Genomic DNA, 57,671 nt, shown 5'->3' on the forward strand with positions numbered 1-57,671 from the left:
AATTCCTGCCGGGTTGTGGCATTGATGCGCCCGGTTTCGCCGACAAGCAGAGTGGCAGCGATGGCGCCCGTCTGACCGGGAAGTATCGCTTCAATTCGGGCTGCGGTCTTTTCCCGGAGTGTTTCCAGACGGGATGAAGACTGACTATCCAGAATACTCAGTTGCCCGAGCGCATATCCGCTTCCTGCGGCCCCGGAAAACCATGCTTCCCGCTGAAGGTCGCGTCCTCCGGGGAAAGAGGGTGGGGTTGGAGGCCGGAGCATGGCCCGGATCTGGATAAGGCTTCCGGGTTGGGGAGAGGCAGGATCATCGTCCCGGAGTTTCAGCCTGAGCGTTCGTTTGAGCGGTGCCATTCCGGCATCTAAGGGCGTATCGAATGTGGCGTGAGCCAGAATGATCCGCCGCCCTCCTTCGTCGTCATCGGAATGGGGAGGGAGACTGTCCAGAGCAAGAACGCGCCCCGTGAGAATTGTAGCGCGTGTGGGAAGGGCAGGCATTGGTGACTGGCGTTTCGTCTGCCATGCGGCATCGAGATACCCACCTGTGAGCGCGAGAAGCAGAAACGACCCAAAGCGGAAAAGAGGCTGGGTCCGGAAAAACCACCCTCCTGCTCCCGCCATCATGAAGCCGATCAAAGCAGGCCAGGCTGGCGGTGTGAAACGGGGCATGAGAAAAGCAAGAGCGCCCAGGGCCATTACGACCGGAAGCCACCCGAACAGGCGTCGTCCCTGCTCTGCCATGATCCGCTCCAGCCCAGAAACAGGCAGATAGCTGCCCTCTGGCGCAGGAAAGAACGTGTTTTCCTCAGGCAGAAAAGGATCGTCAGGGTGAATAGGACTGGGCACGGCGCGACCGTAACGGATTTTCGTTCGTCAGGCGCGCGTGTTTTCAGCGTCTCTTAATGATGAAGGTGCAGTGCACTTCGAAGACCAGCAGCATCACGTTCCAGTTCGAAGCCCGTGCTGCCCGGCTGGAACAGTTTTGCTGTGGCCAGACCACCTGTCACAACTGGATCAAGTCCAGCGGCATAAACAAGGTCTTTCACCTGCAAGACTGCCGCTGTGTCGTCCCCTGCGATGGGAACGGCCAGTTTCGGGTCTGGCCGGTGCGCTTCGGCACGCAGGGAGACCATGTCGATAGAGTTAAAGGCCCGCACAATATGCGCGGACGGGAAGTATCGCTGGGTCGTAACGCCTGCCCCATCCCGCAATGCCACATCTGCGATCCATCCATCACGCCCGATGTAAGGGTTGGCGACGTCAATCACGACCTTGTCGGTCAGTGTTCTGTTCAGATCACGCCCCAGAGCGGGAATGGCTCCATAGGGAACAGCCAGAACAACGATTGATCCGAAAGCTGCCGCCTGCGCGGGCGTCCCTGCGGAGGCCAATGACCCCAGCGACGCAGCCAGTGTCGTTGCATCTGCCAATGTTCGGGCCGAGACCATGACCTGATAGCCAGCCTGCACCCAGAGCGTCGCCAGAGTCCGCCCGACCTGACCGGCGCCAATAATACCGATTTTCGGTAACGGCCGAGGCGAATCGGCCATTGCCGTTCCACTGACGGCAGCCAGCCCTGCAACAGCGGCGAGGAAGGGGCGTCTTCGGAGCGGGAAACTTCTCATGAAGGGTGCCACTCGCGTGAGAGTGCGCCGCCTTTACCTTGTACGGGGTCTGTCATCGGGAATGGCAGGGACTGGATCCGTGCAAGTTGTTCGGGTGTAGGCGCAGCGCGCAGGATGTCAAAGTCCTGCTCGGGGGGGTACGCACCGATCACGGTGAAATCGGCATCGGAGCCCAGATTGCAATGACCTGTCCCGGCCGGAAGAAGTGCGATGTCTCCTCCTCGCACGTCCACGGCTCTGCCCGATGGGCCGCCCAGCATGAGTCGGGCTGACCCATTGGAAAAGCCGAGAACTTCGTGGCCAAGGCTATGATAGTGATGGAAGCTATAAACGCCGTTCCGCCACCGGGATGGCCAGCCATTCCGGTTGAACAGATCCTCGTACACGCTTTCACGCCCCGATCCGGCCTCCAGGGCGTTGCGATACACGATGACAGGCAGACGGGAGTTGTTAGGCACCCAGTCGTTGCTGTGAAGTGTGAAAGCTTCAACACGCGCTGTGCTGGCGGAGGCCTTGCGGATGCGGCCATGTCCCATCGTCAGGCCCATGCCGGCCAGCATCACATTGAAATCACGCCTGTCCATGCTCGCCTCCAGCTCGGCCACTGTTGAAAATCCTGTCCTCAGGATAGGGACCCGACGAGTGGTGCAAGAAATCACACCCGCTTGAAAAGCAGGGATGCCCTGCATGTAACAGCCTTGTGACACCTGACTGCACGCCCCAGAAAAACAACGACACAAATCATCCCAGAATGATGCGGATAGCCCCTCCCGCGCGAGCATGATATGAGAGCCGCATGACGATCCGTACGCGCTTTGCACCCTCGCCCACGGGCCTGCTGCATGTCGGCAACGCCCGCGCTGCCCTGTTCAATTTCCTCTTCGCCCGCCACCATGGCGGTGAGTTCCTCCTGCGGATCGAGGACACCGACAAGGAACGCTCCACGCAACGCGCGGTGGACGTGATCTTTGATGGTCTCGCCTGGATGGGGATCACGGCGGATGAGGAACCCGTCTTCCAGTCCGCCCGACAGGACCGTCATACGGAAGTGGCATTGGAACTGCTGGCCAAAGGTCAGGCGTACAAGTGCTACTGCACGCCCGAAGAACTGACCGCCATGCGCGAGAAGGCCATGGCTGAGAAGCGTCCGCCCCGTTACGACGGCACATGGCGTGACCGTGATCCGTCCGAAGCGCCGGAAGGTGCGCCTTACGTTGTGCGCCTGAAGGCGCCGCGTGAGGGCGAGACGGTCATCAAGGATCTGGTGCAGGGCGAAGTTCGTGTCGCCAATGTGGAAATGGATGATCTGATCATCCTGCGTTCCGATGGTACGCCAACCTATCTCCACGCCGTGGTCTGTGACGACCATGACATGAACATCACCCACGTCATGCGCGGTGACGACCATCTGACGAATACGTTCCGTCAGGCCATGATCTATCGCGCCATGGGCTGGGATCTCCCGCAGTTCGCTCATCTACCGCTCATTCACGGTCCAGATGGCGCCAAACTGTCCAAGCGTCACGGCGCACAGTCCGTCGTGGATTTCCGCGAGGAAGGGTATCTGCCGGAAGCCCTGTGCAACTACCTGCTGCGTCTGGGCTGGGGTCATGGGGACGCGGAAATCCTGTCCCGCGAAGAGCAGATCAAGCTGTTCGATCTGGATGGCGTTGGTCGTTCCCCGTCCCGTATGGACTATGTGAAGCTGGCGCATCTCAATGGCGTCTGGATGCGTCAGGCGGATGATGAGCGTCTGACCAATGACGTCATGGAGCGTCTGCAGGGCCGTGAAGGCGTTGTCGCGGATGACCGCACGCGGGCTCGGGTTCTGGCCATGATGTCCGGCCTCAAGGAACGTGCGAAGACGCTGGTCGAACTGACGGATAACGCAGCCTTCGCAGGCTTCACCCTGCCCCTGACCTTCACGCCCAAAGCCGAGAAGCTTCTGGACGAGAACGGCCGCAAGGTTCTTGAAGGTGTTGGGCATGACTTGGCCGCGCTGCCAGACTTCACGGCAGAAGCCATTGATGGTGTTCTTCGCGCCTATGCCGAGAAGAACGAACTGAAGCTTGGTTCCGTGGCGCAGCCACTGCGCGCGGCCATGACAGGGTCCACCACGTCTCCAGGCATTGACCTGACGCTGGCCGCTCTTGGCCGTGACGAGGTTTTGGCCCGTATTGCGAGTGTGCTCAGTGCCTGAGCGGCCATCCGTCCCCCGGCATCTGCTGGGAATCGAGGGGCTGACAGCGGGGCAGATCACCCCGTTCCTCGATCTGGCGGAGAGCTATGCGCTCCTGAGCCGTTCCCGGTCCGCACCGCGTGAAGCTCTGCGGGGCCGGACGGTCATCAATCTGTTTTTCGAAGACAGCACCCGAACCCGCACCAGTTTCGAACTGGCAGGCAAACGCCTTGGGGCGGACGTCATCAACATGACGGTCGCCACCAGTTCGGTGAACAAGGGCGAGACGCTGCTGGATACGGCCTCCACGCTGAATGCCATGCGCTGCGATCTGCTGGTTGTGCGTCATGGCCAGTCAGGTGCGCCGGCCCTGCTGTCCCAGAAAGTCGAAGCCAGCGTTGTGAATGCTGGCGATGGCACACACGAGCATCCTACGCAGGCGTTGCTGGATGCCCTGACCATTCGCCGTCACTTCGGGCGTCTGGAAGGTCTGACAATCGCGATCTGTGGCGATGTTGGCCATAGCCGCGTGGCCCGCTCCAACATCCATCTCCTGACGGCGTTGGGCAACTCGGTGCGTCTGGTTGGACCGCCGACTCTGCTCCCGGCCGCCATGGCAGAGCTTGGGAATGTCACGCTCTATTCAGACATGGATGAGGCCCTGAGGGGCGCGGATGTTGTGATGTCCCTTCGCCTTCAGAAGGAGCGCATGGGCGCGGGCCTTGTCCCCAGTTCCCGCGAGTATTTCCGGTTCTTCGGGCTGGATCGGCGTCGTCTGGCACTGGCGAACCCCGGTGCGCTGGTCATGCATCCCGGCCCCATGAACCGGGGTGTCGAGATTGCGTCTGATGTTGCCGATTCGGACCAGAGCGTGATTGCCGAGCAGGTGGAAATGGGTGTGGCCGTGCGTATGGCCGTTCTGGATCGCCTGTCCCGGGCACGGATGCCACTATGACGATAACTGTTTTTGAGAATGTCCGCCTGATTGACCCTGCCTCCGGTCGGGATGGCGTAGGACGCCTGACGGTTGAAGATGGCCGTATTGCCGCTATCGACAGCCCGGAGACGCCCGAAGGGGCATGCGTGATTGATGGTCAGGGAGCGGTTCTATGCCCTGGACTTGTGGACATGCGTGTGGCTCTGGGCGAGCCGGGCTTTGAATACCGTGAGAGCGTCAAGTCAGGCGCACGGGCTGCCGTGGCCGGCGGAATCACCACCATGGCCGTTTTACCCAACACCTCTCCGGCAATCGACAATCCGGCTCTAGTGCATCTTCTGAAGGTACGCGGTGAAGAGACGGGCATGGTCTCCATCCATCCTTACGGCGCGCTGACGCGTGGCTGCGAGGGCGGAGACATGGCAGAGCTGGGTCTGTTGCAGGACGCCGGTGCCGTAGCCTTCACGGACGGCACGCGCGCTATCGCGGACGCCAAGCAGATGCGCAATCTGCTATCTTATTCCCGCTTTCTCGATGCGCTTGTTGTGCAGCATCCGGAAGAGCCTTCTCTTGCAAAAGGCGCCTGTGCGACCGCAAGTGCGTTAGCTGTGCGTCTGGGCCTGCCGCAGGTTCCGGCCGCCGCTGAGGCGATCATGATTGCCCGTGATCTGCGTCTGGCGGACATGACGGGTGCCCGTCTGCATTTCGCCCATGTTTCCACCGCTGAAGGGCTGGATCTGATCCGGTCGGCCAAAGCGCGAGGCATCAAGGTGACGTGCGACACGGCGCCTCCTTATTTCGCCATGACGGAAGAGGACATCGGGGATTTCCGTACATATGCGAAGTTCTCTCCGCCTCTCCGTTCCGAATCGGATCGGGCTGCCGTCTGTGCAGCGCTGGCTGATGGAACGATTGATGCGGTGGCTTCTGATCACGCCCCTGCTGATGCGGATGACAAACGCCTCCCCTTTGCGCAGGCTCGCGCAGGCGGAACAGGCCTGGTTACGCTTCTTGGCGTTACTCTCGGCGCTGGCCTGCCTTTGATCGAGGCTCTGCGCCTTGTGACCTGTGCTCCGGCCTCCCTGCTGCGGATTTCAGCCGGCACGCTGGCCGTTGGTCAGGATGCGGATCTCTGCCTGTTCGACCCGGAAGCAATTTGGGAAGTACGCGCAGGCGAACTGCCAGGACGTGCTCAGAATACGCCTTTTGATGGCCAGAAGTTAAAGGGCCGCGTGCTGCGGACCTTCCGTCGTGGTGTTGAGGTTTTCACGGCTGAGGGGCTGGCATGACTCTGTCTCATCCAAGCCTGCTCCTGATCGCTGCGATTGCCTATGGCCTTGGTAGTATCCCTTTCGGACTGATCCTCACGGCAGCGACAGGCGGCGGAGACATTCGCCAGATCGGGTCTGGCAATATCGGCGCCACGAATGTTTTGCGGACTGGCCGCAAGGGTCTGGCGGCTGCAACGCTACTGCTGGATGCACTCAAAGGCGCACTGGCCGTGTTTCTGGCTCTGCGACTCGGTGGCGATCAGCCTTCACTGGCAATGGCCGTGGCGGCTGTCGCTGTCGTGGTCGGACACTGCTTCCCGGTCTGGCTTGGGTTCCGGGGGGGTAAAGGTGTGGCGACTGGCCTTGGAGCGATCTGGGTTCTGAGCTGGCCTGTCGGTGTGGCCTGCTGCGTTGTCTGGCTGGTTGTGGCGCGTCTGAGCCGGATTTCCTCAGCCGGAGCGTTGTCCGCCTTTCTTGTGGCTCCCATCCTGATGGTGGTGATGAAGAATCAGAGCGTAAATGCCCCGATTCCGGTTGCAACAGCTCTCATCGCGCTGCTGATCTGGGTTCGCCATTACAGCAATATTGTTCGTCTGCTGACGGGCAATGAACCGCGCGTAAACGCAAAAACGAAATCTTCCTGACTTTAAGGGATCGTTAAGGATTATTGGGTAGGAGCGAAAACATGACGACGTTTTCCGCTCCTCCGTTCCGAATGTCTGATCAGGACCGACTCGACGCGATGCGGCTTGCCCGGACGCCCGGCGTTGGTCCGATCAATTTTTCCCGGCTGCTTTGCCAGTATGGCAGTCCGACGGCAGCGCTCGAGGCGCTTCCAGAACGGATGCGTCAGGCTGGACGGCTTGATCTTCCGGTTATTCCTTCTGCTGCCCAGATGGCTTCTGAAGTCGAAGCCCTGCATCGCATGGGCGGAGACGTTCTGATTCGAGGCGATGCGGACTACCCTTTGATGCTGTCCTTTATCAAGGATGCGCCGCCTGTCCTGTTTGTTCAGGGTGATCCTGCCAAGCTATCGCTGCGTTCAGTTGGCATTGTTGGCGCAAGAAATGCGTCCGCAGCAGGGATTCGCATGGCGGAAAGCCTTGCTGCCGAACTGGCGGATTCGGGCATCTGTGTTGTGTCTGGTCTGGCACGCGGCATCGATTCGGCTGCTCATGAGGCAGCGCTTTATCCGGGCCTGACGACGGCCGCCGCCGCCGGAGGGCTGGATCATGTCTATCCCCCGGAAAATGCGAAACTTCAGGCGAGCATTGCGGAACGCGGATGTGTCGTGACGGAAGCACCGCTGGGAACGATCCCCCAAGCCAGACATTTCCCTCGCCGGAACCGGCTGATTGCTGGGATTTCGCTAGGGTGTGTGGTGGTGGAAGCGGCGCTGCACTCCGGCACGCTGATTACAGCCAGTCTGGCTCTCTCCTATGATCGGGAAGTGTACGCCGTTCCCGGCTCACCACTGGATCCACGGTCTCGTGGCGGAAATGACCTTTTACGACACGGAGCGACGCTCACGGAAAATGTGCAGGATATTCTTTCCTGCCTGCCTTCGGAGCTTCCAGAACCCCTCCTTCCACCGTGGATGAAAATTCGGCAGAGCACTGCGCTTTTCCAAGGCTTTTCAGAACCTTATACAGCATGGGGCATGGACGTGTCAGAGCCATGGGAAGACCCTGATCTGGTCCTTGAAAAAGTGCTCCCGCTGCTTTCTGTGATACCGGTAACAGTTGACGAGGTGGTGCGCCGCTGCCAGTTCTCCGTTTCGGCAGTACTGTCGGTGCTTACCGAGCTTGAGCTTGGAGGTGTCGTTGAGTTCGTGCCCGGCGGGCGCGTGGCGTTACAGCCGAACAGGAAGTGACGCGGAAAACCGGAGTGGCAATGACAGACGTTGTGGTAGTCGAGAGCCCGGCAAAGGCCAAGACGATCAACAAGTATCTGGGAAGCGGGTTTACCGTTCTGGCTTCCTTCGGTCACGTGCGGGATCTGCCGCCAAAGGATGGCAGCGTCCGCCCGGACGAGAACTTTGCCATGAGCTGGCAGACGGACGACCGTGGCTCCAAGCAGATCGCGGCCATCGCCAAAGCGCTCAAAGGGGCCAAGAACCTCTATCTGGCCACTGACCCGGATCGCGAAGGTGAAGCCATTTCCTGGCATGTCCGCAGTGTTCTGGAAGAAAAGAAGCTTCTGAAGGGAATCGACGTCCATCGCGTCACCTTCAACGAAATTACGAAAGCCGCCGTTACGGCCGCGATGGCTGGTCCCCGTGAGCTGGATCAGCCGCTGATTGACGCCTATCTGGCTCGTCGTGCGCTGGACTATCTGGTGGGCTTCACGCTGTCGCCGGTTCTTTGGCGCAAGCTGCCGGGCAGCAAGAGCGCTGGTCGGGTGCAGTCCGTGGCGTTGCGCCTGATCTGTGAGCGTGAAGCGGAGATCGAGGTCTTCCGTCCCAAGGAATACTGGACCGTTACAGGCGGCTTCAACACGCCCGCCAAAGCGGCCTTTCAGGCACGTTTGACGCATCTCAAGGGTAACAAACTTGACCAGTTTGATCTCAATAATGAGACACTGGCGTTTGAAGCCCGCGATATTGTGCAGGCCGGTCAGTTCACGGTCCGGTCCGTTGAACGCAAGCGGACGAAGCGGAACCCGCCCCCGCCATTCACAACCTCCACGTTGCAGCAGGAAGCCTCCCGCAAGTTGGGCATGAGCGCCCAGACAACGATGCGTACGGCCCAGCAGCTCTATGAAGGTGTGGATCTGGGCGGTGAGACGATCGGTCTCATCACCTATATGCGAACCGATGGTGTCACGATGGCGAAGGAAGCCATCGGGGCAATCCGTGGGCATATCGGCAAGGCTTTCGGGGACGAGTACGTTCCAGACTATCCGCGGGCCTATTCCACCAAGGCCAAGAACGCTCAGGAAGCGCATGAAGCCGTGCGTCCGACGGATGTTTTCCGGACGCCCGCCCAGGTTGCTCATGCCCTCTCTCCTGAGCAGAAGCGGCTTTATGAACTGGTCTGGAAGCGCGCTGTAGCCTCCCAGATGCAGTCTGCGGAGCTGGATCAGGTCGCAGTGACGCTGGCAGATGCAAGCGGTCAGACGTTGCTGCGCGCTACAGGGTCGACAATCGCGTTTGATGGCTTCCTGAAGCTCTACATCGAGGGCCGGGACGATACGAAGTCCGAAGATGAGGATGGCAAACTTCTTCCGCCGATGAAGGAAGGGGATCGCGTCTCCACCACAGGTGTGGATGCCGAGCAGCACTTCACGCAGCCACCGCCGCGATATTCTGAAGCATCTCTTGTCAAGAAGATGGAAGAGATCGGGATCGGACGTCCCTCCACCTATGCGTCTGTTCTAGGGGTTCTGCGGGATCGCAATTACGTCCGCATGGATGCAAAGCGTTTCATGCCGGAAGATCGTGGGCGGCTGGTAACAGCGTTCCTGACGTCCTTCTTTGAACGGTACGTCGATACGGGCTTCACGGCCTCTCTCGAAGAGCAGCTTGATGACATTTCCGGCGGCCGGGCAGACTGGCACGATGTCATGGCAGCGTTCTGGCAGGATTTCTCTGCCGCTGTTGCCCAGACCAAGGATCTCAAGATCTCGGACGTCATTGACGCTCTGGATGAAGATCTGGGTGCACATTTCTTCCCGCCCAAGGAAGACGGGTCCGATCCTCGCGTCTGCACGTCCTGCGGAACGGGGCGTCTGGGACTGCGTCTTGGCAAGTTTGGAGCCTTTATTGGCTGCTCCAACTATCCGACCTGTCAATTCACACGCCGTCTGATTGCGGACGATGGAGATGCTGAAGGTCTCAGCGATGGGCCGAAGATTCTGGGCCAGGACCCGGAAAGCGGCGAAGACATTACTGTTCGTCGGGGGCCATGGGGACTATATATCCAGAAGGGTGAGCCCAACCCGGAAGACAAGAAAGCAAAACCGAAGCGGACGACCATTCCCAAGGGGCTGGATGGTAACACCATCACGCTGGAACAGGCTCTGGGACTGCTTTCCCTTCCCCGATTTGTTGGCCTTCATCCGGAGACCGGCGAGAAGATTGAGGCGGGTCTGGGCCGGTTTGGGCCTTATGTGAAGATGGGTGCGATCTACGGCACGCTGGACAAAGATGATGATGTCCTGACCGTTGGCCTGAACCGCGCTGTGGACAGTCTGGCGAAGAAGCTGGCGTCCATTCGCAATCTGGGCGCGCATCCGAAGGATGGCGAACCGGTCATGATCCGCAAGGGCCGTTTTGGCCCTTATGCGCAGCATGGCCAACTGATTGCCAACCTGCCCAAGGACCAGAGTATGGATGACGTGACTCTGGATGAGGCTGTGGCGTTGCTGGCCGAAAAGGGAAAGCCCCTGAAGGGTGCAGCAAAAAAGAGTCCGGCCAAGAAGACCGCAGCCAAAACGACGAAAAGCAAAAAATCTGCTGCGACAGATGCAACTTCTGAGGACGCGGCGCCTAAAAAGACAACAAAGCGCGCCACGACAAAAACTTCCAAGGCCACGAAAACAACCACTTCTGCAACGAAGAAACGGAAAACGGCGGCAGACCCAGCCTCTGGGGCCTGACCTCTTTCTTCAGGAGGGTGTGACCCGGCTGCACTCTCCTGAACAATGTCTTCTGTGTGTCTTTACCGGGGCTAAAGTTTGTGGCGTGGTCTCATGATGGAAGGGCTGAAAAAGCGCTTTTGCTGACCCGCCTTCGAGGACCCCGTTCTTGCGCCACGCCGCACGCCACTTTTCCCTGTTTCTGTCGCAGTTCTGTTCAACGACGCGGCGCCGGACTCTTGTCCTTGGCCTGACAGTTCTGGCAGCAGGAACGTCTTTTCAGCATGGCTGGGCGCAGGGTACAGCATCGACATCTGCGGGGGCACCGTCCACAAATCAGGCGTTCTCTACAGGAATGACCCGGGACGTTCTTTTTGCGGCTTTGGGCTTTCTTGGTCCCAGAACCCTTGAGGCTCATTCGCCGCGCGAATTCTGCATTTGGGGCTTGGATGGCCTGACAGCCATCGACCCGACGATTGCCGTAACGGACAATCCGGCAGAAGATCATGACAAGCAGCATATTCCCGAAACACTGACGATTACGCAGGGTCAAACCCTGCTTTTCAAACGAATCTTTCCTGCGGATGAAAGCCGGTCAGGCTGGTCAGACCTTGTGACTGCGGCCATGCAGTCAGCCTGGGAACACTCATCAACGATCCGCGATGCAGGGGCTGATGCGCTCCTTCAGGGATTTTTTGATGAACTATTCAACCATATGGACCCATATTCGCGGTATCTGGGGCCCACCCCAGCCATTGCTGACCGCACCAAACGGACCGGCCAGAGTGGCACTGTTGGCCTGACGCTTGGGGCAAAGGGCCATGCGATCATCGTGACGGCTGTCAATGCGAATGGACCAGCCTGGGAAGCAGGCGTGGACACGGGTCAGCGGTTGATCGCCGTGAACGGACGATCTACCCGAGGGCAGTCTCCCGAAGTTGTTCAGAGCTGGCTTGAAGGCGAAGACCGTACGTCCATTTCTCTGGCGCTCGCTTCTCATGGGCAACATCCTGCGACGTTGAAACTGCGTCGGGCACAGGTTCCGCCTGAGACGGTTTTTGCTTCGACGGATGGCCCCTATACCCTTCTCCGGATCACGTCTTTTTCGATCCAGACCGCCGAGGAGATCAGCCAGTATCTCGATCAGGTGGTTGAAGACGAGACGCCTGACGGACAGTCTTCTGCCAGAGCAAAAACACCCCTGAAACGGCCTGCAGGAATCATCATTGATCTGCGTGGAGATCGGGGTGGGGTGCTTCAGCAAGCCGTGACGGCAGCAGCCCTGTTCCTTGATCATGGCGTTGCAGTCACCACGCATGGACGAGATCCTCAGGCCAACCATATCTGGGCGGTTCAGGGTGGCGACATGACCAGCGGTGCACCGATTGTCATTCTGGTCGATGGGCGCACGGCCAGTGCGGCTGAAATTCTCGCCGCGGCACTTTCGGATCACCGTCGGGCTGTTGTGGTGGGAAGCGAAACTCTGGGCAAGGGGCTGGTTCAGGTCATTGGGCAGATGCCGAATGGTGGGGAGCTGTTTGTTACCTGGAGCCGGAATCAGGCTCCACTTGGATGGCCCATTCAGGGGCTGGGTATCATGCCTCAGGTATGTACTTCGCGAGGAGGTGACGATCTGCATGGACAGCTTGCTGCCCTTAAGGGAGGGACGGCTCCTCAGGCTGCTGCCGTGCAAATGGCAAGAGCAGCCCGCTATCCGGTCCCGGTTTCCCGAATTCTTGACATAAGACGTCATTGTCCGGCGGCGATCGGGACGGATGCAGACATGGACACGGCGCGGTTCCTGCTGTCTTCTGCAACGGCATACAAAGCAGCCCTAGAGGCTGTTCCTGACGAGAACACCGCACCTCTGCATTAAATTTTTCAGGAATGGACGAGATATTTTCATGGGTGCACGTTTGAAAACAGGGCTTTGGGTCCGCGCCGTTATCCGTCGTATTTCCTCGGATGGAACGTCCGCCATGGTTCTGAAAAAAGGCGATGAAGACGCCGGAGCTGTTCTGATTGTTCTGCGAGACCGGGAGGACAATATTGCTGTCCTGCGGGAAAACGGCTCTGACTGGGTTCGCGCCGATGTTCAAAAATCCGGTCTGGAGGAATATCTGGAGCGTCAGCGCCGGTATGATCCAGACCTCTGGTTGATCGAGCTTGAAGTTCGGACTGTAGAGACTCCGCTGGAACGGACACTGGGGTCGCGCCGTGCGGATCTGGACGTCATGCACTGAACTGTGGGACGGAAGACACAGTGAGCAACGAACCTGCCCACTGTGAAACTTCTGCGTCAGCCATTAAGAACTGGTGCGCGTTGCCATTCCCGGCACTTTCAGCAAGAAGACTTTCAATTGGGTTGGTTGGAGAGAAATGACATGATGCAGCGATCCGTTGTCAGAACCTGGCTTGCCCGGGCCGGGCTCACTGCTGGCGTATCGATGCTGGTCATGGGGGCTGCGCAGGCCCAGCCCGTTAAGGGCCTGTATATTTCAGGTGCAGGTGGCGCGAGCTTCAATCAGGATCAGACAGTTCGTCTTTCTCCTGTTTTCCCGAGCGGTCGCGACCATTATCAGGCAGGCGTCACGGGAATCGGAAGTGTTGGCTGGGGTCTGGGGAACGGCTTCCGTGTCGAAGTTGAAGGCAATTACCGCAACAATCGCCTCCAGCAATTCCGTAGCAGCCTGTTCCCCTCTTCCGTCGGAGGCCGTCAGCAGCAGTACGGCGTGATGGCCAACGCGCTGTTCGACATGGATATCGGCCAGTCCTGGGTTTATCCGTATTTCGGTGCGGGTATCGGTTACGGCTGGCAGGCCATGAACACCTATGTCCGGGCACCGAACGGTGCATTCGATCAGCATACTGGCGGCACGGCGGGCAACTTCGCCTATCAGGGCATTTTCGGTCTATCTTTCCCGGTTCCTTGGGTTGTTGGCCTATCCGCCACGACGGAGTACCGTTTCTATTCCCTGCTCGGACCGAACGGACACCACGCGACAGCTACGGGCGTTTATGGTGGTTGGGATCACAAGCAGGCTTATGGTTATTCTGAAGGCAACCGGAATACCCGGACTGACTTCAACCACTCCCTGATGCTGGGCCTGCGTTACGAGTTCAATCCTGCTCCGCCGCCAGCCCCTCCGGCGCCTGCCCCGATCGCCGCTCCTGCGCCCGCTCCAACACGAACCTATCTCGTGTTCTTTGACTGGGATTCGGCGGCTCTGAGTGACCGCGCAAAATCTGTTGTTGCAGAGGCTGCAAAGAACTCCACCGCAACGCAGATCACGCATATTGAGGTCAACGGTTATACGGACAGCTCTGCTGCACAGCCGGGCCCACGTGGACAGGCTTATAATCTGGCTCTCTCGAAGCGTCGTGCTGAAAATGTGAAGGCAGAATTGATCCGTGACGGTGTCGCGGCTGGCCTGATCGTGACGCAGGGATACGGTGAAGCGCATCCTCTGGTCGCGACTGGCCCGAACGCCCGTGAGCCGCAGAACCGCCGTGTGGAAATCGACTTCAAGTAAACTTCTGGCCTGACCAGACGACAAAAGCCCTGCCTTTTTCTACAAAGGCAGGGCTTTTTTTATGGTGTCTTCAAAAACAGGATACAAAAAAAGCGAGGGTAGAACCCTCGCTTTTCCATAACGTCAGGCGTCTTACTTCTTGCGGCGGGCTGTCGTGTGCCGAACCGCAGTCTTCTTGGTAGAGGCTGCGGCTTTCGGCGTCGGAGCAGCAACAGCAGGCTTGGCAACAACCACACCCGTTGCATCGACTGTCGCATGCACCACAAGATGCTCGCGCTTCTTACCGCCACCCGGGATCAGTTCTGCCGTAAACGTATCCGCACCGGCGTAAGCAGTGGCTGGGGTGTAGTTGACGTAGGTACGGCCGTCATAATTGTAGAGGAAAGCCTTGCCGTGGTCCGGTGCGGGGCTCACGCCAAAGGAGGCATAGCTGCCAGTGCCAGGCTTCTGGACGGAAATTGCGCACAGGCCGTCATCGCTACGGACTGTCATGTTCACGCTCATCGTGCCGTCTGCTGCGGTGGTCACTGGCGAGACGTGACAGACTGCGGAGACCTTCTGGTATCCGAAAGGATTCGGAGCCACAGAACGCTGGACAATCGGCTGCTGGGCGCAACCGGAAAGAAGCATGGAAAGGGCAAAAGCCGATCCCAGGGTAACGACGGAACCTCGCAGACGCACGGTCAACTCCAACGCTCGTGACAGATGATGCCGCGCTTCCCGCGGCAAGACAGACGTTCGGATGTAGAACAGGACGAAGCATGGTGAAAGACTGTCAACCATCAGGAAAAGCACTTTGACGGCTTTTTATGCCCATAGAGCAATAAATTACCGTTGAGTGCGGCTGCGCCCATTTTCCGCCACGAAATTATGTTGCAGGTAAATGGTTTGCTGAATGTTTCTCACATTGAGTTTCATCTTCCGCGGGCCGCAAGCCCGGATTATGCTGTCTGTCTGTTTCCGGCCAAATGTCCCGGCCTTGTGGAGTCTGTCGATGTCTTCGTTCTTCCGTCGTTCTTTTGTTCGTCTGGCGGGTGCTGGTCTGGCCTGCACCACACTTCTTGCTGCTCATCCGTCCTCAGCCTTTGCTGCGGAATGTGGCAATTCCCCTGCTCATGAAGCTTTCGACGTCGCCGGCCTGAAGTCCGAGCTGATGGTCACGGCCCTCTCCTGCAAGGCCCAGGACCGCTACAATGCGTTCGTCGCCAAGTTCCGTCCGGCCCTGATGGATGCGGAAACCCGGCTGGATGGCTATTTCCGCACGACTTATGGGCGCCGCGCTCAGGCTGAGCATGATGATTACATTACGCAGTTGGCCGACGTTCAGTCCCTTGGCGGCCTGAAGTCCGGTACGGTCTTCTGTGAGCAGCGTGAAGCCATGTTCGATGAAATCGATGCGCTTGAGACTGGTGCTGACCTTGCTCACTACGCTGAAGCGAAGGACGTGGCACAGCCTGCTTCCTATGAGAGCTGTGCAGCCCCTGCCACGGTTGATCGCCGTTCGCGCCATGGTGTGACGAAGAGCACCACCACGCGCCGTACGCATCGCGCCTGATCTGCGAAAACATCGTCGTTCTGTCTCATCCGGAAGCGTTCGCTTGACGTTCCGGACCGGGGCGGCGACAACGCAGACATGAGCGATCTGTTCGAGTCAGGCAAAGCAGGAAACACCAGGGCGTCCAGAAGCCGTAAGGACGCTGCTGGCACAGAGTATGGCGCACAGGACATTGAAGTCCTGGAAGGGCTGGAGCCCGTACGCCGTCGCCCTGGAATGTATATCGGCGGGACGGATGATAACGCCTATCATCATCTGGCTTCCGAAATTCTTGATAATGCCATGGATGAAGCCGTGGCGGGTCATGCCAGCAGCATTGAGATGCGGCTGGAAGGACCACGCACTCTTATGGTGCGGGATAATGGTCGAGGCATCCCAACCGACCCTCACCCCAAATTTCCCAAGAAATCCGCCCTTGAAGTGATTTTCACGACGCTTCATGCAGGCGGCAAGTTCTCTGGCAAAGCCTACGACACATCTGGCGGTTTGCACGGTGTTGGCAGTTCGGTTGTCAATGCGCTTTCCGAAAAGCTGGAAGTTGAAGTCGCACGGGATCGCCTGCTGTATCGACAGGAATTCTCACGAGGTATTCCCCTTGGTCCGCTGGCTGAGGTCGGCAATGCCCCGAACCGCCGCGGCACTACGGTCCGCTTCACGCCGGACCCGGAAATTTTCGGGACTATCCATTTTTCCGCCGCGCGCCTCTATCGGCTCTGCTGCTCCAAGGCGGCGCTGTTCCGTGGTGTGGCCATTCAGTGGAAGTGTGAACCAGACCTTATCAAGACCGGTGACGAAACTCCTACTGAGGCTCTGATCCAGTTCCCAAATGGGCTGGAAGATGCGCTGACAGCGGAACTGGGGCCGGACCCAGCGCTTCTGACTCCCCTTTGGGCGGGTGAAGCTGAGCTCCCCCTTGCTGCTGATGGCCGGACAGGCGGCAAGGTAGAATGGGCAGTCGCTTTCCTTGAGAGCGGCAACGCGTCTCTGGTCTCTTACTGCAACACCATCCCAACGCCGCAGGGCGGCACACACGAAGCGGGTTTCCGTGCGGCACTCGTCAAAGGCTTTCGGGCATGGGGCGATCAGCGCAAGGTCAAGCGGGCAGCAGCCATCACGGCTGAGGACGTTCTGGGATCCGTTGCGGCCAAACTATCCGTGTTCATCCGCGATCCGCAGTTTCAGGGACAGACCAAGGACAAGCTGACCAATCAGGAAGCCTCACGCCTTGTCGAGGGCGCGCTGAGGGATCGAATCGATCACTGGCTGGGTGGAAATCCACAGCAGGCTGACAATCTTCTAGCCTTTATGATCGAGCGCGCGGAAGAACGTCTGCGCCGCCGCGAGGTCAAGGAAACGGCTCGAAAGAGTGCGACTCGCAAGCTTCGCCTTCCTGGTAAGCTGACCGACTGTACGCGGGAAAATGCCTCCGAGACGGAACTGTTCCTCGTTGAGGGCGAATCCGCCGGTGGTTCCGCACGGCAGGCGCGCGATCGTGAGACACAGGCCGTTCTTCCGCTTCGTGGCAAAATTCTCAACGTGGCGTCTGCCACGGCTGACAAGCTACGGGCGAATCAGGAATTGCGCGATCTGACGGAAGCGCTGGGGTGTGGGCTGGGATCGTCATTCGACATCAGCCGCCTGCGCTATGGTCGTGTCATCATCATGACGGATGCTGACGTAGATGGCGCACATATCGCTTCCCTGCTCATGACGTTTTTCTACCGGGAGATGCCGGAGCTGATCCGTCATGGTCATCTGCATCTGGCGCAACCGCCGCTCTATCGCCTGACGCATGGCGCAAAGACGATCTATGCCATGGATGATCTGGACCGGGATCGTCGGATCAAGGCGGATTTCAAGGCCAACGCCAAGGTGGAAGTGTCCCGATTCAAAGGGTTGGGTGAGATGCCTGTGAAGGATCTCAAGGAAACCACGATGGATCCGTCCCGCCGGACTCTTTTGCGCGTTATAGCCCCCCCCGAGGATCGGGCACTCACCAGCGAACGCGTGGAAAGTCTGATGGGACGCAAACCGGAACTTCGTTTCCGCTTCATCCAGGAACATGCCCGTTCTGTTGAAGATCTCGACGTCTGAATGTGAAGAGCGGTGTGCAATCCGTTGAAAAATACGGTCAACTCAAGGCTGTAGGGCTTTTGATCGGGGGGATTTCTTCCTTCCAGATCGGGGCCACCCTGGCCAAGGGGCTTTTCCCGTTATTCGGCCCGACCGGGATGGTGGGACTGCGTGTCTGTATGGCGGCGCTGATCCTTCTGACAATCTGGCGCCCTACCCGCATGACCCTGACGCCTGCGGCCTGGAAGCTCCTGCTGCCTTATGGTGCGTCCGTTGCGGTCATGAATTTCTGCTTCTACATCGCCTTGGTTCGGCTTCCGTTGGGCATCGTGGTAGCGTTGGAGTTCACTGGCCCGCTGACCCTTGCCCTGACCGGGTCGCGCCGCTGGTTGGATCTTTGCTGGGCCCTCTTTGTCATTGCCGGCCTGTATCTGCTCCTTCGCCCTGAAACAGCGGTTGTGCCGGGGACTCTGCACCATCTGGATCTGTTCGGGATCTGTGCGGCACTACTCAGCGGATGTGGATGGATTGTCTACATCCTGACGGGGACACGGATGGGCAAAATCCTGGATGCCGGGCAGGCCACAACGCTGGGCATGACCACAGCAGGTATCCTGTTGCTCCCCTGCCTCATTCCGACAATCCCGACCGTCATTACCCATCCCTGGCAGGGAGGCGCTGCCCTGAGCGTAGCGGTTCTGTCTTCGGCTGTTCCCTATATTCTGGATATGATGGCGATGCGTCGTCTGAAGCCTAGGGATCTGGGCATCCTGCTGAGTATGGAGCCAATGCTTGGAGCTATTTCAGGCTGGATTTTCCTAGGGGAAGGTCTGTCTGCTGCACGCTGGATGGGCGTTCTGTGTATTGTGGTTGCGTCGCTCGGGAACGTGTTGACGGCCAAGAAGGTCGCTGCTCACTAACCGTCGGAGAGCAGTAAGGTGCTCTCTTCGCGAGATTGCGCTTTATCCATCCGGCTTATTTGGAAAATGCCCGATATCGTTTGTCATAACTTTCTCATGGTAATGAATCTGTAACGTGACGTAAGTGAGAATAATTCTCATTTACGGAAAGACAGATGACAACGTTCAAGACGACGGCCCTTGCGTGTGCAGGTCTTTCTCTCCTGGCGGGCGGCACCGTTCAGGCTGCTGCCGAGCCGCAAAATTCCACTACAGATAGCCAGAACCGGAAGCCGTCTTCCGCAAAAGCCTCTCACAGGAGTGAGCATATTCATGTTCATGCGGACCCTCACTCCTATGCCGCAACTACCAGCAGCATCGCGGACAAACTTCCGACGACATTCCTGCAGCAAACACAGACGACCAACGTCGTCACGCATCAGGTCATTGAGGACATGACGCCCCAGACCATGGAAGACGTCGCAAAATATGTGCCCGGCATCTCCATCGGCAATAATTTCGGCGGGACGCAGGATGATCTGATGAAGCGCGGTTTTGGAGCCACGGATGATGGTTCCATCCTGCGGAACGGCGTACGGATGCCAACAGGCCGCAACTTCGATCTTGCGACAACCGAACGGGTTGAGGTGCTGAAGGGACCTGCCTCCCTGTTTTACGGCATGCAGGAGCCGGGGGGCGTTATCAATGTCATTACCAAACAGCCACGCAAGACCTGGGGTGGCAGTCTTGGCACAACGTGGTCTTCATTAGGAGGTGGGTATGGACATGCTGATGTTGGAGGCCCCCTTACACGCGGGCTCAGTTTCCGTCTGATTGGATCTTTCAAAAACGAAAACTACTGGCGCAACTTCGGTTCGAACCGACAGAAGCTGGTGGCCCCGTCCCTGCATTTCGAACGAGGCCGTTTTACAGCCGATCTCTCCTATGAATGGGCCGAATATGACAACACTCTGGACCGAGGTGCCGTCTTCTCGAACGGTCACGCCATCAGCGGCCCTAGCAAACGACTGGATGAAAGCTGGGCACGCTCATTCGGAGATCGGCATCTGCTGGCAACAGGTTTCCAGTACCGCCTGACCGAACATGACCGCATTCGTCTTTCCGGTGGCTGGAACCACGACAACTATCACGACAAACAGGCTGATCCTTCTGCCTACAATGCCGTGACCGGTGTGCTGACGCGGCGTTATCGCAGCAATACAGGCACGATACGTGCCAACGGCTATGTGTCTCTCGACTACATTTCCGATCATGTCCTGTGGGGCATGAAGCATGATCTTGTTGTGGGAACGGACTATGAAAACCGCCAGCAAAATCAGGGGGCTTTCATTGATGGCAGCCGACAGGGCGGTTTCTATCCTTCAAACCCCGTGTACGGGATGCTGAAGCCGGTTGGCCCGGTCAATGTTAACAACAGTGACTGGCGCCAGCATATCAACAACGCCTCTGGTTACATCAAGGACAACATCCATCTGGGTCATGGGCTGATTCTGGCGCCGGGGCTACGCTATCAGTGGTTCCATATTACTTATGGGGGCCGTCGCCCCTATGTGCAGACGACCGATTCTTCCTACACGAAACCCCTGCCCTTCGTGGCACTGGTGTACCAGCTTGGGGAAAACGTCTCATTTTACGGAGATTATTCCCAGTCCTTCACCCCCAACCAGCTTGATGCCGGAAGTGTGCTGGATGGTGGATACAAACCAACCATGGGGCGGCAGTTTGAAGTTGGTGCCCGTTACCAGAACCGTTTCCTGACGGCTGATGTCGCACTCTACAACATTCACAAAAAGAACGTTCAACAGTCTGCCGGACTGGATGACTCCGGCAACACGATTCAACGTCTGGCGGGGCTGGTAGGCTCCAAGGGCATTGAAGCCAGCATGACAGGAAAGCTGACCCATCATCTGAACATTCTTGCCAACTATGCTTTCACTTATGCCCGCATCCTACGCGATACACCGACGGATAAAGGAAAGCTTGTCGCCAATGTTGCCAAGCATACGGGGGGTGGATACCTGACTTATGAAACGTCTCTTCCCTGGCTCAAGACAACCATGCGAATTGGCGCGGGGGCTCGGTATGTCGGTCGACGGGCGGGAGATCTGAACAACACGTTCTGGCTGCCAGCCTATACAACGGTTGATGCTTTTGCATCGTGGCATACGGGGCGCCTGCTGGGTCACGACACGTCTCTTCAGGTCAATGCCACCAACCTTGCCAACAAAGCCTATTTTGTCTCTACGGCAGGTACGCCCATGCGCGTTTCATGGGGTCAGGGCCGAACCGTCCATGTCGGGATTGAAGTCGGCTTCTAAAAGAAATCTGGTGTGTTCAACACACCAGATCATAGTCCGATTCAAACGCTCTCGGCGACCCAGTTCCGCTTTTTGGTCGCCTTGCCAATGCCAGGATTGAAGCAGTTACAGGGATCGAGACTGCGATAATGCTCGATCATCTCTTCCGGTGCGTCATAGAGGTGACCGACATTATGCTCGGCTGGATATCGTGCCCCGCGCGCGTCCAGCCCTGGCAACATGGAATGTTCCACGGCCATGGCGTTGTAGCCTTTCTTCACCACGTAATCCTGGTGCATCACGTGGCAGAAGAAGTGACCGTAATAAAGTTTGACAATAATCTTGTCTTCGATGTCCTGAGGCAGCGTCTCGAACCAGTCCCGATCATTCCGACGCAGTGCCACATCAAGCGCCACAATGTCTTCTGCCGTCTTTGAATGGATGGCCCGATAGCGGATGGCGGCTCCGGCTGCTGCAAAACGATGCAGGAAGGCCAGCTTTCCTTCTTCTGGCGTACAGGCGAAGAAATCCCCTCCCGTTTGTGAGCGCCAGTTTTCCAGATAGGCTTTTACGGGTGCGGCCAGTTCGGCAGAGACCTTGAGCATCAGATGATGTTCGAAGCGGTCCCGGAACTCACACATCCGGGCCGGAAGCTGCTTGGGAAGGATCTTGCTGAATGCCTGAAGCAGCAGATCGCTCAGGTGGCCAGAAATACCGGGAATACGCTGCACGGCAATGTCGAACCGGGATTTCATGCCGAAGAACGTCGGCAGGAATCGCGTCCCCATATAGCGAATGATGGCGGTTGTATCCTTGCCATACACCTCGGCGATGTTGAACGCATCGCGATGAATGTATTCGCCCGCAATCGGCAATTCATCGAAGCTGGTCAGGATATGACGGCGCAGGTCTTCAAGGTCATGCGTGCTGTTGGTACCGATGTAGAACACGGCCGGGTTTCGGTTGGCCTTGAACGTATCGAGGCGAACAGCAAAGACCACCAGCTTGCCTGCACAACCTGCGGCTTCATGCCAGCGGTTCGGGTCCGCATTGAAGCGCGCGGGGGTTTCGGCATCCACGTCCCGGACGTGCTGGGCATAGCCCGCGTCATGACCGCGGCCCGCGTTCCAGTCGATGGCATTTTCAGGAAACTGCCCATTCTGCACGGCGGATAGGATCTGTTCTGAATCACCGTCCAGCCGGATGCCCAGATGATTGACGAGATGCAGCTTTCCATCTGTTCCCATCTGACCGAACAGGGCCATTTCCGTGAAAGCCGGCCCACGCTGGACAAGGGCGCCACCGGAATTGTTGCTGACGCCCCCCAGAACGGAGGCACCGATGCAGGAAGACCCGATCACGGAATGCGGTTCACGACCGATTTTGGCGAGTTTTTCTTCAAGATCGTGCAAGGAGGAGCCTGGCAGACAAACAACCTGCCTACCCTCACCGATCAGATGGATACCATCCAGCCGGTTTGTGCTGATGATGACGATCTCGCGGTCATAATCATTCCCGTCCGGCGTGGAACCACCCGTCAGACCCGTATTGGCGGCCTGCATGATGATGATTTTACCGCTCTCCGCACAGAGCTTGGAGGTTTTCCAGAGTTCGACAAGATTTCCGGGCTGAAGAACGGCCAGAACGTCTCCAAGACCGAAACGGTAACCTTTGCGAAAACGGTATGTCGCGTTGGGCTTCGTGAGAACGTGGCGTCGGCCCACGACCGAGCGAAGAGTGTCGAGGAAAGCCGCGTTATCGCTGGACGTGGTCGACATGTCTGGAATGTTCCTTATGCCACAGACAGCCCCGTAGAATTAACCACAGGGCTGTCAGGGCGTGTTGAGTTCAGAGGTAAACATCTGTCGAAAGGCAAAGCCACAAAACAAGCCTCTGCAACGCGTATCGTCCATGCCTCAGGTCAAAGACGCATGTCACGATTAAGAGAGGATTATGGCCGCTATTTGATACGCCCGAACAGCCGCTCGATTTCGCTCCGCGTCAGCTTCAACCAGGTTGGGCGACCATGAGAACAGGTATTGGCGCGGGGCGTGCGTTCCATTTCCCGCAGGAGCGCATCCATTTCTTCAGGCTTCAGGCGTCGTCCGGCCCGAATACTGCCATGACACGCCATGCGGGCCAGAATAGCATCCAACCGGTTGGAGAAGCTGTCCGTATTGCCAGCCTCAAGGTCTGGATCATTGGCCAGTTCATCCCCGACATCCCGCAGAAGGCCCTGAACATCCTTCGTCCCTAAAAGGGCGGGAACGGAGCGCAGCAATACGCTCCCCGGTCCGAAAGACTCCAGATCCATTCCCAGTCGGGACAGGTCTTCAGAACGTGCCAGCAGCGCCTCTGCCTCACGGCGGGGAAGGTCAATGACTTCCGGCAGAAGAAGCGCCTGCGAACGAAGCGCTCCACTGGCGTATTGTTCCCGCAGACGTTCATGCGTCAGACGTTCATGCGCGGCGTGCTGATCCACAAGAACAAGATCACCATCCGGAGCGACGGCAATGATGTAGGTATCGAAAACCTGTGCGACGGAGGCCCCCAGCGGAAAGGCTGGGTCCAGATGTTCCGGAACAGGCTGAGGCGGACGCGCGGCAGGGGTAAATCCGGCGTCCTGCTCTGCAAACCCTGAACGCTCAGTCTGCGGTATCGATGAAGTAGAAGGGCGAGAAAGTGAAGGAGCAGCAAAAGGAAGTGTGGCCGGAGCATCAGCGCGAACAGGCGGATTGACCGGCACGTCCAAACGGGGCGGATAGGAAATGGATGGGCGCGAAGGACGGATGCCAAAGCTGGCATGAATACCGCCGCCACCGCTGGAACCATGTCCCAGGGCGCGGCCCAGTCCGCCAATCACCAACGCCTTCACTTCCGCTTCGTCTGCAAAGCGCAGTTCCGTTTTGGCGGGATGGACGTTCACGTCCAGCCGTTCCAGCGGCACCTTGAGGTGGAGCGCCATCACGGGAAAGCGGCCACGCTCAATGACAGGACGATAGGCGACACGGATCGCCGTCCGGAGCATAGGGTCTGTCACCGGGCGATGATTCACGAGAATGAACTGGCCCGATCCGGTCGCACGGGTTTTTGCCGGGCCGCAGGCAAAGCCGGACAGGCGGATATGGCCCCGTTCTTCGTCCAGCGGAATCAGTGTGTCAGGCGTTGTATCGAGAACCGCAGCGGCCCGGGCGACCGGGCTTTGTTCTGGCAGATCGAACAGAAGCTTGTCGTCCAGAGTAACCCGCATGGCGCACTGCGGTGCGCTCAGAGCCAAACGCCGCATGACGGATTCGGCGTGACTGTTCTCGACCCTTGGGCTTTTGAGGAACTTGCGACGGGCTGGTGTGGCAAAAAAGAGGTCTGTCACCACGATCCGCGTCCCGACAGGGCCGGAAGACGGCTGCGGTGGCGTGATGATGCCGCCATCGACACGGAGACACCATGCCGTATCGGACTCGGACGTGCGGGAGGTTATGGACAGCCGGGCACTGGCGCCAATGGATGGAAGTGCTTCTCCGCGGAACCCAAGCGTACGGATCTGGACAAGCCGTTCGTCCTGCAATTTCGAGGTACAGTGACGCTGAACAGCCATTTCCAGCTCTTCAGGCGTCATGCCGCAACCATTATCGGTCACGTCGATGCGGTCTGTGCCTCCTGCGCGTAACGCGACGACAAGGCGCGTGGCTCCAGCATCAATCGCGTTTTCGACAAGCTCCTTGAGCGCTGCCGCAGGACGTTCGATGACTTCGCCGGCCGCAATCAGGTCAACGACATGACCTGAGAGGCGACGGATAATGGGGCGAAGAATTGACGATTTTTCAGACAGGACTGTGTCTCACGATCCTGGAGGAACGTGCTGTCTTACAGCACGCCCAGAAAATGCGTGGCCTTTTTCTTGACCGTCGGTGTGGCGCCTGTAGCAGGGTTACGACCCAGAGCCGAGTTCTCACGAATGCGACGATTTTCGGCGTCTCCATCCACAACAGAACCAGCCTGACCGCCCTTCCAGAACATCAGGTTATCAACGAAACCAGCGTCAGCTGCTCCGAGTTCCGCATTGTTCGGCGCATTGGAGGCCTTGTCCGCTTGACCAACCAGCGCGGACTGACCGCTGCTGTTCTCACCTGTGATCGGGTGGAGAGCCGTATCAGGCGAGAGGGTTTCCAGCGCCTGCATACGCGGGCTCTCATCGGGACGATGTGCATCATCAGCGCCCGGAAGCTGCATCTTTTCTGAGGGTGGCATGGAGAGCGGTGCACGCGTCGTGACGGTGTATTCGTCCGGCATGTAGCGTTCCATGCCGAAGGCGCGCTCCAGATCACTCCCTGAGCAACCGGACAGCATCAGGCCAAATGAAGCGATTGCACCCATCTGTACGCTGAGACGGGCAACTGGAAGACGGTTACGGCGCATTGAGGGACCCTGGGACGCGATCATGATGGGATAGTCCTACAGTCCGCGCCGCGTGGGGGCAAGCTCCGCTTGTTCAGCGCGGCTGACTGTTACGTTCAGCAAGAAGGGAGTCGATCAGCCAGACGGCCACGCCGCAGACGATGCCGGCATCCGCCACGTTGAACACATACCAGGACCAGCCAAACGCATGCGCGTGCAGAAAGTCCACGACCGCGCCATAACGCAGGCGGTCAATGACGTTGCCGATAGCACCGCCCGCAATGGCGCCACAGGCTCCGGCTACCAGCGTGCGGCGGGTCTTCGTCATGGTCCAGACCAGCAGGCCGACAGCCAGCAGCGAAACCGTGCAGAAGACCAGGGGGCCTTTGCTGCCCAGACCGCCGAACATTCCGAACGTCACGGCATGGTTCCAGACCATGGTGAAGTTCAGGAATGGCAGAATCTGGACGGACCCTTTTTCTGGCAAATTATAACCGTAAAGAATCCAGTCCTTGCTGGCCTGATCCAGAACAAGGACCAGAACCAGCAGGGCGAGCCCAAGAACAAGCCGCCCCATGCGGCTCATACCTTCCTGCCAGAGGGACATCAGGCACTCACCACGCTGACGCAGCGGCGGCACAGGGCCGGATGCTTGGCATTTTCGCCAACATCAGGCAGAACCTTCCAGCAACGGGCGCATTTGTGACCCGGCGCACGCTCGACCTGCGGACCGCCATGAGCGGTTTCGCCGGGTAGAAGCTCGATCTCTGCATGGGAGGTGATGAGCAGTTCGGCCCAGTCGATCCCCGTGAGAGACGCGGCTTCTTCTTGCGAGATCGGCAAAGTGACACTGGCTTCGAGGGAAGCTCCGATCGTACCGTCACGGCGGGCTGTTTCCAGCTCTGTCGTGACAAGGCGACGATAGGCGCGGATTTCGTCCCAGTTTGCACCAAGTTCCGGGTTATTCCACTCAGCATCCGGTTCAAAGAACTGCTCCAGATGGATGCTGCTTTCTTCACCGAAACGGGCGTTCCAGGCTTCTTCCGCTGTGAAGACCAGCACCGGAGCAAGCCATGTGCAGAGCGCGCGGTGCAGGATGTCCAGAACCGTGCGGGCCGCACGGCGCGTTGGGTCAGACGGCGCATCGCAGTAGATCGCGTCCTTGCGGATATCGAAATAGAAGGCCGACAGATCTGTTGTACAGAAGCCGTGCAGCGCCGGGTAGACGCCGACCCACTGGTGCGTTTCAACCGCCTTACTGATCAGGCCACGCAGTTCAGACAGGCGGTGCAGGATATACTGCTCAAGCGGCGGCATTTCGGCATACGAGACAGCTTCCTCTTCCGTGAAGCCATCCAGCGCGCCCAGCAACCAGCGCAGGGTGTTGCGCAGACGGCGATAGAGTTCGCCCTGCTGCTTGAGGATCTCGTTGCCGATCCGCAGATCTTCGTTGGTGTCGGAGTTCAGAACCCACAGGCGCAGAATGTCAGCACCCAGCGAGTCCGTCACGTCTGCCGGAGCAATGACGTTGCCAAGGGACTTGGACATCTTGCGGCCCTGCTCGTCCAGTACGAAGCCGTTCGTCACAACAGCCTTGTAAGGAGAGACGCCGCGTGTCCCGACACTTTCCAGCAGGGACGATTGGAACCAGCCGCGATGCTGATCAGAGCCTTCAAGATACAGGTCTGCCGGGAAATTCAGGCCTTCCTGCCCCAGCGCGAACTGATGTGAGGAGCCGGATTCGAACCAGACATCCACGATATCGAAGACCTGCTCGTAATCTGCCGGATCACGGTTCGGACCAAGGAAAACAGCGGGGTCCGTATCATACCAGACGTCCGCGCCCTTTTCGTTAAAGGCTTGGACGATGCGGTCCATGACCTCGGCGTCACGCAGGACTTCTCCGCTCCGCTTCTCGACGAAAACGGCAATCGGCACGCCCCAGGCGCGCTGACGGGAGATACACCAGTCCGGACGCTGCTCGACCATGGAGGTCAGACGGCGACGGGCGGCTTCCGGAACGAAGGTGACGGGATCAAGCGCTTTGAGGGCTTTCTCACGCAGCTTCGTTTCCCCATCCATCGCAATGAACCACTGCGGCGTGGCGCGGAAGATGATCGGAGCTTTGGAGCGCCAGGAATGCGGATAGGAATGACGGATCTTGCTGCGGGCCATAAGGCCGGTTGCAGGAGCATCATCATGTTCAGCGGACTGGCGCGCTTCCGTCAGCAGATCGCAGACCGGATCGGCGGCCTTGAAGACATGGATACCCTCGAGATGCGGCACCCAAGCGGCATAGCGGCCGTCATCCTGCACCAGTTCTGGCACTTCGATGCCGAACTGGCGGCAGACGATAAAGTCATCCTGACCGTGCGACGGCGCCATGTGGACAAGGCCCGTACCAGCGTCTGTCGTGACGAAATCGCCCGGCAACATCGGGACATCATATTCGTAGCCACGGCCACGCAGCGGATGGGCCGCAATGGCGCCTTCCAGTGCGCTGCCGGGCAGCGTGTAGAGGATATGATGAGCACTGATCCCGGTTTCGGCACAGAACGCCTCGACACGGTCTTCCGCGATCAGGAGACGCGCGCCCTGCGGCACAACGCTGGCTTCCGTGATCTCGTCAGCACGCAGAACCACATAGGTGATGTCCGGACCGTAAGCGAGTGCACGGTTGGCCGGAATGGTCCAGGGCGTCGTGGTCCAGATGACGGCGGAGACGCCTTCGAGCGCATCGCCGGGGGTCGGGTCTTTCAGGATCGGGAACGCGACGAAGATCGTGGTGGAGTCGACGTCGTGGTATTCGATCTCGGCTTCGGCCAGGGCGGTCTTTTCAACCGGGCTCCACATGACGGGGCGCAGGCCACGATACAGACCGCCGTTCAGCAGAAACTTGCCGATTTCCGCCACGATTTTGGCTTCGGAGCTGAAGTCCATCGTGACGTAACGGTTAGCCCATTCCGCCTGAACGCCGATCCGCTTGAAGTCTTCCGCCTGCTTGCTCACCCATTCGGCGGCATACTGGCGACATTCCGCGCGGAACTGGAGCAGGGGCACCTGATCCTTGTCCTTGCCGGCCTTGCGGTACTGTTCCTCGATCCGCCATTCGATCGGCAGACCATGACAGTCCCAGCCCGGCTGATAGCGGACTTCGAAACCAGACATACGATGCGCGCGGTTGATGACGTCTTTCATCACCTTGTTGAGCGCATGGCCAATGTGAATGTGCCCGTTGGCGTAGGGCGGTCCGTCATGCAGCGTGAAGACCGGGCGTCCCTTCCCTTCCTCACGGATCTTGCCGTCCAGGTCCATGGCTGCCCAGCGAGCCAGCGTTTCAGGCTCGCGCTTCGGCAGGCCGCCCCGCATGGGGAAGCTGGTGCGCGGCAGGAACACGGTGTCGCGGTAGCGATCCTGCTGTTCTTTGAAGGTCGTATCGGACTTGTCGGACATGGGACGGGCCAACTTTGGTCATTCACACAAAATAAGGGGGACCATATGGAGATTGGGCGGGGATGCGGTCAAGTCTTCTCGCGGGCAACCTCTGCTTCCAAACGGCGGAAAGACGTCTTTATGTGTGCCGGAGACGCTTTTTCAGCAGATTTCATGGCGAATGCGGCAGTTCCGTGAAAAAACTTTCCGCTGGATTGTTTTGGCAGGGCCGTCATGGTGGGCTTCAAACTGTATTATTTCTGCGTTGAAAGCATTCTGATGAAAAGACTTTGGCTGGCTGCCCTTCTTTTTGCGGTTCCCATGCAAGCAATGGCTCAGGCGTCGCGCTGCCCCGCACCGGCCTCCGTCCCCCCAAAGTCTGAACTTCTGCACCTTCTGATGACAGCGCAGGATCGTGGCTTCCTCTGGAAAATCACGAAAGATGGTCATTCTTCCTGGCTCTATGGGACCATTCATGCCTCCCGGCAGGAATGGATGCTCCCCGGCCCCCTGACACGCATGGCCATGATGAAAAGTAATATCGTTGCGCTGGAACTGAATCTTCAGGACCCGGCAACGCTCGCGACGTTGCGCAAACCAGAAGATCCGGACCGCCTGCAACATCTGATCCAGACTGGGCGGAAAAAGAAGCTGGATGATCTGGCAGAAACGCTGTGCCTGCCAGTCGCCAATTTCTCGAAAACGGCTGTAGGGCTGGAGGCAGCCGGGTTGAGTACAGCCGTGGGGCGTGTGGACGGATATTATCCGGACTATGCTGCTGATCTTGTGATTCAGGGCATAGCAGGGGGCATGAAGAAAGATCTCATTGCGCTGGAAGAGGCCCAGACCCAGCGCGATCTGGTCATTGCTGCCAATCAGGCCGATGAAGACGATTTCATTGATACCACCATCAAAAATATCTCTTCTGGCGAGGCTCGCACGGATGAGAAACGCATCGTCGAGATATGGGGACAAAGCGATATGGCACAGCTCCAGCACTACGATGCATGGTGCAAATGCCTTCGCACTCCAAAAGAGCGGGCCGAAACCAAGCGCCTTCTGGATGACCGGAACATTGAAATGGCACGGAAAATCCTGTCGCTGCACGAATCCGGGAAATCCCTGTTCGTTGCCGTTGGTTCCTTGCACATGGCGGGACCCAAAGGTCTTCCGGCTCTGCTAAAACAGGATGGTTTTGACATTCAGCAGGTTGTTCCAGCTGCGACTAATCCCAGTGCACTTTAGCCCGATGCCGGCTTTGCCAGACCTGATGCAGAGGATACACTGAGTTCGCAGTATTCTCTGCTTCGGCTGGCATGGGCGGGTTCGACATGAAGCGTGTTTTCAGAAAAGTTTTTCCGCTTCGGAAAGAGCCAACTCCCGTTCCGTCCCTGCCAGAAAATATTGAGGACATCCGGCAGAAAGCCCTGAAAGGGCATCATCTGGAAATTGTGCAGTGGGGGCAGGTGCTGCTGGACAGTGTGTATGTTCCGAAAGATCCCGCTGGCGCGCTGGAATGGTTTACGATTGCTGCAAAAGCAGGGTTTGGGCCGGGCCATAACATGCGAGGCCGATGCTTCCAGTTTGGATGGGGATGCGACCAGGATCTGACGGAAGCGGCACGCTGTTATGAAGAAGCCGCCAAAGCCGGGGATGAGTGGGGCCGATACAATCTGGGCATTCTAACCATGCGCGGGATCGGTCAGCCTCAGGATCTGCCCAAGGCACTCGATCTGTTCCGAACAGCCGCACAGAACGGCCATGCAAAGTCCATGAACCTGTATGCGCGCTTTCTGGAGGAAGGCTGGGTTGTGTCGCAGGATCGTGCGGCGGCTCTGGACTGGTATCGGAAGTCCGCTGAAGGCGGGGATTACCGGGGACAGCATAATTTTGCGACGGCACTGGCGGATGCGGGTAAGATTGATGAAGCTCTGGACTGGTGGCGCAAGGCTGTTGTGGATGCCACGTCTGACATTCTGCTCGCGATGAACCAGAAGCTCGTTTTGTTAGGGGAAAAGCGCGATACGGCGTTGGAAACCCGCGTTCAAAGACGGCTGCAGGAACTTGGTGTTCCGGTCCCCAACAGTGCGGCTATCAGGCCGGCATGAACCGGCCTGATGTTTTGGGTCAGTATGTTGCGGAAATATTCGCAAGGAACGAGCGACCCACAGACGGCGTCGCACGATCCGAGAAAAGATTGCTGTAGTTGAGACGGTTATCGAGGTTATAGTCGTTCATGGCGATACGCCAGTGCTTGCCAAAATTATGGGAAATAACAGCATCCCACTCCATCGTCGCAGGCACGCGCGCTGTATTGGCCGCGTTGAGCCATACCCCGTCACGCCATGTCAGCCCACCGCCGAAGGTGAGGTTCCAGGGCTTGTTTGGCGCAATCGTGTAGGTGGACCAAATGGTCGCAGAGTTCTTGGGAGCATATTGGATCCGCTTGCCCACATTTGCTGCCGTCAGGGAACTGACGGTGGTCGCATCGTAGTAGGCGTAAGTGCCGATCATGGTCCAGTTCTTCAGGATCTCGCCTGAGACGCTAAGTTCGACGCCCTGATTGCGCTGACTATCGCTGGATGAGGAAACGGTGCCCGTAGAAGCGTCCGTCATGAGGGCGTTGCCCTTTTCAAGACGGAACACCGAGGCTGTGAAGCCCATACGCCCCTGAAACGCATTATATTTGGCGCCGAGTTCATAAAGGCTGCTGCGCTCCGGGCTGAATCCCTGCGTGGAGGATTTCAGAGGCTCGGAACTGTTGGTCACATACAGGCCCATAGGGGTCGTGGATTGTGCCCAGTTGAAATAGACCATGATGTTACTGGTCGGCGTGTACATGAGGCTGACGGTCGGATTGAAAGTATCCTGCGTCTGCCCATAAGACACGCCTGCTCCGGTCGTTCCGCCGTTTGCTGAGTAGTGGCTGTCCCAGTGATCCCAGCGGAAGCCGCCTCGTACGGAGAACCAGGACGTCAGCCAGATCTGGTCAGAGAAGAACGCGCCAACATCGGTGGCGTCACCTGTCTTGTACAGCGCATGTCCGACACCGGAAATATTGACGAGGTTTCCGCTATACTGGCCGACCGATCCAAGCAGCAAACCCGATTGTGTGGACGATGGGTGAAGCAGGCTTGTGGTGTCTTTCTGCGTGCCGTTCTGGCCATTGAAATTATAGGCTTGGTTCGTGCGCCGGTCATACACATGCTCGATATCCACACCGGCAATGATCTCGTGACGCAGGCGCCAGGTCGAGAATTTTGCGACGCCGGAAAATACATCCTGCACGGACCAGTCATTCTGCTGATAAGGTTCTGGGCCGCCCAGATGTCCGCGACGATTGATCTGGGCCGCAGCCGGGTTTGTGAAAAATTCAGCCGCGCAGGTCGTGTCGCAGCCCGGCTGGGAGGCTGAGAAATACCGACTATACAGTCCACCGCGTAAATCATTGTACAGGGTGATATATTTGTTGAGATCAAACTTGAGGCGGCCGGTCAGCATGTCCACGTTCGAGACATCCTGATCATAACTCGTTCCATACCAGTTGTTCCGGTTCAGGCCATATTCTGTACCGGGCTTCGCAATGGCTGTTCCCGGTTTTGTAATCACTGGAACGCCGTAATCCGGAATACGGTTATCGGTCTGGTGGAAATATTCGAGCGTAAACGTCGTTCGCTTTCCGAGGCCAAATGCAATGGAGGGCGCTATGCCCCACCGGTGGGAATAAACATCGTTCCGGCCAACCGTATTGTTCTCGTTTCCCATGCCGGTAATGCGGATGGCTGTGGACTCACCAATTTGCTTGTTGAAATCGAGCGTTCCACGCGCATAGTCGCCAGATCCACCTGAAAGGCTGGCACCGTAGCTGTCCCCCAGATGCGCGACTTTTGTGGTGATATTGATGGCGCCACCGGTCGTACCGTTGCCGAAGACTTCCGAAGATGGCCCCTTGATGACGGTGATGTGGTCGTAATCGAAGCTGTCGCGTGTGTAGACGCCGAAATCACGCAATCCATTCTCGTAGATGTCGTTCTGGGCCTGAAAACCGCGGATCAGGAACTGGTCTCCCGCCATTCCGCCCTCGCCCTCCCCAACAGACGCTGTGATGCCCGGGACATTCCGCAGGGCTTCATCCAGGGATTTCACGTTCTGCTGCTCCATCAGAGCCTTGGGGACCACGTTGATGGTTTGCGGTGTATGCAGAACGTCCTGAGGCATGCGGCTGATGCCCACGGGCGATTGCAGAATGTTCATGGGAGAACCCACAACATGCAGATGCTCTGTCTCGGCAGCGGCAGCTTCGATGCTGTTCGCCTGCGTGGAGACTGACTTTTGCACAACGGGTTCAGGTTGGGTTTTCTGAGATGCAGGAGGCACAACAGCCTGATGGCGACGTCCTTGCGGATGCTTGACTTTATGATGTGGCGAACCGCTCTGGGCGTAGGCCGCAGAAGAGACCAGAGTTAGGCTTGCCGCGAGGGAAACGGCCCCCAGAGGGCGGTTAGAGTGTTTCGAGGACATCGCATCAGGATCCTGTCGTGAGGATAAAAGCGACTTCCTTAGAGAGATAATGCGAATTATTCGCAATATAGCGAATGGGCTTATTTACACATTAAATCATAATATAGAAATTAAGTGACATATTTACCACGCAGGCTTGAGCTGAGCGGGAGAGCGCAAAAAAGAAAGCCGCTCTCGAAATGAGAAGCGGCTTTCTAAAGCAGTATCATGACGACGCGCGAATCAAGCGGACAGGAGAGCCCGAGCCTCCTCGGCGTCCTGAGTGATCCGGGCTTTAAGTTCATCCAAACTGGAAAAACGCTTTTCTTCACGCAGCAGGGCGATCAGAGCAACGCTGAGAGTCTTGCCGTACAGGTCTTCTGAGAAGTCGAACAGATGTGCTTCCAGCCGGCTTTCCTGACCATCATTGATCGTTGGCCGGCGGCCAAGATTGGCGACGCCGGGAATGATGCGTCCGTCAGGCAAGGTCACGCGAACCGCATAAACGCCCCGAGCGGGTTCAAGATGCTGCCCGAGAGGGATATTGGCCGTTGGGAAACCGAGAAGACGGCCTCTCTGGTCCCCGTGTATGACGGGACCGACAATGGACCAGGGTCTTCCCAGCTCCTGAGCAGCGCGTTCGGGATAGCCTTCCTGGAGCAGGCGACGAATCCTGCTGGAAGAGATGGGACCACCTTCATCCGTAAGCTGAGGCACGATCGTGAGTCCAACCCCATGGGGGGACAGAAGGGCTTCGAGAGTCTCCGTATTCCCTGTCCGGCGGTGCCCGAAAGCAAAATCCGCCCCGCAGGCAACATGCACAACACCCAGATGGCGGAGCAGAATATCTTCTACGAAGGCTTCGGCACTCAGATGTGAAAAAGCTTCATCGAACGGAATCTGGAAAACTTCAGAGACGCCCTGCTCTTCCAGCGTCTGCGCCCGGACGGACGGGAGCATCAGGCGACAGGGAGGATCCTGCGGACGAAACAGTTCTCTTGGGTGCGGGTCGAACGTGACGACCGACAGCGGATGATCCGGGCGGGCAGCGCGCAGAGCATGCAGCAAATGAACATGCCCGCGATGGACACCATCAAAATTGCCGAGGGCCGCGACTGTTCCGCGCGCGCTGTCTGGTATGGATCGCCAGTCCGTATGCAGGGTCATGTGGGGAGACTGAACTTCTGGGTGACGTCGTTCAGGTCAGCTGCGTGAGGTGCACCTTCATAGGGGACTGTTTTGTCCTGCGGGCGCACGAGCTGGCAGATCTGAAATCCAGCCTCTTTCGCGGCATCCAGTTCTGCGCCGATATCGGACAGGAAAAGAATTTCTTCTGGCTTCAGAGCGCAGGCCTTGGCGATTTTCGTATAGGACGCCGCGTCTTTCTTGCCGCCTGTCGACAGATCGAAAAAACCGTCGAACAGAGACGTCAGATCACCCTGTTCCGTATAACCGTACAGAAGCTTCTGGGATGGAACGGAGCCCGAAGAATATACGGCCAGACGCAGCCCCCCTTTGGACCATGCTTTCAGGGCTGGTGGCACGTCTTTGTAAAGATCCGCCCGGAGGGTGCCATCTTCGAAGCCCTGCCGCCATGTGATGCCCTGCAACGTCTTAAGCGGGGCGGCTTTCTCGTCCTTTGCCATCCAGTCCTGACAGACCTTCAGCGGATCCTCGCCGGGATGGGAAATCGCAATATCTGCCCGCGCACCGACGACCTGTGGGTTTGTGTGGTCTTCGATCAGGGCTGGAAGTGCCTTGGCCGCATAAGGGAACATGACGTCCCGCACGAAAGAAATCGGCAGGGTTGTGCCTTCGATATCAAGCAGGACGAGACGGATCATAGTGGGCTTTCAGGAGGCCGGTGAGACATCTGCGGGGAAGCGCTCGGCAATGTCGTCCCCAGTATATTTGGCAATCCAGCCGGTCGTATCGGTGAAGACACGCAGGGCGACCACATCAGGCGACGGGCCGGCATCGAACCAGTGCGGGATGCCTTCCGGCACTGAGATCAGGTCTCCGGCAGTGCACAGGACGGAATAGATCCGGCCATGAATATGAAGAACGAACGCGCCCTGACCATGCACAAAGAAACGGACTTCATCTTCGCTATGGATATGTTCGGAGAGGAATTTCTTGCGCAGTTCCGGCAAATTGGGTGTGGAGGCGTTGATCCGCACGACGTCTGCACTGCCTGCACCCGTCTCGCCCATCAGCGTATCGAGATAAGGGCGATAGGCGGCCAGAACTTCATCTGTCGTCGCGTCCTTGGCGGGCGTAACAGGCGCTGCCCAGCGTTCGAAACGGATATTGTGCGGGCGCAATGTCTCCGCGATTTCGCCGGGAGACGTTACGTCCAGAAGGATCGTGTCGGGAGCATCGTCCCGATAGACGGTCAGTCTGCTCATGGTTCAGCGTGCTTTCTGAAGACGGGCGAGATGACAGGCAAGCAGGAACTCCAGGCCTTCAAGACGGGCCAGAGCCGTGAACATGTCCTTGCCCCACACGTAAACACCATGCCCGCGGATCAGATAACCCAGACGCATATCCGGCAGCTTCGGAGCAACAACTGTCGCAAGCCGGGCAATATCCTGATCGTTGTGAAACAGGGGCAGATCAAGGCTGGTGTCGTGGGTCGTCTGGCCTTCGAAGACCTTCAGAACCTCGTAGCCTCCCAAGGTGATAGCGTCTGTTGGCTCATCCATGGACAGGATAGTGGCCGCGACGGAATGACCATGCAGCACTGCCCCGATCGACGGATCATGCGCGTAAAGCTGGGTATGCAACAAGGTCTCGGCGCTGGCACGGTTCGCGGGATCAAGCGGCACGCCTTCAGGGGTGATCTGAATCACGTCCTGTTCCGTCAGGAAGCCCTTGTGGCCGCCAGAACGTGTGATGGCGATACGGCCATCGTCCAGACGCATGGACAGGTTGCCAGCCGTAGCCGGAACCCAACCGCGCTGATCCATCCGCTGACCCGCCCTTACAATCTGCCGGGCAGCCTCGGTCCATGCCGTATCAGACGTCGTGTTCAACATCAGACCTGCGTACGGTGCGTATCGCTGTTGGTGGTCGTCTGGCTGTAACCGGGCGACTGGTTGGGAGGCGAGATGTGACCAGGTGGCTGGCTGTTTTCAGCCGGCGTCATGTTCTCGTCTTCGCCCATGTTCTTCTTGAAGGATTTGATTCCCTTCGCGAAGTCTCCCATCAGGCCGCTGATCTTTCCACCGCCGCCAAATACGACGAGCAGGACGACCGCCAGGATCAGCCAGTGAACGGGGCTCATGCTGCCCATAATGTATTACTCCGAAAAGCCAAGGCTACACCTTCATGTGGCAAGGCTTGGGCGTTTGTGCAAGCGTTCGCTCAGGACGCATCATCCGGACCGGAGGCCGAAACGAAGCCGTAGGTTGGATAGGCCCTGCGTCCCAGGCCGTGAATGGGTGCCCACCAGACGCGAACGAGCGTCCAGTCATGATCGGGTGAAACATCCGTAATGGGAACATTGCGATCAATACGTCCCGGCTCCCAGTTAGCATGATCCACAAGGATCGTGCGTGAAGAAATCTGTCGTCGCACGATGGAAACGTGTCCGCTGGGTACGCGCGACGTCGCGCGGAAGACCAGAACCGAGCCCGCTATGGGACTATGACTGCGGGCGTAGTGCCCGGCGGACTGACGCCACCATGATGCTGCGTCTCCCCGAAGCTGGAGGCCGGTTCGGGAGCGGGCATAAGGTGCGCACTGGAGGGGGCCATTGAAACTGGCGCGGCTGAATTCACGGCTTCCCCCACAGGCCGTGAGGGATAACAGCAGGCAGAGCGCCAGTTTTTTCACGGGCGGCTCCGAAATGCGATAATCCGGTCTTCTGCTTCCTCAAGGTCCATTTCAAGGGCTGTCTGCACGACGTCTCGTGAAAAGCCATTGCGTGCGAAGATTCCCATGATACGCATCGGGTCTTCCTGAGGTCGGTCAGAACGACAGAAAGGCCCAACACGACGCTTGCGCGCCAGAACGAGTGCTGCGGCGAGTTCGGCCTCATGGGCGGAATCATCAGATCGTTCGCCCAGCGATTCGTTGAGCGCGTCCTGTGTCACGTTCTGATCGACGCCTTTGGTCGCCAGATGGGCAGCGACGGCGCGGCGGGAACGTCCGGTGCGCGTCAGGTTCAGGGCGCGGGAACGTGCAAATCCGGCATCATCCACTGCGCCCAGTTCTGTCATGGCGGAAACGACATCATCTACGGCGGGACGCAGGGAAGCGATCGTAGCTTCAGCCTCTTCTTCAGGCAGACCGGCTCGAACAGCGCGTGTTGCCCAGCGGCGCAGACGCCGCTCCAGCATCTGGCGCAGGCCGTGTTCGGTTGTGGCGAAACGGGCCAGATGAGCCAGAGCCGTTTCACGCAACACCTTGAAATCGGGAGCGGTTGGAATGTCCTCCATAGAGAAGGAGTATGCTGCCAAGTAGGCATTTACGGCAAGATCGGATGAGGCCATCATCGCCCCATGAGCGACTCTTTTTCAGCCCGTCTCGAGGCGGCCGTCTCCGCCATTCCTGCCCGCTATCCCGGCCCCGGCGGGGCTATTGCCGTTGTAAAGGACGGCGAAGTTCTGGTGCGCCACACCTGGGGATACGCCAATGCGGAACGACGGCTTTCTTTTACGCCCTCTACCCTGTTCCGCATGTGCTCGATCACCAAGCAGTTTACCTGCGGTGTGATGCTGGATCTTTTTCAGGACCCCACAGAACTGGATGGGGATGTGGATGACCGCCTGCCCCAGCTTGATGAGCCTGCTCCGGGCGCCCTGCATCTGGCACATAACCAGTCAGGCCTGCGGGATTACTGGGCCGTGGCTATGCTGCATGGAGCACCGATCGAAGGAGACTTCGGAGACCGGGAAGCGCGCCGCGTTATTGATGGAACACGCACCCTCCAGTTCCAGCCAGGCACGTCCTATTCCTATGTGAACCAGAACTTCCGCCTTTTATCCGATATTCTGGAAGACAGGACGGGACGGAGCTTTGCGGAACTGCTTCAGACGTCCGTGTTCAATCCTGCCGGTATGGAACGCGCCATTCTGGCGGCCGAGACCCGCGCCATGCCGGACGGTACAATCGGCTATGAAGGCACTGTTGAAAGCGGCTTCCGACCGGCGATCAACAATGTTCTGTGGACAGGCGATGCCGGACTAGGCGCCTCGCTGGATGACATGATTGCCTGGGAGCGCTTCATTGACGCCACCCGTGACGATCCGGACGGGCTTTACAATCGCCTCACAAGCCCGGTGACCTTTCTGGATGGTGCAGCTGCCCCCTATGGTTTTGGACTGCAACGCACCTCCATGTTCGGGCGGGATATGACGATGCATGGGGGCGCCCTGCGTGGCTGGCGTTCGCATCGTCTGCATGTGGCATCGGAGCGACTGTCCGTGGTGGTGATGTTCAATCATATGGCACCTGCTCAGGTGGCCGCAGCCCAGATTCTGGCTGCAGCTCTTGGCGTTCCTTATGAGCCGGAGCGGACGACCCAGCAGCCCCTTGAACTTTACGGGACGTATCTTGAACAGGAAACGGGCCTGTCTGCCCGAATCGAACCCGCGCCCGGAGGCGCACAGCTTCGCTATCTGATGGTTCCTGAAATGCTGGAAGGGGTTGCTCCTTCACGGGCAGAAACGCAGACCGTCCGTGTGGTGCGTCAGGGCGACGAAGTTCGCATGGAGCGTCCCGGTGAAAACCGGGTTGGTATTCTAACAGCGTGTGATGAAACGCCGGGCGAGGATGTTGACGCTCTTGAAGGTGTCTATCGCTGCGAAGAGCTGGATGAGGCAGAAGTCACCATCACACTGACAAATGGTGTCGTTTACGGCGGTTTCTCAGGCATTCTCGGCAATGGACGTATGGAGCCACTCCAAAGGCTGGCGAAGGATGTGTGGGTTCTGCCCTGCCCGCGCGCTCTGGATCATACCGCCCCGGGAGACTGGACGCTGGCCTTCGAGCGGGATGCGGCAGGTGTAAATGCGCTTCGCGTTGGGTGCTGGCTGGCCCGGGATCTCGTTTACAGGCGTGCCTGAAGCCGTTCTTTCCCCGCAAGGGGTTTGACGGATTGCATTTCTGCCGCACAGTATGTGTCTGCGGAATCTTTGGCCCTGCCCCGGGCGACCGGGGCAGGGTTTTCCGATTCTGCAGCTTTTCATTCACCCCGATTCAGGATCGTCGATCATCATGATCTCCGCCCTCATGCCCAATTACAAACGTGCCGACCTTGCTTTCGAGCAGGGCGAAGGCGTCTGGCTGACGGCATCGGACGGGCGACGATATCTGGATTTCGGGGCTGGCATTGCCGTCTCCTCGCTTGGCCATGGACATCCGAAACTGGTGAAGACCATCGCGGATCAGGCTGCGAAGGTCATGCATGTCTCGAATCTTTATCGCATTCCGCAGGCTGAAAAACTGGCGGATCTTCTGGTGAAGAATTCGTTCGCGGACTCTGTCCTGTTCTGCAATTCGGGTGCCGAAGCCAACGAAGGCATGGTGAAGATGATTCGCCGCGCCCAGTTTGAGAACGGCCATCCGGAACGGACGCGTATTCTGTGCTTTGACGGCGCTTTCCATGGCCGGACTCTGGCCATGATTTCCGCCACAGGGAACCCCGCCTATCAGAAGGGTTTCGGCCCTGTTGTCGAAGGCTTTGACCACGCGCCGTTCAACAACACGAACACGCTGCGGGCGGCCATTACGCCGGAGACGGCTGGTATCATCGTGGAGCCAATTCAGGGCGAAAGCGGTATCAAGCCTGCGACAGAAGTCTTCATGAAGGCACTTCGTGCGGTTTGCGACGAGCACGGCATTTATCTTGGCTTCGACGAAGTTCAGACGGGTGTCGGCCGGACAGGCAAGCTGTTCGCGCATGAGTGGTACGGCATCAAGCCGGACGTCATTTCCATTGCCAAGGGCATTGGTGGCGGCTTCCCGCTGGGGGCCGTTCTGGCGACGGAAGAGTTGGCCAAACACCTGACGCCGGGATCTCACGGCACGACATTTGGCGGCAATCCACTGGCCTGCGCTGCCGGGACAACCGTTCTTGAAGAAGTCCTCAGCCCTGGTTTTCTGAACCACGTTCAGAGCGTTGGAGAAACATTTGGCGCCCTGCTCCAGGACGTTGTGAAACGCTCTTCCGGGGTATTTGACGATGTGCGCGGCATGGGCCTGATGCGTGGGCTGCACTGTGTGCCTCCGGTCGGTGAGGTCATGCCGTTTGTAACGGCGGCTGGTCTTTTGACAGTTGGAGCGGGGGACAATGTTCTGCGTCTTGTGCCGCCGCTGATCGTGACGGAAGAAGACTGCAAAATTGCGTGCAACAAACTGATTGAGGCAGCCGAAGCCTTTGTGGCTGCCGGGAAACTGGAACAGGAGACAGTGTCGTGAGTCTGGCTATCGCCCCCCGGACAGTTGGAACGGAACAGCAGATGCCACGGCATTTTCTTGATATTCGGGATTTTAGCGGAGACGTTATTCGGCAGATCATTGATCTGTCGGCCCGCGTTAAAGCTCTGCAAAATAATCGTGCGCGCCCCTTGCATCCAGAGCGTCCCCTTGAAGGCCGAACTCTTGGCCTGATGCTGGCACAGCCTTCCACCCGGACGCGTGTGTCGTTCGAAGTCGGAATGGGTCAGCTTGGCGGCCAGGTTTCGGTACTTTCGCCGGGAGATATGCAGCTTGGACGCGGGGAGACCATTGCAGATACGGCACGGGTTCTCTCACGCTTTCTGGATGTGATTGTTCTGCGAACGGGCAAGGATGAAAACCTGCGCGAACTGGCAAAGTGGAGCACCGTGCCAGTTATCAACGGTCTGACGCCGGTGTCCCATCCGATCCAGATTCTGGCGGATGTTCTGACGTTTGAAGAACATCGCGGCCCGATTGCGGGCAAGACGCTGGCCTGGATTGGCGATGGCAACAATGTTGCGACCTCGCTGATGGAAGCTGCGGCTCTGCTGAAATTCAATGTGCGTCTGGCAACACCTACCGGATTTGCACCCAGTGAGCGTGCGGTACGATGGGCGCGCGAAAATGGCGCTTCCATCGAAATCTTCCATAATCCGGCTGAAGCCGTTGCCGGAGCAGATGCTGTTCTGACAGACACCTGGGTCAGCATGGGGGACAAGGACCGCGAAGAACGCCTTGAAGCCTTCCGCCATTACCAGGTGGATGCTGCCCTTATGGCGAAAGCTGCGCCTGAGGCCCTGTTCCTTCACTGCCTCCCTGCCCATATCGGGGAAGAAGTGACGACGGATGTTTTCGAAAGCCCGGCGTCTGTTGTTTTTGATGAAGCGGAAAACCGACTTCATACGCAGAAGGGCCTGCTTCTCTGGGCTCTTGGGAGAGAAAACGGGTGATCGATACACCTCCATTTCTTGACAGGGACCGTCCCAACGTCCCGAACATGGTTGTTTCCGGAGGGATTGTTCCCTTCCATCTGGAGCGATCGCCGGTGCGGGGGCGCCTTGTCAGGCTGGGGAAACTGGCTGACGCTATCCTCGCCCGTCATGACCTGCCGGACGTTGTTCTGGAACTGGGCGGTCAGGCGTTGGCCCTTGTGGCGGCCATGGCTTCTGCCCTGAAGTTCAAAGGCTCTTTCTCCCTGCAGATCAAGGGCGATGGACCGGTCACGATGCTGCTGGCGGATGCGACGGATACTGGTGATCTGCGCTTTATGGCACGTCTTTCAGAAGACGCGGATCCAGAGAATCTTCCGCAGACAACGCCCGAGCTTCTGGGCAACGGGTTCATGGCGTTCACGATTGATCAGGGGGCGGATATGGACCGCCATCAGGGCATCGTGGAACTGACGGGAGACACACTCTCCGGCATGGCCATGCACTACTTCCAGACCAGCGAGCAGCATGATTGTCTGATCCGGTTGTTCTGCACGAAGACGCTGGAAGGCTGGCGGGCCAGTGCGCTGGTTCTGGAACGCATTGCTGCGGAAGGTGGCATTGAAGCCACCGCGCAGGATAACGATGCGTGGGAAACGGCCTGTACGTTTGCCGAAACACTCCAGCCTGTTGAAATTTTTGATGAAGATCTAGGCAGTGGGGATCTGATCTATCGTCTGTTCGGGACGTTGGATGTGCAGATCGCGACCCCCCGCGCTCTGGCTTATGGCTGTCGCTGTTCGCGCGCCCGTCTTGCGGCGGTACTCGACAGGTTCAGCACGGGCGATCTGGACCACATGGTTGAAGACGGAGCCATCACGATGAACTGTGAGTTCTGTAATGTCGGTTTCCGCTTCACCCGCGACGAACTGGGAGACAAGCCTGAATGATGACTTCGCTGCTGGATGGTATCGAGATTGATGGTGCGCCTGCCGGGGCGCTGTACCCCGGATGGGTCGCACTCCAACGTCAGCCGGTCGTCGGGCAGTTCGAAGTTGTTGTTTTTCAGGATGAGATCAGCCGCAGACAGGCCTGCTGGTGGCTGGAGAACGGAATTTACAGGGGTAGCCATGTTCTGGCCTTGGCTCCACCTGTTCAGAACGATCTTCTGACCGCGATGGATCCTCTGTTCTGGCCTTTGGCGGAAGGCGTTCTGGGAGGGGACATCAAGGAAGATGCACGCATCTTCAGAACGGATCTTCCGGAAGTTGCCTTTCGTGAGCTTTCAGGGGCCTGGCTGGGACGCCATGCCCCTCATGCCATCTTCATCGCGGCAGGCCATGCGGATAGCGGGGAAGCCCTGACCTGCCCGGACGGAAAACCCGTCGCGGAAGGACGGATGAAAGCCCTGCTTTCTGCAAAGCGTACTGGTGGTGCACTGATTGTGTCTTCGCCGTTTTCGGCCCTGCCTGTTCGTGCCCAGATTGAGATGAAACTGGGGGCTTCCGCAACTGCCTACCGGTTTTATGACGAAGCCGAGAACACTGTCTTCTACCTTGTCTGGGATGAAACAGCGCCGGACCGTCGACCGTCTTTCTATTATCCCAAAGGCCCGCTGCTGATCAGCGATGCTCCTTCCGGGCCGCTCTTTCCCGGCTGGATTCTGGAATGGTTTGCCAGCCATTCGGATCATGCAGAGACAATCCGTTCAGCGCGTCCGTTTCTTCCGGAAGATTTTGGAGTAGGTCAGGCATCTTCGTTGCGCACGCCCAAAACCCCTCGGGATGATCGACCCACCTCTCCACTTGCTTCTACAGAGGCTACACACTCTGTTAGTAGGTCTTCGATCCCTGAACCCACAGAGATTCAGAGCACACCAGAGCCTATGGCGGCTCCACAAAGATCCTTTTTACCGGAGCTTCCACTGGAGACCACTCCGGTATTAAAGTCAGAGCCTAAAAAGGGGCTGTTCGGGCGACTGAAATCCCTTTTGGACCGCCATAGCAAGTAGGTTTCGGGAGACTGGGTGATGGGTATGAGACGCTGGATCGGAGCAAGTGCTCTGGCTTTTTCCCTTGCTCTTGGGGGATGTGCAGACGATGAGCCTGCGCAGACATTCCCACCAGCCGATTATAGCTATCTGTCCCAGCTTCACCTGAATGTTGCTACGATTAATATTCAGGACGAGGCAGTTCCCTCCCCAGGCACACTGAGCGCCAAAGCCCCTACTCCGCCTGATCAGGCGCTCAAACAAATGGCCAGCCAGCGTCTTGTTGCCAGCGGGCAGACCGGGCAGGCGGATTTCATCATCAAGCAGGCCTATATCTCTGCCACAGGAGAGAATGCCATTTCTGGCGCAATGGATGTGCAGTTGAATGTTGCGGATGCGGGTAACCTGCATACAGGTTACATTCATGCCCGGATCAGCCGCAAACTCGACACCGGCTCCAAGAGTGCCACGTCACGTGCCTCCCTGTATGAACTGGCCAATCAGATGATGCAGGACATGAATGTCGAACTGGAGTTCCAGATCCGCAAGAAGCTGATGAGCTGGATGACGGATGCCATCGGGAATCCACTCGTTGATGGCGGGGTCAAACAGCAATCTCTTGGCGCGCCTGGTACTGCGGCCCCTCCGGCAGTTGTACCCTCCGTCACAACCCCGCCCACGACCACCAGCGTTCCGCAGGCAGCTCCCGTTTCAACCCAGCCCAGTGTGCCAGACGCCATTTTTCCAACTGGCTCAAGCGATGATGGCACGCCAGCGGTTTCCGCTCCAAAACAGAAATCCCCTCCCATGGGAACTCTGCAATTACCATCCTCCTCGCAGGCCTCTGGTTCAGGCGGTTAAAATTCATCCTCCTAGGGTTGTGATCGCGTAGGGTCTGGCTTCAGACCTGACGCTTATTCTATGGGGTCATGCCCTTACTTATTTCGGATATGTTCATTTCCCGAACATGGCCCTACCCTCGTTCTGGAGACAACTGTGCCCCCGAAGGAACCCACCCTGACACGGCCCCTTCGCCGTAGTTTCGTCAAAGGCCTTCTGGGCTCCACATCATTCTGGATGGTGAGTGGACATTCCCACTGGGCTGATGCTCTGGCGCAAGAAGCACAGAAGCCTTATCAGCCCACGTTCTTCACGCCTGATGAATACCGTTTTCTGGAAGCGGCGACAGAACGTCTTTTTCCACAGGATCAGCACGGATCAGGGGCGCGCGCCTTAGGTGTAGCCGAATTTATTGATCGACAGATGGAGTCTCCGTACGGGCATGGAGACAACTGGTACATGTCCGCCCCTTTTGTACAGGGACCGGCCAATCTTGGGTATCAACTCCCCTTTGTCCCTCGTGATCTGTACCGGAAAGGTATCGCAGGGCTGGAGGCCTATACTCATCAACAGCATGGAAAAGTTTTTGCCGATCTGCCCTTGTCCGCACAGGAGCAAATTCTGACAGCACTTGAAGGCGGATCTGTTCCGCTTGGGGACATTCCGGGGCGTGTTTTCTTTGAGCAACTGCGCACAAATACGATGGAGGGTGCTTTTTCCGATCCTCTTTATGGCGGCAATAAAGGCCTGGGCGGCTGGCTCATGCTCGGCTTTCCAGGTGCCCGCGCGGATTTCATGGACTGGGTCAATCAGGATGGAGAGGCATATCCCTTTGGTCCGATTTCGATCTCGGGTGAGACGGCCTGAGGGACACAGATCATGACCAAAAAACACGTAGATGCCATTGTTGTTGGCGCAGGCTGGGCTGGGTCCATTCTTGCCAAGGAACTGACGGAGGCCGGTCTTTCCGTCGTCATGCTGGAACGCGGCTCGGAACGCGCCACTGCCGTCGAAGGCGCTTATCCAGAATCCATTGATGAACTACGAGGCGCCATTCGCAAACGACTGTTCCAGAATCTGTCCCAAACGACGGTGACTGTTCGCAATACGATTGACCAGACAGCCCTGCCTTACCGGCAACTAGCAGCCTTCCTGCCCGGCGAAGGGGTTGGAGGGGCTGGTCTTCATTGGTCCGGCGTTCATTTTCGGGTTTCCCCGGAAGATCTGCGTCTGCGCAGCTCAGTCGTAGAACGCTATGGTGATAAATTCATCCCTGAAGGTATGAACCTTCAGGATTACGGCGTCACCTATTCCGAGCTGGAACCGTTTTTCGACAAGGCTGAAAAAGTCTTTGGAACCTCTGGTGAGGCATACAAAGTAAACGGAAAGATCGTCGGAAACGGTAATATCTTTGATGGAGACCGGTCCGACAATTTCCCACTCCCCGCCATGAAGGATACGTTCACCGCATCCACATTCCGGGCAGCCGCGACTGAAGCCGGATACCATCCCTATTCCCTGCCGGCTGCAAATGCCTCTCGCCAATATACAAACCCCTATGGCTGCCAGATGGGGCCGTGTAATTTTTGTGGGTACTGTAGCGGATATGACTGCTACCTTTATTCTAAAGCCTCTCCCAATGTGAATGTTCTGCCTGCCCTAAGGCAGGACCCGGGCTTTACGCTGATTTCAGATGCGCATGTTCTACGTGTGGATCTGGATGACACGCGCTCCAAGGCAACGGGCGTCACGTATCTGGAAACCAAAACGCAGAAGGAAGTTTCCCTGTCTGCAGATCTCGTTATCCTGAGTGCGTTCCAGTTCCATAACGTTCATCTGATGCTGCTGTCAGGAATTGGAAAACCTTACGACCCTGTCAGCAATACGGGCACAATAGGACGTAATTTCGTTTATCAGACCATCACCTCTTCCCGGATCTGGTTGCCGCCGTCCAAGTACACCAACCAGTTCATCGGTGCTGGTGGCGTTGGCGTTGCCATAGATGACTTCAACAGTATGAATTTCGATCATGGGCCACTTGGCTTTGTTGGCGGTTCGCCGGTCTGGGTGAATCAGGCAGGTCTCAAGCCCATTGCCGCCGCTATCGGGACAGGCGGTGGTGGCACGCCGCGGTGGGGATCAGCCTATAAAGGTGCACTGATTGACACATATAAACACTCGATCGGTGTCGATGCCCATGGCAGTAACATGGCTTACCGAGACGTCTATCTGGATCTGGATCCGACATGGAAAGATGCTTACGGGCAACCCCTCCTCCGGATGACATTCACCTGGAAAGACAACGATATTCGAATGAACCAATATGTTGTCAGCAAGATTGAACCCATTGCCAAAGCGATGGGAGCGACAAAGGCCAATCTTGTGCATCTGAATGCGGGGCAGCCCTTCGACACCCGCCACTATCAGACGACGCATCTTGGTGGGGGCGCAATCATGGGAACTGATCCTCAAACCAGTGCTCTCAATCGCTATCTCCAAAGCTGGGATGTTTCGAACGTCTTCGTTATCGGATCAAATGCCTTTCCACAGGGGATGGGTTACAATCCGACAGGTATGGTTGCAGCCCTTGCCTATTGGGCGGCCTATCACATTCGCACAACCTACCTGAAATCTCCCGGACCACTGGTGCAGGCATGAAGACTTTCCCAATCCTGGCCTTTGCTTGCAGCATCTTTGCTCTAAGCCACCAAACAGCATCTGCTCACGATGACAAGGCCACTCTGAGAGAGGAAGGCCGATATCTTGCGGCGGCGTCCGACTGTGCCGCATGCCATTCAATCAAGAACAAGCCAGAATATTCCGGTGGAGTATCTTTTGCACTCCCGATTGGCACCATCTATTCCACAAACATCACTCCGGACATGGATCACGGCATCGGAAAATATACCGAAGCCGAATTCGGGCGTGCATTACGTGAAGGCGTTCGACGGGACGGCTCAACGCTCTATCCTGCGATGCCTTATCCGTCTTATGCACGCCTGACGGATCATGACGTTCATGCTCTTTACACCTATTTTCATGAAAGTGTTCCAGCAGCAAGCATTCCGACGCCGGAAAATGGTATTCGATGGCCTTTCTCGATGCGCTGGCCGCTCATGTTCTGGCGATGGGCTTTTTCTCCTGCCCCAGTAAAGGCGCAGGAGAAAACCCTGCATGAATTTGCTGATACCCAGATGGCGAGAGGCGCTTATCTCGTAGAAGGCCCGGCGCATTGCGGAGCCTGTCACTCTCCTCGCGGTCTGACCATGCAGGAAAAAGCGCTGACCGCCTCAGACAGCCCGTCTTTTCTTGTGGGGGGTGCTTTGATTGACGGCTGGATCCCAACCTCCCTGCGCCAGGAGAACCGAACAGGCCTGGGGCGATGGAGTGAGCAGGATATTGTCGATTTCCTGAAAACCGGTCGCAACATGCAAGGCGAGAGCTTTGGTGCAATGACTTCCGCCATTGTACATGGCACACAGCACCTGTCAGACTCTGACCTCCATGCCATAGCAAAATATCTGCGGGCTCTTCAACCTTTCGATAGAACACAGACAAACTGGGTCTATGACCCGAGCGCAACCAATGCCCTTCGCAAAGCAGACGTCTCTGCACGCGGAGCGAAACTGTATGTGGATAACTGTGCCGCATGCCATCGTACAGATGGAAAGGGTTATCCGGCTGTCTTCCCGCCTCTGGCGGGAAATCCTGTTGTCATGGGAAAAGATCCGGCGTCTCTGGTGCATATTGTCCAGGTCGGAGCAACATTACCAAAAACCGAGACAGCCCCGTCTGCCTTTACGATGCCAGATTTCATGCATCGTCTGAACGATCAGCAAGTCGCTGATGTGGTGACATTTATCCGTCACGCCTGGGGCAACAACGCTCCCGCTGTCAGCGCGGAAGATGTTGCGAAACTTCGGAAAGATATGCCGCCGCGCAATATGGCAGACGGTGAAATTTCACTAAACTGATAGTCTGCGGGAGAAGGAGGGAGATAATCCTCCCCCTTCCCTAATGCCCTAAATATCAAGGTAAAAATCGATACATTACGCAGCCTGAAAAGCCTGCGCCGGCTGTGGTCGGAGTGCCATCAACAGCAGCAGAATACGAACCACCACCACCCGCGCCAAAGCGGGTTCCGTCGCGCCCGACCTGATTGCCGCAACGGCCACCGCCACCCCATGGGCCGCCGCCGCCATAACCGCCAAAGGTCGAAGCGTTACTCTGCCCGTCTCCTCCCCAACTTCCAGTCTGATTCCAGATCGTTCCTCCGGAGGCGGTCCCCCCATCACCACCGGCAGAGCCAGTATTGTCATAGAAAAATCCGCCATGGCCTCCACTGGCCTGCAAAAGCGTCTGACCGTTATAGCTGACAAGAGAGGTTCCTCCTGTCTGCCCTGCCGTTCCTCCTTGACCAATGGTGACGCCCAGAGCGCCTCCACTGGTGGCACTAACGGTATAAATACCCCATGCGTCGCCACCGCCACCGCCTCCACCGCCTGAAAAAGACCCAGTCAATGCTGTGGAACTCGATGATGCACCGCCGCCGCCGCCGCCAATCGCGCGCAGTTCGACGCGGCTTGCCCATGCCGGAACGGAAAGAGACGTGTCATTCGCCACAAGCTGCATTGGTTCTGCAATGGCACGCAGCAATGTCTGCGTCGCAAGTTCGGGAATTGTTGGCCAGAAAGCCTGTCCCGGTTGCGGCTGAACACCAGCCAAAGAAGCCACACCTTGCGGAATTGCCAGTGTATAAAGCGGAACCACAGTCCCACCATCGGGAGCAGAAGGCGCATCCGTTGCAATCACAAAAGACATTCCAGCCCAGCGACGGGTAGGAAGTACGTTGCCGCTATTGTTCAGCCCTGCCTGTGTCTGGGACGGATTGGAAGCATTGAAAAATGCCAGAACTGTCTGATCAATATCCTGTTCGGAACAAATTGCGAAAACAGTATAGTTTGCCCCCGTTCCCGGCACAGTAACCGTTACTGCCGTCTCACTTGAATACTGGCAGGTGGTTTGTGTCGGGTCAGCGCGATAACCACCGCCAGCGCCTCCAAGAGGGGCCGCATCCATCACCCCTGGAGCCGTAATGGATCCAGGATCAATCGTTACGGCTAAAGAAGAAGAAGAAGGCGTACAACCAAGCCCGGAAGCCGCAATAACACCCCGGCCATATAACATGTCAGACATATGGCCTATTGCAGCCTTGCCATACTTTCCAACACGTAAAAGGTCCGTATCCAGCGGGATAGACCCCGCATATACAATCGCCCGATCCATTACTGCTCCACCCGAACCCAGCCCGTTACACCGCCGGCTGCGGTCCGTTCAATGACTTGATAAATAGCCTGTGCATCAGAAGCCTGACCCAAAGCAGTCTCCAGAAAAAACTGCCCTCCAGACTGGCTGCCATACCGTAAGTCAGCACAGCCATATCCAAAACCTCCGCCACAGGACGGTGAGGCAAAAGACGCCTGTGCATGACAATCTGCTGCATTCAAAGGCTCAATAATAACGGGCTCCACACCCGTGACAGCGACCAGAGCATCTCTGACGGCTTGCCGGGTATTTCGCGGCGCTACCAGAGAACTCACAATCCGTTTGCGATAATCGCTGTCGCTTTCCGAGACTCTCCTCGGCAACCCGTCCACACCGAAATAATCTGCCGCCAGCATATCCAGGAAGGCATCGCTCATTGTCGAAAGGCGCGTCTGCTTGCGGCATTTCTCCATAAGAGCCCAGATTCCAGAAAGAACCGTGGAAAACCCTGTCAGAAGAGCCACCAGCACCGGTGCTTCTTCCTCTTGCAACCCCTGAGGAGGGGCCGGGAACCAACCAGTGGGAAGGAGCGCACGCAAGCGGGCCGTAAAATCTTCAATAGAGCCCGGGACTGGCCCGGTATCCAAAAGGGCTTTTCCATCCGTAGCCTGGAGAACTAACCCTTCTTCGTCATAAAGCGTACCCATCGTCAGCTTCCAACCTGAGCCGGGCTCATCAACGGAATACGATAATCAGATCCATTGATGTTGATATGCAAAAATCCGCCATCAGCAGTTGTCGGCAAGGTCATCCCTTCACCGCTGACAGGAGAGGATATCTGCAATTCACCACCCTCTGCTGGAAAAAGCCCCAGATTGGCGGATCCATTTGCGCCCTGTTGTACATAGAGGCCAGCCGCCTGACTTCCTGCACCCGCCTGCACCTGAAGAGCATTATTGGGGGCCGCGATACTCCCAACTGAAAAAAGAGTATGTCCTTCGATATTACTGAAAAGAATCTCGTTATCGACAAAATCCTGGCGTACTCCTTTTGCGCGCTCCGTAACCGTAGAACGTACAAAGGCGCCGACATTGCTACCCACAGCACCCGAAACTACTTCTGGGGTATGCCATTCCATGGCATGATTACGCGCCAGAGAAAGTGCCGAGGCGTAACCGTCGTCTGTTCCATCCGTTCCACTAAGGGACGTGGCACCAAAAACAATTCCCGTCTGCCACGAATTCGGATTCGAAACAAAAACCATTCCAGCAGCCGCATCCGACGTGCCATCCGTCTGACCTCCGCCTACACCAAGCTGAATACCGTAGACACCGCCGCCCACATTAGGAGCGTAGGGATTGGACTGGCCAATAGCCAACCCACCAAAATTGACGGCTTCCAGTTCCATGACGAATGTCGGCTGATAATTCACGCCTGCCAGACGCCATGCTTCTCCATAATATGCATAGGCAGTCGTGGTTGTCGGGGTAGAGGTGTCATCGGCCACACCCCAAGACGCTACGCCAATCGAACTTGGCTGGAAACCAAGTGTCGCAGGCGCCGTTTTTGCATCGGATGTGCGGGATGCTGCGACGAAAGCACTATTACCAAACTGCGCAACCGACGCACACTGAGCGTCCTGTAATGCCCATGGCCCAATAGACGTCTCTCCCATCGTGCGGGAAAGCCAGTCCTTTTTTGATGCCGCGTCACGATCACTCAAGCCAGGATTAGACGCAGCATCTCCAATCAGAACCCGATCCGCAAACCGACTGATTTTTGCCCCTTTATCCTCGTAAAAGCTTCCTGTCGGCGTCGAAACCGCAGGTGCACCGGCAATCTGCGATGCAGTTGCCGTAACCGTATGTTGACCACTGGCATCGGCAAGGACAAGAACCTCGTTTCCAGTCAGCGCCTCAAGTTTTGGATATCTATTAAAAACAGGCATAGTCTTCCCCATCCTCCGCAAATATTCATGCAAGAGGCCTGTTTGTCAGTTTTGAATGACGCTGATCTGAATACTACCAACCGCCAAAGCCTGGTCGCCGTTCGCAGGAATATCCAACTGACTTCCGTTGAGGCGCACATCAAGAACGGACGTAACGGTGACGCCCGCGCCCACATAAGCCAGATAGGAGAGTCTACTGAAAGCATACCCACTGCCTACAGTCGTTCCTGCAATATCCTGCGTAATGGCATTCTGAATGGCAGTTGTCGCCTGCTGTATTCCGACAGATAAAGGCACCACAACAGTCATGGAAACATTCAGAATCAGCAAAGATGGCGCCCGCACGCCAAACCCGACCCCGAGCGCCTTAACCTCATTCACTGCGTCGTAAATCTGCTCCAGCAACTGATCTGCCGGAGCCCCACTGCCATCATTCAAAACGACTGTAAAATATCCAGAGCGGGCAGTATCATCCGCTACCAATCCGTCCCGCAACGAATAGGAAAGACCCGTCTGAACACCCAAAATGGCATTCCCCACGGCGGCTCGACTGGCAGATGCTTTTGCCGCCAACCACAATGGAAAGCGGGTCCGCAACTCTGCATCGGTTTCCTGATCTGAACCATTCAGGAACGCCACAGGATTAGTCACTGTATCGATACCAGAAATAGCTGTACCCATGAGACAGATCGCACCCACCGGGACATTCCCAATTCCTCCAGCACTCTGACACTGAACCGGAACGGAAATATTCGACATACCAGCTGTCCGTACGTAGCCTCCGGCCGTTTCCGACCACCCCGAGAGCATACTCTCCTTCACAACAACAAAAGAGAGGCCGGAAACAGTTCGTACAATCGTGCCGGGCACCACAACAGCCGATTGCTGTGCAGGTGAGAACGACGACATAATGACCATTCCGCTTGAGGCCGTACCCGGAAGACGTGACATCCCAAAATCCTGGACGAAACTGTCACAATCCTCAGCAGTACATGTTGCCAAACGGGTTCGAAGCAAAATCTGTAACACCAGATATTGCAACCATAATCCGATACCCCCTACGCTTTCCATCAGCGCGCGAACCGGAGACCCGACAGAAACATCCAGTAATTGCGTACAGGAAGATTGCGCCGTTACCACGGCGGTAGACACCGTCGTGGTGAACGAGCGAAGAGAAAGAGACATTACATCCTCCAGATACACCCGACTGAAACAGGCACATCCTTTTTACGAAGAAAAATCCAAGGTCTGCTGCTGCCCAGTCTCAGCATCCACATAAGAAATCTTGCACAGACACATCCCATCGGAGCCGGAGCTAATCTCGACTTCCACAGGAGAGTAAGGATCTACGCCTGCATCTTTCTGGACCTGAACCCTGATTTCAGCCTGCATTGTTGATGGCACAATGACGTTACCAATCATGCCCTGCAAACCAACGCCATAATCTAGCTGCCAAAAATAATCACCGACGTTGGTCAACAATCGTCTCAAAAGGCGTTGCCGAACCTCTTCCGAACCGGAAACAACAGCCAATCCGCCATCTGCAAGCAGCAGATCACCACCGTAAAAATGACCAACGGAACTCATCCTATCGGCCCTCCCGTGGACTGTGTTCCTACCAGATGAATATGATTATCCAGTGAATGAGCCTCAGTCTGAATATCGCCAGAAAAAACCTTCAAACCACTAGCGGACAAGACGGCCCTAACATTTCCAACCGTCAAAACAATCTGATCATGAGAAATAATAAACCTTGAATTACCAGCCCCCAGTGTCACGCCCTGTCGGTCAATCTGACACCACCCCGCTTCCGCACTTTTCTGCACGGGAACCGATAACGTATTCTCAACCGGCGGCTCACCACACCCAGCACGGATCAAAAGCTCACCCGGTTGAATGACACTTCCATCAAGAGGCGATACAGGCGCCGTTACAACAGTATCGAAGACCGCACCAACCGCGACAAGATGCTCCGCATCTCCTTCAATCGGAAGCAAAACAACATGCGTTCCGGGTTCGGAGGGGCACGCAATCCTGAGATCTCCAGCCTGGACACCACCAATATCTGCAATCCAGCCCGTTTCAATATTATCAGGCTGCACTCTAACCTTGATGGCATGGTTCACAGGATCAACAGCAGAAACCACCCCAAAAACAGCGTGAGCGCTCCTGTTGAACAAAGCCGCAGTAGCTATTTGCCCTTGCGTCATGTTTGCCCTCCCCTTCTGCGTAACACGACATGCTGAACAAAACCTTCCTCCAGAGAAAATCGCGAAATAACCTGATCCACTCCAAGAATTTCCTCTGTCTGCCCCACTACAACTCTCATAAACTGGCGTGGGCCAAGCCCAATCAAACCGGGCATCGACACTCGGGCACAGACGGCATGAGCGGCTATTCGTTCATATTTCCCACGTGCCAATCGTCGAAGATCCTCCATTCGACGCCCTGGAACCCTGAAAGTATGAAGTGTTTTCTCTGTTACAGGTGCATTCTCAGAAAATGTTTTTCCATCGTAATATAAATGCGTACTATTGCGCTGCCGGGAATCCCAAGACGCAAGATGCACTATAATTCCGGATGATAGCTGCAAATCTCGAGCGAAATCCGTATCAAAAACCAGTCCACGCACATCGATGACATCTTGATTTTGGTATGAGCTCTGTATCGGTTCACAGACCAGGTTTGGCCCGTCGGCATACAAATCACACAATGCTTCCCGGGCAACAGAAAATGCCAGATCAGCTGCAGTCTGAAAGCGATGCTGAGACAGAAAAGACCCACGCTTGTGCTCAATCTGCCAGAACTGACCCAACATATGGTCAGGCATATCAGCCGGAAACGACACTCGAGCGCCCAAACCGGAAGCCTTGGCCAACACAGAAAGGAGATCGGCCCCCGTATGATTCAGCCAGGAACCCTGCATACGCAAATCTATAAGTCGAGCAAGGGCGTCTCTACATTCCATTTCCACAACGGAATTTTGTGAAAAAACACGAACATGATCAACGAGCCCATAAAAAATCATGGTCCACGCCGCGTTATTTTCTTTCAGATCCCGGATTTCCACAGATACCCAGGAGCTATTGAGAATACTCTGTTCAAACCAAAGTGCAGGACCGTTCTCTGCAACGTTGTTACGAACAAAAGTCAGAACTGCTGTGTCACACCCTTCATATCTATGGGAATCAATTTCAAATTTCTTCAAAGAAATTATCGAATTTTCTACACCTTCCCACAGAATACGAACTTGCAGTTGGCGATCTGTCATTGTCCTTTATCATCAGGAAGACCTGACGAACTTTCCGATATGATTCCTGGAATTTTCAGTGTCAGAACAGTCTCAATCCATGACAAATCAGGATCACTGAGCCCATTGAACTCCGCGATCCTCCACCATTGACAGGCATCATCCAATTCTCGTGCGGCAAGATGAAAGAGAGACCTATCCGCCGAGGTTACGATAATATCTTTCATGAATCCTCACGAATGAACTGGCGGAATTTGCGAGGTAAGCCCTTGTGTCTGCCCCACATAGGCATTTGACCGGTTAACAAGCCCTCCCACATCTGCTCCTGTGCTCTGTATCGCGGCATTTCCGACGACAGCAGAGAGAGACGCGGCGTTCCCAATCTGGATATTTTCAATATTTTGGCCAGACACTTCGAGTGCTGACATCAACCCTTGCCCAGAAACGCTGAGTTGCTGAGACAGACTTTCAAGGGCTGTAGATGTTCCCGCCAAATTCGTGACACTTTGGCTTAAAGTGCTCGTTGTCGTAAGTGCCTCACCAACCTTTGCAAGAGGCCCACCCACACCGAGCAAAGCTCCCAAAGGCATGATTTGCCCCACAATCGAGCCAACCTGCCCACTTTCAACAAACAAACCGTCAGAAACATCAGAAATAACGCTGCTGATTTGCGTTAAGCCACTGGCGACATCAGTGCCTAGAACATTCGAAAGCGTCTTTCCCATATCGGGAGACACAACACTTTCCGCAGGTCTTTCAAGAGTCAGTTCATACGAACAAAGTGCACCCTTCGCTTCGTATGAATAGACAAAGCGTACAATCCAGACCTGCAAAGCCATGCCAGCCACAGAAAATACAACAGGCACACCACGGAGACGCATTTTTTCAATGGTCTGAGCTCGCGTCTGGGCGTTAGGCCCAAGAAATTTACCCGCCAGTTCCAGACGCCCCGGATCATTGCCAAGCGTATCCACAACACGCCCGCCACCAGGAAGCCGATGAACCACCATCATCTGCCGTCCCCCGACCTGCAGACGATCCGGAACTTCAATCCCGGTTAGCACAAGATCCCCAAGCATTACCGGAGCCGTTGCTCCCAAGCGCCCAACAGATCCAATAGCATTTTCAATCGCAGAGAGCGTCAAGCCCATCAATGCTCTCCTATATTTTAATTTATTCCAATGCTTCGACCGGGATATTGCGGAAACCTGAGTTCATCGACACCTCCGTGCCCCTGACGCGCCGAAATCCTCGAATTTTTTTCAGGATCATGACGTACAGATAACTCCGTACGGAATGACGAAAACTGTGTCTTGAAGTCACCATGAGAGATGTCTTCTTTTCCAACTTGATGCAGACTGTTTTTTTCCTGCATCGCATTTTCCAGACTTCTATTTCTTATCCCTGGCGGAGGAGCCATACTCTTTTCCAAAGCCAGCCCCCTCCTGCTTCCAATAGGAGCATGCCCATGCACTCCGAAATTCAGGCGGGTATTTTCCTGCGATACAGGAAAAATTTTCCTGTTCGGATAAGGAATAATATTCCGGGTAACCTGCCCCTTCGGAGAGGGCATGAGTCTTTTTGCTTCTTTTTTTGGAGGCTGCATCACTGCAGAAACAAGTTCAAAAGAGCGCTGGGAAACTAACGCTCTTTTTCGTTCAGAAAATACAGAAACCGACTTCGGAAAGCGCTTTTCACCCTGATCTAGGTGCGAAAAACTAAATTTCTCAGCCAGCACCCCGGGCAAAATTCTCGCTACCTGCATGCTGAGTTGGCTATTTCCCAAGCTGTTACGGTTTACCTGTTCCAGCTTGACAGACAACAACGCACCAATTTTTTTATCTTTCCTGGACAAAACTCCATTCCGTTCATCTGCCTCCATCACACTCGCACCAGGCACTGTGTCCGACAAATATCTCGCACGATCTGTCTTATCAAATAGAACCGGGTTTTTGTATCTATTCCGCAATGGAACAAACGAGGCACTCGATGTTATGGACCGACCACTGAAGACATACCGTGCCACTGGCAAATCTAACCGAAACGCCCCTCCTTGTACTGTAGATGTAAGCATCTCTATTCCCGATATTGCCTTTGACTCCAGTCAAATATATGGCCGTCGCGTTCTGCTGTAATAATACACGCTGCCATGCGCCGAGCCCGTGACCACGATGTCAGGATATTCCACGGCACTCCATGATCCAGAAGATAAAGCATCTCCTGGAACGCAGAGTGCCTGCTTAGTTTTTTGCTGTAGCAACCATCTCTTCTTCATCCTGCCCTTGCTGGAAAAAAGGATGAAGCGCCGCCACCCCAGTTTTCCCTAACCGGCGTGCCAGTTCACGAATTTCTTCTTTTGTTCCAGGCATCTGTACAGGAACTCCGTCAATTGCTGTGACAGAGCAGATCATTTCCGCATAACCAAGCCAGGTCGCCGCAGCAGGACCATTGACCGCCGACCCTGCTGCTTCGATCAGATCCAACATATCAGCCGGATCAATCTCTTTAAGCGCAAGACAGCGACCATCCGAAAGAGATACGGTTTCCGGAAGAATACTCACGAAATTTTTGTCCTTGTAGAAGCAAAGAACTGAACTGTCTGATGAACCATCTGATCAGACTGCCACGCGTCATTTTTCAGCTTGATAGAAATATTCGTATATTCCCAGGTACTGGTAGTCCCGTCAGGCTCCGTCACATACTGATAAA

The 57,671-nt window shown here is 56.8% G+C and carries 53 protein-coding genes (2 of these 53 cut by a window edge); 24 read left to right on the forward strand and 29 right to left on the reverse strand.

Annotation, left to right across the window (positions count from 1 at the left end; genetic code table 11):
* The 3 genes from GJA01_RS07310 to GJA01_RS07320 all read right to left on the reverse strand — a co-directional run.
* On the reverse strand, positions 1-740 hold the beginning of the coding sequence (locus tag GJA01_RS07310; RefSeq protein ID WP_062504141.1) for a ComEC/Rec2 family competence protein. It extends 1,342 nt beyond the left edge of the window; 740 of the gene's 2,082 nt are visible here — the first part of the coding sequence; its start codon is at positions 738-740; the stop codon falls past the left edge of the window.
* Positions 741-898: 158 nt separating this feature from the next.
* Positions 899-1,624, reverse strand: coding sequence for an NADPH-dependent F420 reductase (locus GJA01_RS07315; RefSeq protein ID WP_010503641.1), 726 nt, complete (start codon positions 1,622-1,624; stop codon positions 899-901).
* Positions 1,621-2,208, reverse strand: coding sequence for a hypothetical protein (locus tag GJA01_RS07320; RefSeq protein WP_062504139.1), 588 nt, complete (start codon positions 2,206-2,208; stop codon positions 1,621-1,623). Before GJA01_RS07320 ends, GJA01_RS07315 begins: the two co-directional genes overlap by 4 nt.
* A gap of 212 nt (positions 2,209-2,420) precedes the next feature.
* Here GJA01_RS07320 and gltX point away from each other — a divergent pair, with 212 nt between their 5' ends.
* The 9 genes from gltX (at position 2,421) to GJA01_RS07370 (ending at position 14,122) form a co-directional block, all read left to right on the forward strand.
* A complete protein-coding gene (gltX, locus tag GJA01_RS07330) occupies positions 2,421-3,824 on the forward strand; it encodes a glutamate--tRNA ligase (protein ID WP_062504086.1) in 1,404 nt (467 codons plus the stop codon).
* Positions 3,817-4,758, forward strand: a complete 942-nt coding sequence (locus tag GJA01_RS07335) for an aspartate carbamoyltransferase catalytic subunit (protein WP_062504084.1) — start codon at positions 3,817-3,819, stop codon at positions 4,756-4,758. The genes gltX and GJA01_RS07335 overlap by 8 nt, the downstream gene beginning before the upstream one ends.
* Positions 4,755-6,029, forward strand: a complete 1,275-nt coding sequence (locus GJA01_RS07340; protein ID WP_062504082.1) for a dihydroorotase — start codon at positions 4,755-4,757, stop codon at positions 6,027-6,029. The genes GJA01_RS07335 and GJA01_RS07340 overlap by 4 nt, the downstream gene beginning before the upstream one ends.
* Positions 6,026-6,655: a glycerol-3-phosphate 1-O-acyltransferase PlsY gene (gene plsY / locus GJA01_RS07345; RefSeq protein ID WP_062504081.1), complete on the forward strand. Its 630-nt coding sequence runs from the start codon at positions 6,026-6,028 to the stop codon at positions 6,653-6,655. The genes GJA01_RS07340 and plsY overlap by 4 nt, the downstream gene beginning before the upstream one ends.
* Before the next feature lie 41 nt (positions 6,656-6,696).
* Entirely contained in the window at positions 6,697-7,884 is a 1,188-nt protein-coding gene (gene dprA / locus GJA01_RS07350; protein ID WP_082785270.1) for a DNA-processing protein DprA, read from the forward strand.
* A 20-nt stretch (positions 7,885-7,904) separates the two neighbouring features.
* Positions 7,905-10,610: a type I DNA topoisomerase gene (gene topA / locus GJA01_RS07355; protein ID WP_062504079.1), complete on the forward strand. Its 2,706-nt coding sequence runs from the start codon at positions 7,905-7,907 to the stop codon at positions 10,608-10,610.
* A gap of 148 nt (positions 10,611-10,758) precedes the next feature.
* Positions 10,759-12,465 carry a S41 family peptidase gene (locus GJA01_RS07360; RefSeq protein WP_062504077.1) on the forward strand — a complete coding sequence of 569 codons (1,707 nt, stop codon included), beginning with the start codon at positions 10,759-10,761 and terminating at the stop codon, positions 12,463-12,465.
* Between the two features lie 28 nt (positions 12,466-12,493).
* The gene (locus GJA01_RS07365; RefSeq protein WP_034880894.1) at positions 12,494-12,832 is read left to right on the forward strand and encodes a DUF1491 family protein; all 339 of its coding nucleotides are present in this window, start codon (positions 12,494-12,496) and stop codon (positions 12,830-12,832) included.
* Positions 12,833-12,973: 141 nt separating this feature from the next.
* Complete coding sequence (locus GJA01_RS07370; RefSeq protein WP_010503656.1) at positions 12,974-14,122, forward strand: OmpA family protein; 1,149 nt, start codon at positions 12,974-12,976, stop codon at positions 14,120-14,122.
* 132 nt (positions 14,123-14,254) lie between these two features.
* Here GJA01_RS07370 and GJA01_RS07375 read toward each other — a convergent pair whose 3' ends face one another.
* Positions 14,255-14,917 carry a hypothetical protein gene (locus tag GJA01_RS07375; RefSeq protein WP_010503657.1) on the reverse strand — a complete coding sequence of 221 codons (663 nt, stop codon included), beginning with the start codon at positions 14,915-14,917 and terminating at the stop codon, positions 14,255-14,257.
* A gap of 199 nt (positions 14,918-15,116) precedes the next feature.
* On the opposite strand from GJA01_RS07375, the gene GJA01_RS07380 reads away from it, so the two are divergent.
* The 4 genes from GJA01_RS07380 (at position 15,117) to GJA01_RS07395 (ending at position 20,988) form a co-directional block, all read left to right on the forward strand.
* Positions 15,117-15,677, forward strand: coding sequence for a hypothetical protein (locus GJA01_RS07380; RefSeq protein WP_026017579.1), 561 nt, complete (start codon positions 15,117-15,119; stop codon positions 15,675-15,677).
* Between the two features lie 78 nt (positions 15,678-15,755).
* The gene (parE, locus tag GJA01_RS07385) at positions 15,756-17,771 is read left to right on the forward strand and encodes a DNA topoisomerase IV subunit B (protein WP_062017691.1); all 2,016 of its coding nucleotides are present in this window, start codon (positions 15,756-15,758) and stop codon (positions 17,769-17,771) included.
* A gap of 2 nt (positions 17,772-17,773) precedes the next feature.
* Positions 17,774-18,670: an EamA family transporter gene (locus GJA01_RS07390; RefSeq protein ID WP_062504075.1), complete on the forward strand. Its 897-nt coding sequence runs from the start codon at positions 17,774-17,776 to the stop codon at positions 18,668-18,670.
* A gap of 155 nt (positions 18,671-18,825) precedes the next feature.
* Complete coding sequence (locus GJA01_RS07395; protein WP_062504073.1) at positions 18,826-20,988, forward strand: TonB-dependent receptor; 2,163 nt, start codon at positions 18,826-18,828, stop codon at positions 20,986-20,988.
* 41 nt (positions 20,989-21,029) lie between these two features.
* On the opposite strand, the gene dld is transcribed toward GJA01_RS07395, so the two are convergent.
* From dld to ileS, 5 genes are all read right to left on the reverse strand, one after another.
* Positions 21,030-22,745, reverse strand: a complete 1,716-nt coding sequence (gene dld, locus GJA01_RS07400; protein WP_062504071.1) for a D-lactate dehydrogenase — start codon at positions 22,743-22,745, stop codon at positions 21,030-21,032.
* 182 nt (positions 22,746-22,927) lie between these two features.
* Entirely contained in the window at positions 22,928-24,796 is a 1,869-nt protein-coding gene (gene mutL / locus GJA01_RS07405; protein ID WP_062504069.1) for a DNA mismatch repair endonuclease MutL, read from the reverse strand.
* Between the two features lie 35 nt (positions 24,797-24,831).
* Entirely contained in the window at positions 24,832-25,407 is a 576-nt protein-coding gene (locus tag GJA01_RS07410; RefSeq protein ID WP_062504067.1) for a DUF3035 domain-containing protein, read from the reverse strand.
* Positions 25,408-25,456: 49 nt separating this feature from the next.
* Positions 25,457-25,969, reverse strand: a complete 513-nt coding sequence (gene lspA, locus GJA01_RS07415; protein ID WP_082778436.1) for a signal peptidase II — start codon at positions 25,967-25,969, stop codon at positions 25,457-25,459.
* Complete coding sequence (gene ileS / locus GJA01_RS07420; RefSeq protein WP_062504065.1) at positions 25,969-28,815, reverse strand: isoleucine--tRNA ligase; 2,847 nt, start codon at positions 28,813-28,815, stop codon at positions 25,969-25,971. The genes lspA and ileS overlap by 1 nt, the downstream gene beginning before the upstream one ends.
* A 258-nt stretch (positions 28,816-29,073) precedes the next feature.
* Here ileS and GJA01_RS07425 point away from each other — a divergent pair, with 258 nt between their 5' ends.
* Both GJA01_RS07425 and GJA01_RS07430 read left to right on the forward strand, forming a co-directional pair.
* Positions 29,074-30,039, forward strand: a complete 966-nt coding sequence (locus GJA01_RS07425; RefSeq protein WP_062504136.1) for a TraB/GumN family protein — start codon at positions 29,074-29,076, stop codon at positions 30,037-30,039.
* 86 nt (positions 30,040-30,125) lie between these two features.
* The gene (locus tag GJA01_RS07430) at positions 30,126-30,902 is read left to right on the forward strand and encodes a tetratricopeptide repeat protein (protein WP_062504134.1); all 777 of its coding nucleotides are present in this window, start codon (positions 30,126-30,128) and stop codon (positions 30,900-30,902) included.
* Between the two features lie 19 nt (positions 30,903-30,921).
* Here GJA01_RS07430 and GJA01_RS07435 read toward each other — a convergent pair whose 3' ends face one another.
* The 8 genes from GJA01_RS07435 to GJA01_RS07470 form a co-directional block, all read right to left on the reverse strand.
* Entirely contained in the window at positions 30,922-33,315 is a 2,394-nt protein-coding gene (locus GJA01_RS07435; RefSeq protein WP_062504063.1) for a TonB-dependent receptor, read from the reverse strand.
* A 222-nt stretch (positions 33,316-33,537) separates the two neighbouring features.
* Positions 33,538-34,461, reverse strand: coding sequence for a bifunctional riboflavin kinase/FAD synthetase (locus GJA01_RS07440; protein WP_062016407.1), 924 nt, complete (start codon positions 34,459-34,461; stop codon positions 33,538-33,540).
* Entirely contained in the window at positions 34,458-35,138 is a 681-nt protein-coding gene (gene mtnC, locus GJA01_RS07445; RefSeq protein ID WP_062504061.1) for an acireductone synthase, read from the reverse strand. The genes GJA01_RS07440 and mtnC overlap by 4 nt, the downstream gene beginning before the upstream one ends.
* Positions 35,139-35,147: 9 nt before the next feature.
* Positions 35,148-35,702, reverse strand: coding sequence for a 1,2-dihydroxy-3-keto-5-methylthiopentene dioxygenase (locus GJA01_RS07450; protein WP_062504058.1), 555 nt, complete (start codon positions 35,700-35,702; stop codon positions 35,148-35,150).
* Between the two features lie 3 nt (positions 35,703-35,705).
* A complete protein-coding gene (locus tag GJA01_RS07455) occupies positions 35,706-36,332 on the reverse strand; it encodes a methylthioribulose 1-phosphate dehydratase (RefSeq protein ID WP_062504056.1) in 627 nt (208 codons plus the stop codon).
* Positions 36,332-36,589, reverse strand: coding sequence for a twin-arginine translocase TatA/TatE family subunit (locus GJA01_RS07460; RefSeq protein WP_023944515.1), 258 nt, complete (start codon positions 36,587-36,589; stop codon positions 36,332-36,334). The genes GJA01_RS07455 and GJA01_RS07460 overlap by 1 nt, the downstream gene beginning before the upstream one ends.
* 71 nt (positions 36,590-36,660) lie before the next feature.
* Entirely contained in the window at positions 36,661-37,131 is a 471-nt protein-coding gene (locus GJA01_RS07465) for a CHAP domain-containing protein (protein ID WP_061930569.1), read from the reverse strand.
* Positions 37,128-37,736, reverse strand: coding sequence for a regulatory protein RecX (locus GJA01_RS07470; RefSeq protein WP_062504132.1), 609 nt, complete (start codon positions 37,734-37,736; stop codon positions 37,128-37,130). The genes GJA01_RS07465 and GJA01_RS07470 overlap by 4 nt, the downstream gene beginning before the upstream one ends.
* Before the next feature lie 63 nt (positions 37,737-37,799).
* Here GJA01_RS07470 and GJA01_RS07475 point away from each other — a divergent pair, with 63 nt between their 5' ends.
* From GJA01_RS07475 to GJA01_RS07515, 9 genes are all read left to right on the forward strand, one after another.
* Positions 37,800-39,365 carry a D-aminopeptidase gene (locus GJA01_RS07475; protein WP_062504054.1) on the forward strand — a complete coding sequence of 522 codons (1,566 nt, stop codon included), beginning with the start codon at positions 37,800-37,802 and terminating at the stop codon, positions 39,363-39,365.
* Between the two features lie 151 nt (positions 39,366-39,516).
* Complete coding sequence (locus tag GJA01_RS07480) at positions 39,517-40,719, forward strand: aspartate aminotransferase family protein (RefSeq protein ID WP_062504052.1); 1,203 nt, start codon at positions 39,517-39,519, stop codon at positions 40,717-40,719.
* Between the two features lie 41 nt (positions 40,720-40,760).
* Positions 40,761-41,690 carry an ornithine carbamoyltransferase gene (argF, locus tag GJA01_RS07485; protein ID WP_062504130.1) on the forward strand — a complete coding sequence of 310 codons (930 nt, stop codon included), beginning with the start codon at positions 40,761-40,763 and terminating at the stop codon, positions 41,688-41,690.
* Positions 41,691-41,737: 47 nt separating this feature from the next.
* The gene (gene hslO / locus GJA01_RS07490) at positions 41,738-42,619 is read left to right on the forward strand and encodes an Hsp33 family molecular chaperone HslO (RefSeq protein WP_061930685.1); all 882 of its coding nucleotides are present in this window, start codon (positions 41,738-41,740) and stop codon (positions 42,617-42,619) included.
* Positions 42,616-43,680 carry a hypothetical protein gene (locus tag GJA01_RS07495; RefSeq protein WP_062504050.1) on the forward strand — a complete coding sequence of 355 codons (1,065 nt, stop codon included), beginning with the start codon at positions 42,616-42,618 and terminating at the stop codon, positions 43,678-43,680. The genes hslO and GJA01_RS07495 overlap by 4 nt, the downstream gene beginning before the upstream one ends.
* 18 nt (positions 43,681-43,698) lie before the next feature.
* Complete coding sequence (locus GJA01_RS07500; RefSeq protein ID WP_062504048.1) at positions 43,699-44,520, forward strand: hypothetical protein; 822 nt, start codon at positions 43,699-43,701, stop codon at positions 44,518-44,520.
* 135 nt (positions 44,521-44,655) lie between these two features.
* Positions 44,656-45,366, forward strand: a complete 711-nt coding sequence (locus GJA01_RS07505) for a gluconate 2-dehydrogenase subunit 3 family protein (RefSeq protein ID WP_062504046.1) — start codon at positions 44,656-44,658, stop codon at positions 45,364-45,366.
* A gap of 12 nt (positions 45,367-45,378) precedes the next feature.
* Positions 45,379-47,157: a GMC family oxidoreductase gene (locus GJA01_RS07510; protein ID WP_062504044.1), complete on the forward strand. Its 1,779-nt coding sequence runs from the start codon at positions 45,379-45,381 to the stop codon at positions 47,155-47,157.
* Complete coding sequence (locus GJA01_RS07515; protein WP_062504042.1) at positions 47,154-48,473, forward strand: c-type cytochrome; 1,320 nt, start codon at positions 47,154-47,156, stop codon at positions 48,471-48,473. Before GJA01_RS07510 ends, GJA01_RS07515 begins: the two co-directional genes overlap by 4 nt.
* A 55-nt stretch (positions 48,474-48,528) precedes the next feature.
* Here the strand turns inward: GJA01_RS07515 and GJA01_RS07520 are convergent, their stop codons facing one another.
* The 12 genes from GJA01_RS07520 to GJA01_RS07575 all read right to left on the reverse strand — a co-directional run.
* Positions 48,529-49,785 (reverse strand): glycine-rich domain-containing protein, encoded by a 1,257-nt coding sequence (locus GJA01_RS07520; RefSeq protein WP_010503698.1) that lies wholly within the window; start codon positions 49,783-49,785, stop codon positions 48,529-48,531.
* Positions 49,785-50,471 carry a hypothetical protein gene (locus GJA01_RS07525; RefSeq protein WP_062502893.1) on the reverse strand — a complete coding sequence of 229 codons (687 nt, stop codon included), beginning with the start codon at positions 50,469-50,471 and terminating at the stop codon, positions 49,785-49,787. The genes GJA01_RS07520 and GJA01_RS07525 overlap by 1 nt, the downstream gene beginning before the upstream one ends.
* Before the next feature lie 2 nt (positions 50,472-50,473).
* Entirely contained in the window at positions 50,474-51,712 is a 1,239-nt protein-coding gene (locus tag GJA01_RS07530; RefSeq protein ID WP_010503701.1) for a hypothetical protein, read from the reverse strand.
* Positions 51,713-51,757: 45 nt separating this feature from the next.
* Positions 51,758-52,897, reverse strand: a complete 1,140-nt coding sequence (locus GJA01_RS07535; protein WP_062502924.1) for a baseplate J/gp47 family protein — start codon at positions 52,895-52,897, stop codon at positions 51,758-51,760.
* 42 nt (positions 52,898-52,939) lie between these two features.
* Entirely contained in the window at positions 52,940-53,299 is a 360-nt protein-coding gene (locus GJA01_RS07540; protein ID WP_062022467.1) for a hypothetical protein, read from the reverse strand.
* Positions 53,296-53,922, reverse strand: a complete 627-nt coding sequence (locus GJA01_RS07545; RefSeq protein WP_253783167.1) for a baseplate assembly protein — start codon at positions 53,920-53,922, stop codon at positions 53,296-53,298. Before GJA01_RS07545 ends, GJA01_RS07540 begins: the two co-directional genes overlap by 4 nt.
* The gene (locus GJA01_RS07550; RefSeq protein ID WP_062502895.1) at positions 53,919-54,983 is read right to left on the reverse strand and encodes a hypothetical protein; all 1,065 of its coding nucleotides are present in this window, start codon (positions 54,981-54,983) and stop codon (positions 53,919-53,921) included. Before GJA01_RS07550 ends, GJA01_RS07545 begins: the two co-directional genes overlap by 4 nt.
* Positions 54,980-55,189 carry a hypothetical protein gene (locus GJA01_RS07555; protein WP_062502897.1) on the reverse strand — a complete coding sequence of 70 codons (210 nt, stop codon included), beginning with the start codon at positions 55,187-55,189 and terminating at the stop codon, positions 54,980-54,982. The genes GJA01_RS07550 and GJA01_RS07555 overlap by 4 nt, the downstream gene beginning before the upstream one ends.
* 6 nt (positions 55,190-55,195) lie before the next feature.
* Positions 55,196-56,113: a hypothetical protein gene (locus GJA01_RS07560; protein WP_062502898.1), complete on the reverse strand. Its 918-nt coding sequence runs from the start codon at positions 56,111-56,113 to the stop codon at positions 55,196-55,198.
* Positions 56,114-56,130: 17 nt separating this feature from the next.
* Positions 56,131-56,844, reverse strand: coding sequence for a hypothetical protein (locus GJA01_RS15135; protein ID WP_145993784.1), 714 nt, complete (start codon positions 56,842-56,844; stop codon positions 56,131-56,133).
* 358 nt (positions 56,845-57,202) lie between these two features.
* A complete protein-coding gene (locus GJA01_RS07570; protein WP_010503710.1) occupies positions 57,203-57,523 on the reverse strand; it encodes a hypothetical protein in 321 nt (106 codons plus the stop codon).
* Positions 57,520-57,671 carry the 3' portion of a hypothetical protein gene (locus GJA01_RS07575; protein ID WP_010503712.1) on the reverse strand. It continues 274 nt past the right edge of the window, so 152 of the gene's 426 nt are visible here — the last part of the coding sequence; the start codon falls outside the window, past its right edge — the gene reads right to left on this strand; its stop codon occupies positions 57,520-57,522. The genes GJA01_RS07570 and GJA01_RS07575 overlap by 4 nt, the downstream gene beginning before the upstream one ends.

Origin of the sequence: Gluconobacter japonicus, from assembly GCF_002723975.1 — a bacterium.
In the GTDB taxonomy this organism is placed as follows: domain Bacteria; phylum Pseudomonadota; class Alphaproteobacteria; order Acetobacterales; family Acetobacteraceae; genus Gluconobacter; species Gluconobacter japonicus.

Excerpts from the sequence above, each read along its gene's own strand:
- GJA01_RS07480 (WP_062504052.1), top strand. The coding sequence starts at position 39,517 with ATGATCTCCGCCCTCATGCCCAATTACAAACGTGCCGACCTTGCTTTC.
- GJA01_RS07430 (WP_062504134.1), top strand. The coding sequence starts at position 30,126 with ATGAAGCGTGTTTTCAGAAAAGTTTTTCCGCTTCGGAAAGAGCCAACT.
- GJA01_RS07365 (WP_034880894.1), top strand. The coding sequence starts at position 12,494 with ATGGGTGCACGTTTGAAAACAGGGCTTTGGGTCCGCGCCGTTATCCGT.
- GJA01_RS07535 (WP_062502924.1), bottom strand. The coding sequence starts at position 52,897 with ATGTCTCTTTCTCTTCGCTCGTTCACCACGACGGTGTCTACCGCCGTG.
- GJA01_RS07370 (WP_010503656.1), top strand. The coding sequence starts at position 12,974 with ATGATGCAGCGATCCGTTGTCAGAACCTGGCTTGCCCGGGCCGGGCTC.
- lspA (WP_082778436.1), bottom strand. The coding sequence starts at position 25,969 with ATGTCCCTCTGGCAGGAAGGTATGAGCCGCATGGGGCGGCTTGTTCTT.
- GJA01_RS07425 (WP_062504136.1), top strand. The coding sequence starts at position 29,074 with ATGAAAAGACTTTGGCTGGCTGCCCTTCTTTTTGCGGTTCCCATGCAA.
- GJA01_RS07550 (WP_062502895.1), bottom strand. The coding sequence starts at position 54,983 with ATGACAGATCGCCAACTGCAAGTTCGTATTCTGTGGGAAGGTGTAGAA.
- ileS (WP_062504065.1), bottom strand. The coding sequence starts at position 28,815 with ATGTCCGACAAGTCCGATACGACCTTCAAAGAACAGCAGGATCGCTAC.
- GJA01_RS07475 (WP_062504054.1), top strand. The coding sequence starts at position 37,800 with ATGAGCGACTCTTTTTCAGCCCGTCTCGAGGCGGCCGTCTCCGCCATT.
- dld (WP_062504071.1), bottom strand. The coding sequence starts at position 22,745 with ATGTCGACCACGTCCAGCGATAACGCGGCTTTCCTCGACACTCTTCGC.
- GJA01_RS07495 (WP_062504050.1), top strand. The coding sequence starts at position 42,616 with ATGATGACTTCGCTGCTGGATGGTATCGAGATTGATGGTGCGCCTGCC.
- GJA01_RS07460 (WP_023944515.1), bottom strand. The coding sequence starts at position 36,589 with ATGGGCAGCATGAGCCCCGTTCACTGGCTGATCCTGGCGGTCGTCCTG.
- hslO (WP_061930685.1), top strand. The coding sequence starts at position 41,738 with ATGGTTGTTTCCGGAGGGATTGTTCCCTTCCATCTGGAGCGATCGCCG.
- parE (WP_062017691.1), top strand. The coding sequence starts at position 15,756 with ATGAGCGATCTGTTCGAGTCAGGCAAAGCAGGAAACACCAGGGCGTCC.
- GJA01_RS07395 (WP_062504073.1), top strand. The coding sequence starts at position 18,826 with ATGACAACGTTCAAGACGACGGCCCTTGCGTGTGCAGGTCTTTCTCTC.
- mtnC (WP_062504061.1), bottom strand. The coding sequence starts at position 35,138 with ATGATCCGTCTCGTCCTGCTTGATATCGAAGGCACAACCCTGCCGATT.
- GJA01_RS07530 (WP_010503701.1), bottom strand. The coding sequence starts at position 51,712 with ATGCCTGTTTTTAATAGATATCCAAAACTTGAGGCGCTGACTGGAAAC.
- GJA01_RS07525 (WP_062502893.1), bottom strand. The coding sequence starts at position 50,471 with ATGGGTACGCTTTATGACGAAGAAGGGTTAGTTCTCCAGGCTACGGAT.
- GJA01_RS07545 (WP_253783167.1), bottom strand. The coding sequence starts at position 53,922 with ATGACGCAAGGGCAAATAGCTACTGCGGCTTTGTTCAACAGGAGCGCT.
- plsY (WP_062504081.1), top strand. The coding sequence starts at position 6,026 with ATGACTCTGTCTCATCCAAGCCTGCTCCTGATCGCTGCGATTGCCTAT.
- GJA01_RS07320 (WP_062504139.1), bottom strand. The coding sequence starts at position 2,208 with ATGGACAGGCGTGATTTCAATGTGATGCTGGCCGGCATGGGCCTGACG.
- GJA01_RS07380 (WP_026017579.1), top strand. The coding sequence starts at position 15,117 with ATGTCTTCGTTCTTCCGTCGTTCTTTTGTTCGTCTGGCGGGTGCTGGT.
- dprA (WP_082785270.1), top strand. The coding sequence starts at position 6,697 with ATGACGACGTTTTCCGCTCCTCCGTTCCGAATGTCTGATCAGGACCGA.
- GJA01_RS07515 (WP_062504042.1), top strand. The coding sequence starts at position 47,154 with ATGAAGACTTTCCCAATCCTGGCCTTTGCTTGCAGCATCTTTGCTCTA.
- GJA01_RS07470 (WP_062504132.1), bottom strand. The coding sequence starts at position 37,736 with ATGGAGGACATTCCAACCGCTCCCGATTTCAAGGTGTTGCGTGAAACG.
- GJA01_RS07500 (WP_062504048.1), top strand. The coding sequence starts at position 43,699 with ATGGGTATGAGACGCTGGATCGGAGCAAGTGCTCTGGCTTTTTCCCTT.
- GJA01_RS07410 (WP_062504067.1), bottom strand. The coding sequence starts at position 25,407 with ATGATCGCGTCCCAGGGTCCCTCAATGCGCCGTAACCGTCTTCCAGTT.
- GJA01_RS15135 (WP_145993784.1), bottom strand. The coding sequence starts at position 56,844 with ATGGAGGCAGATGAACGGAATGGAGTTTTGTCCAGGAAAGATAAAAAA.
- GJA01_RS07510 (WP_062504044.1), top strand. The coding sequence starts at position 45,379 with ATGACCAAAAAACACGTAGATGCCATTGTTGTTGGCGCAGGCTGGGCT.
- GJA01_RS07340 (WP_062504082.1), top strand. The coding sequence starts at position 4,755 with ATGACGATAACTGTTTTTGAGAATGTCCGCCTGATTGACCCTGCCTCC.
- GJA01_RS07440 (WP_062016407.1), bottom strand. The coding sequence starts at position 34,461 with ATGACCCTGCATACGGACTGGCGATCCATACCAGACAGCGCGCGCGGA.
- GJA01_RS07520 (WP_010503698.1), bottom strand. The coding sequence starts at position 49,785 with ATGGATCGGGCGATTGTATATGCGGGGTCTATCCCGCTGGATACGGAC.
- argF (WP_062504130.1), top strand. The coding sequence starts at position 40,761 with ATGCCACGGCATTTTCTTGATATTCGGGATTTTAGCGGAGACGTTATT.
- GJA01_RS07455 (WP_062504056.1), bottom strand. The coding sequence starts at position 36,332 with ATGTTGAACACGACGTCTGATACGGCATGGACCGAGGCTGCCCGGCAG.
- gltX (WP_062504086.1), top strand. The coding sequence starts at position 2,421 with ATGACGATCCGTACGCGCTTTGCACCCTCGCCCACGGGCCTGCTGCAT.
- GJA01_RS07555 (WP_062502897.1), bottom strand. The coding sequence starts at position 55,189 with ATGAAAGATATTATCGTAACCTCGGCGGATAGGTCTCTCTTTCATCTT.
- GJA01_RS07450 (WP_062504058.1), bottom strand. The coding sequence starts at position 35,702 with ATGAGCAGACTGACCGTCTATCGGGACGATGCTCCCGACACGATCCTT.
- GJA01_RS07315 (WP_010503641.1), bottom strand. The coding sequence starts at position 1,624 with ATGAGAAGTTTCCCGCTCCGAAGACGCCCCTTCCTCGCCGCTGTTGCA.
- topA (WP_062504079.1), top strand. The coding sequence starts at position 7,905 with ATGACAGACGTTGTGGTAGTCGAGAGCCCGGCAAAGGCCAAGACGATC.
- GJA01_RS07435 (WP_062504063.1), bottom strand. The coding sequence starts at position 33,315 with ATGTCCTCGAAACACTCTAACCGCCCTCTGGGGGCCGTTTCCCTCGCG.
- GJA01_RS07540 (WP_062022467.1), bottom strand. The coding sequence starts at position 53,299 with ATGAGTTCCGTTGGTCATTTTTACGGTGGTGATCTGCTGCTTGCAGAT.
- GJA01_RS07560 (WP_062502898.1), bottom strand. The coding sequence starts at position 56,113 with ATGGGCTTGACGCTCTCTGCGATTGAAAATGCTATTGGATCTGTTGGG.